50 protein-coding genes and 1 riboswitch (1 of these 51 running past the window's edge) are annotated in these 47,711 nt (G+C 51.1%); of the genes, 26 read left to right on the top strand and 24 right to left on the bottom strand.

Annotated elements, in window-relative coordinates; translation table 11 throughout:
- Positions 1-351 precede the first annotated feature (351 nt).
- The 4 genes from GW579_RS14800 to ftnA all read right to left on the bottom strand — a co-directional run bounded on the left by GW579_RS14800 (position 352) and on the right by ftnA (position 2,645).
- Entirely contained in the window at positions 352-687 is a 336-nt protein-coding gene (locus GW579_RS14800; protein WP_152325663.1) for a YebY family protein, read from the bottom strand.
- Positions 688-724: 37 nt separating this feature from the next.
- Positions 725-1,609, bottom strand: coding sequence for a copper homeostasis membrane protein CopD (gene copD, locus GW579_RS14795; protein ID WP_165059682.1), 885 nt, complete (start codon positions 1,607-1,609; stop codon positions 725-727).
- Between the two features lie 3 nt (positions 1,610-1,612).
- Positions 1,613-1,999 (bottom strand): copper homeostasis periplasmic binding protein CopC, encoded by a 387-nt coding sequence (gene copC / locus GW579_RS14790; RefSeq protein ID WP_420821543.1) that lies wholly within the window; start codon positions 1,997-1,999, stop codon positions 1,613-1,615.
- A gap of 139 nt (positions 2,000-2,138) precedes the next feature.
- The gene (gene ftnA / locus GW579_RS14785) at positions 2,139-2,645 is read right to left on the bottom strand and encodes a non-heme ferritin (protein WP_095921401.1); all 507 of its coding nucleotides are present in this window, start codon (positions 2,643-2,645) and stop codon (positions 2,139-2,141) included.
- 407 nt (positions 2,646-3,052) lie between these two features.
- Here ftnA and GW579_RS14780 point away from each other — a divergent pair, with 407 nt between their 5' ends.
- Entirely contained in the window at positions 3,053-3,283 is a 231-nt protein-coding gene (locus tag GW579_RS14780; protein ID WP_152325660.1) for a DNA polymerase III subunit theta, read from the top strand.
- A 37-nt stretch (positions 3,284-3,320) separates the two neighbouring features.
- Here the strand turns inward: GW579_RS14780 and pip are convergent, their stop codons facing one another.
- The 4 genes from pip to dbpA all read right to left on the bottom strand — a co-directional run bounded on the left by pip (position 3,321) and on the right by dbpA (position 8,912).
- The gene (gene pip, locus GW579_RS14775) at positions 3,321-4,277 is read right to left on the bottom strand and encodes a prolyl aminopeptidase (RefSeq protein ID WP_165059678.1); all 957 of its coding nucleotides are present in this window, start codon (positions 4,275-4,277) and stop codon (positions 3,321-3,323) included.
- A 555-nt stretch (positions 4,278-4,832) separates the two neighbouring features.
- Complete coding sequence (locus GW579_RS14770; protein ID WP_165059676.1) at positions 4,833-6,872, bottom strand: S9 family peptidase; 2,040 nt, start codon at positions 6,870-6,872, stop codon at positions 4,833-4,835.
- Positions 6,873-7,001: 129 nt separating this feature from the next.
- Positions 7,002-7,367, bottom strand: coding sequence for a protein YebF (yebF, locus tag GW579_RS14765; protein WP_152325657.1), 366 nt, complete (start codon positions 7,365-7,367; stop codon positions 7,002-7,004).
- Positions 7,368-7,529: 162 nt separating this feature from the next.
- Complete coding sequence (dbpA, locus tag GW579_RS14760) at positions 7,530-8,912, bottom strand: ATP-dependent RNA helicase DbpA (RefSeq protein ID WP_152325656.1); 1,383 nt, start codon at positions 8,910-8,912, stop codon at positions 7,530-7,532.
- Between the two features lie 259 nt (positions 8,913-9,171).
- On the opposite strand from dbpA, the gene purT reads away from it, so the two are divergent.
- Complete coding sequence (purT, locus tag GW579_RS14755; protein ID WP_165059674.1) at positions 9,172-10,350, top strand: formate-dependent phosphoribosylglycinamide formyltransferase; 1,179 nt, start codon at positions 9,172-9,174, stop codon at positions 10,348-10,350.
- Positions 10,351-10,433: 83 nt separating this feature from the next.
- On the opposite strand, the gene GW579_RS14750 is transcribed toward purT, so the two are convergent.
- Positions 10,434-10,613 (bottom strand): YoaH family protein, encoded by a 180-nt coding sequence (locus GW579_RS14750; protein WP_101077138.1) that lies wholly within the window; start codon positions 10,611-10,613, stop codon positions 10,434-10,436.
- A 160-nt stretch (positions 10,614-10,773) separates the two neighbouring features.
- On the opposite strand from GW579_RS14750, the gene pabB reads away from it, so the two are divergent.
- The 4 genes from pabB to GW579_RS14730 all read left to right on the top strand — a co-directional run bounded on the left by pabB (position 10,774) and on the right by GW579_RS14730 (position 16,326).
- Entirely contained in the window at positions 10,774-12,147 is a 1,374-nt protein-coding gene (pabB, locus tag GW579_RS14745; RefSeq protein ID WP_165059672.1) for an aminodeoxychorismate synthase component 1, read from the top strand.
- A complete protein-coding gene (locus GW579_RS14740; RefSeq protein WP_152325653.1) occupies positions 12,144-12,746 on the top strand; it encodes a CoA pyrophosphatase in 603 nt (200 codons plus the stop codon). The genes pabB and GW579_RS14740 overlap by 4 nt, the downstream gene beginning before the upstream one ends.
- Positions 12,747-12,914: 168 nt before the next feature.
- Entirely contained in the window at positions 12,915-14,279 is a 1,365-nt protein-coding gene (locus GW579_RS14735; RefSeq protein ID WP_152325652.1) for an L-serine ammonia-lyase, read from the top strand.
- 454 nt (positions 14,280-14,733) lie between these two features.
- On the top strand, positions 14,734-16,326 hold the full coding sequence (locus tag GW579_RS14730) for an EAL domain-containing protein (RefSeq protein WP_152325651.1): 1,593 nt from the start codon (positions 14,734-14,736) through the stop codon (positions 16,324-16,326).
- Between the two features lie 70 nt (positions 16,327-16,396).
- Here the strand turns inward: GW579_RS14730 and GW579_RS14725 are convergent, their stop codons facing one another.
- Positions 16,397-17,956 carry a TerC family protein gene (locus GW579_RS14725; RefSeq protein WP_165059670.1) on the bottom strand — a complete coding sequence of 520 codons (1,560 nt, stop codon included), beginning with the start codon at positions 17,954-17,956 and terminating at the stop codon, positions 16,397-16,399.
- A 593-nt stretch (positions 17,957-18,549) separates the two neighbouring features.
- On the opposite strand from GW579_RS14725, the gene manX reads away from it, so the two are divergent.
- The 5 genes from manX (at position 18,550) to mntP (ending at position 22,815) form a co-directional block, all read left to right on the top strand.
- Positions 18,550-19,512, top strand: a complete 963-nt coding sequence (manX, locus tag GW579_RS14720; protein WP_165059668.1) for a PTS mannose transporter subunit IIAB — start codon at positions 18,550-18,552, stop codon at positions 19,510-19,512.
- A gap of 91 nt (positions 19,513-19,603) precedes the next feature.
- Positions 19,604-20,401, top strand: coding sequence for a PTS mannose/fructose/sorbose transporter subunit IIC (locus GW579_RS14715; protein ID WP_101077145.1), 798 nt, complete (start codon positions 19,604-19,606; stop codon positions 20,399-20,401).
- Between the two features lie 11 nt (positions 20,402-20,412).
- Entirely contained in the window at positions 20,413-21,255 is an 843-nt protein-coding gene (locus tag GW579_RS14710) for a PTS mannose transporter subunit IID (protein WP_120506051.1), read from the top strand.
- Positions 21,256-21,363: 108 nt separating this feature from the next.
- Positions 21,364-21,822: a DUF986 family protein gene (locus GW579_RS14705; RefSeq protein ID WP_165059666.1), complete on the top strand. Its 459-nt coding sequence runs from the start codon at positions 21,364-21,366 to the stop codon at positions 21,820-21,822.
- Between the two features lie 218 nt (positions 21,823-22,040).
- A riboswitch (yybP-ykoY riboswitch) is annotated at positions 22,041-22,235 on the top strand.
- A gap of 7 nt (positions 22,236-22,242) precedes the next feature.
- On the top strand, positions 22,243-22,815 hold the full coding sequence (gene mntP, locus GW579_RS14700) for a manganese efflux pump MntP (protein WP_165059747.1): 573 nt from the start codon (positions 22,243-22,245) through the stop codon (positions 22,813-22,815).
- Between the two features lie 20 nt (positions 22,816-22,835).
- Here mntP and rlmA read toward each other — a convergent pair whose 3' ends face one another.
- On the bottom strand, positions 22,836-23,657 hold the full coding sequence (rlmA, locus tag GW579_RS14695) for a 23S rRNA (guanine(745)-N(1))-methyltransferase (RefSeq protein ID WP_165059664.1): 822 nt from the start codon (positions 23,655-23,657) through the stop codon (positions 22,836-22,838).
- Positions 23,658-23,806: 149 nt separating this feature from the next.
- Between rlmA and pgeF the strand changes: the two genes are divergently transcribed.
- A complete protein-coding gene (pgeF, locus tag GW579_RS14690; RefSeq protein WP_165059662.1) occupies positions 23,807-24,508 on the top strand; it encodes a peptidoglycan editing factor PgeF in 702 nt (233 codons plus the stop codon).
- Between the two features lie 72 nt (positions 24,509-24,580).
- Here pgeF and cspE read toward each other — a convergent pair whose 3' ends face one another.
- The 3 genes from cspE to GW579_RS14675 all read right to left on the bottom strand — a co-directional run bounded on the left by cspE (position 24,581) and on the right by GW579_RS14675 (position 27,065).
- Positions 24,581-24,790, bottom strand: a complete 210-nt coding sequence (cspE, locus tag GW579_RS14685) for a transcription antiterminator/RNA stability regulator CspE (protein ID WP_002221949.1) — start codon at positions 24,788-24,790, stop codon at positions 24,581-24,583.
- A 41-nt stretch (positions 24,791-24,831) separates the two neighbouring features.
- Complete coding sequence (locus tag GW579_RS14680; RefSeq protein ID WP_071823629.1) at positions 24,832-24,948, bottom strand: DUF2627 domain-containing protein; 117 nt, start codon at positions 24,946-24,948, stop codon at positions 24,832-24,834.
- Between the two features lie 1,127 nt (positions 24,949-26,075).
- Positions 26,076-27,065, bottom strand: coding sequence for an MBL fold metallo-hydrolase (locus GW579_RS14675; protein ID WP_165059660.1), 990 nt, complete (start codon positions 27,063-27,065; stop codon positions 26,076-26,078).
- A gap of 189 nt (positions 27,066-27,254) precedes the next feature.
- On the opposite strand from GW579_RS14675, the gene GW579_RS14670 reads away from it, so the two are divergent.
- Positions 27,255-27,545, top strand: coding sequence for a hypothetical protein (locus GW579_RS14670; RefSeq protein ID WP_152325643.1), 291 nt, complete (start codon positions 27,255-27,257; stop codon positions 27,543-27,545).
- Positions 27,546-27,605: 60 nt separating this feature from the next.
- Here the strand turns inward: GW579_RS14670 and GW579_RS14665 are convergent, their stop codons facing one another.
- The 4 genes from GW579_RS14665 to mgrB form a co-directional block, all read right to left on the bottom strand.
- Positions 27,606-27,842 carry a DUF4060 family protein gene (locus tag GW579_RS14665; RefSeq protein WP_104922655.1) on the bottom strand — a complete coding sequence of 79 codons (237 nt, stop codon included), beginning with the start codon at positions 27,840-27,842 and terminating at the stop codon, positions 27,606-27,608.
- Between the two features lie 135 nt (positions 27,843-27,977).
- A complete protein-coding gene (locus tag GW579_RS14660) occupies positions 27,978-28,280 on the bottom strand; it encodes a phage protein NinX family protein (RefSeq protein ID WP_112291072.1) in 303 nt (100 codons plus the stop codon).
- Positions 28,281-28,394: 114 nt separating this feature from the next.
- Positions 28,395-28,667 (bottom strand): YebO family protein, encoded by a 273-nt coding sequence (locus GW579_RS14655; RefSeq protein WP_165059658.1) that lies wholly within the window; start codon positions 28,665-28,667, stop codon positions 28,395-28,397.
- 137 nt (positions 28,668-28,804) lie between these two features.
- Positions 28,805-28,927 (bottom strand): PhoP/PhoQ regulatory lipoprotein MgrB, encoded by a 123-nt coding sequence (gene mgrB, locus GW579_RS14650; protein WP_165059656.1) that lies wholly within the window; start codon positions 28,925-28,927, stop codon positions 28,805-28,807.
- 805 nt (positions 28,928-29,732) lie between these two features.
- On the opposite strand from mgrB, the gene GW579_RS14645 reads away from it, so the two are divergent.
- Both GW579_RS14645 and GW579_RS14640 read left to right on the top strand, forming a co-directional pair.
- Positions 29,733-32,438: an autotransporter outer membrane beta-barrel domain-containing protein gene (locus GW579_RS14645; protein WP_165059653.1), complete on the top strand. Its 2,706-nt coding sequence runs from the start codon at positions 29,733-29,735 to the stop codon at positions 32,436-32,438.
- A gap of 186 nt (positions 32,439-32,624) precedes the next feature.
- Complete coding sequence (locus GW579_RS14640) at positions 32,625-32,861, top strand: YobH family protein (protein WP_152325640.1); 237 nt, start codon at positions 32,625-32,627, stop codon at positions 32,859-32,861.
- 51 nt (positions 32,862-32,912) lie between these two features.
- Here GW579_RS14640 and GW579_RS14635 read toward each other — a convergent pair whose 3' ends face one another.
- A complete protein-coding gene (locus tag GW579_RS14635; protein WP_104922661.1) occupies positions 32,913-33,158 on the bottom strand; it encodes a DUF2766 family protein in 246 nt (81 codons plus the stop codon).
- A 201-nt stretch (positions 33,159-33,359) separates the two neighbouring features.
- Here GW579_RS14635 and GW579_RS14630 point away from each other — a divergent pair, with 201 nt between their 5' ends.
- The 3 genes from GW579_RS14630 (at position 33,360) to GW579_RS14620 (ending at position 35,671) form a co-directional block, all read left to right on the top strand.
- Entirely contained in the window at positions 33,360-33,551 is a 192-nt protein-coding gene (locus tag GW579_RS14630; protein WP_152325639.1) for a YdfD/YebW family protein, read from the top strand.
- A 127-nt stretch (positions 33,552-33,678) separates the two neighbouring features.
- Positions 33,679-35,319, top strand: coding sequence for an ABC transporter substrate-binding protein (locus GW579_RS14625; protein ID WP_165059652.1), 1,641 nt, complete (start codon positions 33,679-33,681; stop codon positions 35,317-35,319).
- Between the two features lie 136 nt (positions 35,320-35,455).
- Positions 35,456-35,671 (top strand): hypothetical protein, encoded by a 216-nt coding sequence (locus GW579_RS14620; RefSeq protein ID WP_152325637.1) that lies wholly within the window; start codon positions 35,456-35,458, stop codon positions 35,669-35,671.
- Positions 35,672-35,738: 67 nt separating this feature from the next.
- Here the strand turns inward: GW579_RS14620 and GW579_RS14615 are convergent, their stop codons facing one another.
- Entirely contained in the window at positions 35,739-36,026 is a 288-nt protein-coding gene (locus tag GW579_RS14615; protein ID WP_165059650.1) for a hypothetical protein, read from the bottom strand.
- Between the two features lie 322 nt (positions 36,027-36,348).
- Here GW579_RS14615 and GW579_RS14610 point away from each other — a divergent pair, with 322 nt between their 5' ends.
- Positions 36,349-36,561 carry a hypothetical protein gene (locus GW579_RS14610; RefSeq protein WP_371819734.1) on the top strand — a complete coding sequence of 71 codons (213 nt, stop codon included), beginning with the start codon at positions 36,349-36,351 and terminating at the stop codon, positions 36,559-36,561.
- Positions 36,562-36,605: 44 nt separating this feature from the next.
- Here GW579_RS14610 and GW579_RS14605 read toward each other — a convergent pair whose 3' ends face one another.
- Positions 36,606-38,114, bottom strand: coding sequence for a sensor domain-containing diguanylate cyclase (locus tag GW579_RS14605; RefSeq protein WP_165059743.1), 1,509 nt, complete (start codon positions 38,112-38,114; stop codon positions 36,606-36,608).
- A 372-nt stretch (positions 38,115-38,486) separates the two neighbouring features.
- Here GW579_RS14605 and GW579_RS14600 point away from each other — a divergent pair, with 372 nt between their 5' ends.
- On the top strand, positions 38,487-38,813 hold the full coding sequence (locus GW579_RS14600) for a DUF2623 family protein (protein ID WP_152325635.1): 327 nt from the start codon (positions 38,487-38,489) through the stop codon (positions 38,811-38,813).
- A 74-nt stretch (positions 38,814-38,887) separates the two neighbouring features.
- Here GW579_RS14600 and icd read toward each other — a convergent pair whose 3' ends face one another.
- Positions 38,888-40,141, bottom strand: a complete 1,254-nt coding sequence (icd, locus tag GW579_RS14595) for an NADP-dependent isocitrate dehydrogenase (RefSeq protein WP_095921371.1) — start codon at positions 40,139-40,141, stop codon at positions 38,888-38,890.
- A gap of 132 nt (positions 40,142-40,273) precedes the next feature.
- On the opposite strand from icd, the gene rluE reads away from it, so the two are divergent.
- The 6 genes from rluE to GW579_RS14565 all read left to right on the top strand — a co-directional run bounded on the left by rluE (position 40,274) and on the right by GW579_RS14565 (position 45,792).
- Positions 40,274-40,900 carry a 23S rRNA pseudouridine(2457) synthase RluE gene (gene rluE, locus GW579_RS14590; protein WP_165059648.1) on the top strand — a complete coding sequence of 209 codons (627 nt, stop codon included), beginning with the start codon at positions 40,274-40,276 and terminating at the stop codon, positions 40,898-40,900.
- A complete protein-coding gene (locus tag GW579_RS14585; RefSeq protein WP_101077163.1) occupies positions 40,893-41,339 on the top strand; it encodes an NUDIX hydrolase in 447 nt (148 codons plus the stop codon). Before rluE ends, GW579_RS14585 begins: the two co-directional genes overlap by 8 nt.
- Positions 41,340-41,560: 221 nt before the next feature.
- Entirely contained in the window at positions 41,561-42,670 is a 1,110-nt protein-coding gene (gene mnmA / locus GW579_RS14580; protein ID WP_165059647.1) for a tRNA 2-thiouridine(34) synthase MnmA, read from the top strand.
- Between the two features lie 191 nt (positions 42,671-42,861).
- Entirely contained in the window at positions 42,862-43,488 is a 627-nt protein-coding gene (gene hflD / locus GW579_RS14575; protein WP_165059645.1) for a high frequency lysogenization protein HflD, read from the top strand.
- 23 nt (positions 43,489-43,511) lie between these two features.
- The gene (gene purB / locus GW579_RS14570; RefSeq protein ID WP_165059644.1) at positions 43,512-44,882 is read left to right on the top strand and encodes an adenylosuccinate lyase; all 1,371 of its coding nucleotides are present in this window, start codon (positions 43,512-43,514) and stop codon (positions 44,880-44,882) included.
- 148 nt (positions 44,883-45,030) lie between these two features.
- Positions 45,031-45,792, top strand: a complete 762-nt coding sequence (locus tag GW579_RS14565; protein WP_152325630.1) for a GntR family transcriptional regulator — start codon at positions 45,031-45,033, stop codon at positions 45,790-45,792.
- A gap of 7 nt (positions 45,793-45,799) precedes the next feature.
- Here the strand turns inward: GW579_RS14565 and GW579_RS14560 are convergent, their stop codons facing one another.
- Together GW579_RS14560 and GW579_RS14555 are read right to left on the bottom strand one after the other, a co-directional pair.
- The gene (locus GW579_RS14560) at positions 45,800-46,771 is read right to left on the bottom strand and encodes a PfkB family carbohydrate kinase (protein WP_152325629.1); all 972 of its coding nucleotides are present in this window, start codon (positions 46,769-46,771) and stop codon (positions 45,800-45,802) included.
- Positions 46,768-47,711, bottom strand: partial view of an ADP-ribosylglycohydrolase family protein gene (locus GW579_RS14555; RefSeq protein WP_165059642.1) — the 3' portion only. The gene runs 76 nt beyond the window's last position; only the last 944 of its 1,020 coding nucleotides appear in the window; the start codon falls outside the window, past its right edge; the stop codon is at positions 46,768-46,770. The genes GW579_RS14560 and GW579_RS14555 overlap by 4 nt, the downstream gene beginning before the upstream one ends.

The following is a 47,711-nucleotide window of genomic DNA, read 5'->3' as shown; positions in this document are numbered from 1 at the left end:
TGGCGACAAAGTGGCGGCAGAAAGTCCTAATAAGTAACATTGAGGGTAATAGGAAGTGATATAAGTGGTTGTTTTAACAATAAGTTATTGATTTGAAAAACAGGCAAAAAAAAGACCGAATACGATTCCTATATTCGGTCTAGGGAAATGGCTCTTGGGAGAGAGCCGTGCGCTAAAAGTTGGCATTAATGCAGGCGGTTAAGCCGTACAACTTAAAGAGTAGCCGAGGCCTGACTATTTTCCACTCAGTTTGAAACATAGTGATAATAACAATGATGTATTATTCTCATTGTGTGACAACATACGCAAAACATAGGATTAACATCAGGCAGTTACCGGCTGCACGGCGATTCAGCAAAGCGTCTCGGCTTTGGCGATAAACGGCGCGAGGCTCATTTTTTGCCCCGGATTAGCCGGATCGTCTAGCCAGATTTTCTCCAGCGGCACGGCCTGAACCTGGCGGTTTTTAACCTGCTCTTTGGCGACGTCGTTCAGAGGATATTGCGCCAGTGTACTGTCGTTAATGATATATAGCGCGTTACCGGGACGGCATTGCAGCATGACTTCTTCACGCGTAAAAGCCCAGGCTTTGCCATATTGCAGGCGACTGATCGTTTCAACCTGCGGCGCCGCAAAACTGCTGGCAGATAAGGTTAGCAACACGCAGGCGAGCAGTGTTTTCCTCATGATTTTTCCTCAGTAAATAGTAAATTCTTCATGCTTTTCAGCCCGGTGCAAGTGTTGCAAACCAGCTCACCGCCAGTAAAACCAATAATGCCAGCCCCCATTCGAGCCACGTCATCAAGATGAAATGGCGCTGGGCCAGCTCCGGCTGTTTACCCATTAACGGCACCAGCCGGTAACGGTTGAAAATGGCGATGCCGCACATGATCCCGACCAGCGCCACTTTAATGACCAGAAGACGCTGATAAAGCGAGGTCATATCGACCGGCCAGCGTTGCAAAATAATCGCGGTATTCAGAATACCGGTCAGGATAACCAGCGCGACGGCGGCGTGGCCCAAGACCGAAAACCGGATAAGCGTGGCAATCGCATAAGGGCGTGTCGCAGGTTGTCGCGTATATAACATGCAGGTCAGCAGCGGGTATAAGCATCCGAACCAGTAAGCCGCGCTGAGCAGATGCACGACATGATTACTCCGGTGTAACAGCCCCAGCGCGCCATCATGCATCGCCGCATGGCCGATCAGCGCCTGACTCATCAGTAAACCGAGGGCACACAAAAAGATGATCACGTTGCGTCCCGGCAACCAGTCCATCAGCATGACCAGCAATAATGCTGCCGTCAGTAAAAGATGCCACCGCCAGACGTCACCAAACGACGTCGTGAGCACCAGCAGCCAGACGTTCAGGTTCAGCCCGTCACCCCAACCGTTTCCCATCTGCGCGGCCTGAATTGCGAGCATTCCCACCGACGTCACCGCCGCCAGAATGCCGGACCACATCATCAGAGACTGATTTTTACGCAGCAATACGGCAGAAAAGCCCTGCGGTGCCAGTAAGGAGCAAAAGACGCTCAAGCCAAAAATTTGCATCAGTGAAGCAAAGTGGACAAACCGGCACAGGACAAACATGGCAGTCAGGCTCATCGTTTATTTAACGGTGAAGCTGTACTGACCGTGTGTTTTATGACCATCAACGGAGACAACGCTCCACGTTACCAGGTATTTACCCGACTTCAGCGTTTCCGGAAGCGGGAGAACCGCCTGAGTTTTGTCATTCGCCGCGAGCGTCATAGAACCGGTTTTAACGGTTTTATTTTCTGCGTCGGTCAGCGTAATTTTGCTGAAATTAGGTTCGATGCCTTCGCTAAAGCCCAGTGACAATTCGGACGGGCTGACGGTGACAACGGTGTCGGCGGCGGGCGTTTCTGTTTTCAGGTGTGCGTGGGCAGAAGCCTGCTGTGAGATAAATCCGCCCAGCAAAACAGCTGAGACTGCCAGTGCACGGCAAAGAGAAGTGGTTTTTTTGAACACGATAATTCCTTGGCTTGCTTAACGATGAATTTATAACGCCGTCACTTTATCGCAAACCGCTCCAAAACGTTTGTCAAAAAAACATAAAAAAACGCAGAGGCCTGAGCACTCTGCGTTTTTATGAACCACAACCACAGGAAAATTAGCCTGCCGGAGCCTGTGCCACCATGTTCTTCAGATCTTTGTCTACGAAGAACAGGCCGTTACCGGTGTTGCTGACCAGAGCCAGTTTATCGAGAACGGATTTGAACAACGTTTCTTCTTCATGCTGTTCAGCAACATACCATTGCAGGAAGTTGAAAGAAGAATAGTCTTTCAGCGTCATGGACAAATCGGCCAGTTCGTTGATTTTCTGGGTGATCAGTTGCTCATGCTCATAGGTTTGTTTGAACAAATCAGTCAGAGATTCAAACGACACCGGCGGAGCAGCAATCGCGCCCAGCAGAGGTAATGCGCCGGTATCGCTGACGTATTTGAACAGGCGATGCATGTGATCCATTTCCTCCATGGAGTGCTGTTTCAGGAACGCCGCTGCGCCTTCGTAGCCTTTATCGCTGCACCATGCACTCATCTGCAAATATAAATTGGCAGAGTAAAACTCGAGGTTCAGCTGTTCGTTCAGCTGGTCGATCATTTCTTTTTTAAGCATGATGCGGCTCCATAAAATAAATTAAGGCAGATGAATGGGGTTATTTACCCGCATTATGCCCGCATCAATACAAAATAAAAACACCCGATTCACATTATTAATCATGCAGGCAACAATATAAATTAACGCATTGAATTTAATGAAATTTATTTTCATTAAAATATGCACTAATGATAATCATTAACATAAAGGATGTTATTAAAAAGAATCATTCTTATTTAAATACCCTGCTTTACTCTTTCCGTTGAATATAATTATCACTTAGATTTCGGGAATAATTCTTATTTACTCAATAACACTAGGGTATCGCGCCAACAACACAGGGGATAATAAAATTCTAAAGACAACATTCACCCTGCGCAGGGTGTCGGGTACAATGCGGCGAAATGGTTTAGCAGGAAACAACAATGAGCATCAATCTGGCCGAAATCAGCAAAGACGAGATGGACCGCATTAACGTCGATCTCGCCGCATCAGCTGTCGCTTTTAAGGAACGTTACAATATGCCTGTTGTGGCTGAGATGGCTGAACGCGAGCAACCTGCGCATTTGCGCACTTACTTTCGTGAACGGGTCATGTTTTATCGCGGGGAATCACATAAATTTTCCCGTTTACCTTACGAACCTAAGCAAAAATAAGCGACGGCTTTGCGGGTAAACGGGAGCACAGAAAACGTTAACGCCGGGTGGCGAAACGCTGGTTAGTACGGATCAATTGATCGAGGATCCCAGGCTCGTCAAACGAATGCCCTGCCCCTTCGATGATGTGCAGTTCCGCTTCCGGCCAGATCTGTGCCAGGTCCCAGGCGTTTTGCACCTGACAGGCCATATCGTAGCGGCCGTGGACAATAACGGCGGGAATATGGCGGATGCGATCTACATTGCGCAAAAGCTGATCGTCGCTGTCCAGAAAACCCAGATGCGTGAAGTAATGGTTTTCGATGCGGGCAAACGCCAGCGCGAAGTCATCCTCGCCGAAAGATGACGAACCTTCCGCAGGCAGAAGCGTCACAGTCTCCCCTTCCCACAAGCTCCAGATTTTCGCGGCTTCCAGCTGAACGGCGAGATCTGCCGACGTCAGGCGTGCACGATAGGCGGCGATGACATCCTTGCGTTCCTCATCATTTAAAATCGACAAAATACGCTGCCATTTTTCAGGGAAGAAACGGGATGCGCCATCCTGGTAATACCAGGTCAGTTCCTGCTTACGCAGGGTAAAAATACCGCGCAGAACCATTTCGCTGACACGTTCAGGATGCGTTTCGGCATAAGCAAGTGCGAGCGTTGATCCCCACGAACCGCCAAACACCAGCCATTTCTCGACACCCGCTAATTTACGCAAGCGTTCAATGTCTTCGACCAGATGCCAGGTCGTGTTGTTGTCAAGACTGGCGTGAGGTTTTGAACGCCCGCAGCCACGCTGGTCAAACAGCATGACGTCATAATCATTGGGATCAAAAAGTTGCCGGTGAACCGATGAGCAGCCCCCGCCCGGCCCGCCGTGCAGAAATATCGCTGGTTTACCTTCCGGGTTTCCGCTGCGTTCCCAGTAAATCTGGTGTCCATCGCCCGTATCAAGCATGCCGCTGGCATACGCTTCCAGAGGCGGATACAACCCTTTTAATTTTGGCATGACATTTCCTGTTCTATTCGGCCAGTGTATTGATTGATGTGCTCGCCTGTTAATAACAGCGCATCGGTCCCGCCGCGACAAGTTGTTATGACCAAAAATCGTTATTTCATATGCTGTTCGCATACTTATCACGCAATTTAGCTTGCAAGCTTGCTGCCCGTGAAACCAAAACTGCGAAGATGACAAAAGAAAAACGTGCAAAGCTGCTTGCAACTGACACGAAATAGGCAGTAAATAGCTGAGCAACCCAATCCACCAGCTTTAAAGAGAGGCGATTATGAGTAAAGGAATGGATAGCAAAAAAAATGCGAAGAAAAAGCCACTGAAGACCCCTGCTGAGAAGAAGGCTGAGAAAAAAGCCAAGAAAGCAGCTGCCTGATAAAGTTCCTTCGTAGAATAAACCCGCTGAACGCGGGTTTTTTTATTCCCCCGTCATACTTCAAGCCGCAGATGCGTTAGCTGCGCTCACTCACCCGAATCACTGACCCATGTCAGCTCATCGGGATTCGCTCACTTGCCGCCTTCCTGCGACTTGAATTATTTCAGGGGAACCTGTTATTTTTTCGCTGCCAGCGACAGAACAAAGGCATATTCCAGCGCGATATCTTCGTAAGCCTTGAAGCGCCCAGATTTACCACCGTGGCCGGAATCCATATCCGTGTGCATCAGCAGCTGATTGTCGTCAGTTTTGACATCACGCAGTTTCGCAACCCACTTCGCCGGTTCCCAGTATTGCACCTGTGAATCATGCAAACCGGTAGTCACCAGCATGTGCGGATAAGCCTGCGCACGCACCTGATCATACGGGCTGTATTGCAACATATAGTCGTAATACGCTTTGTCGTTAGGATTACCCCACTCGTCATACTCGCCGGTCGTCAGCGGAATAGACTCATCGAGCATGGTGGTGACAACGTCGACAAAAGGAACCTGTGCAACGATGCCGTGGAATAAATCTGGAGCCTGATTAATTACCGCCCCCATCAGCAAACCACCGGCGCTGCCGCCCATCGCGTAAACCTGCCCTGCATCGCCGTAACCTTCAGCCACCAGTTCTTTTGTTACATCGATGAAATCGTGGAACGTGTTGAGTTTTTTAAACAGTTTGCCGTCGTCATACCATTGCTGGCCCAGTTCTGCTCCGCCACGGATATGGGCCAGTGCGAAAACAAAGCCTCTGTCGAGAAGGCTCAGGCGGCTGCCGCTGAAAGCCGGATCCATGCTGCTGCCGTAGGAGCCGTAGCCGTAAACCAGTAACGGATTTGTGTTTGGCTTGAACAATTCACGGCGGTAAACCAGTGAAACCGGGACTTTCACGCCGTCGCGCGCTGTGACCCAGACGCGTTCGCTGCGGTAATTCGTCGCATCAAAATCTTTCACTTCCTGCTGTTTGAGCAACGTACGGTCATGCGTGTCGAGATCCAGCTCAAAGAGCGAACTTGGCATGGTCATCGACGAGTAGCCGTAACGCAGCAACGACGTATCCGGTTCCGGGTTGTACGCCAACCAGGTGGTATACGTAGGGTCATCAAATGCCAGTGATTTTTCCTCACCGCTGGTCCAGTGGATCTGGCGTAGCTGCGTCAGCCCCTGATGGCGTTCTTCTACCACCAGCCAGTCGCGGAACAAACTAAAACCTTCGAGCATGACTTCAATGCGCGGTGCAATCAGCGTCTGCCACTGCGCCTCGGTGGCGTTTACACTTTTATAGAGACCAAAGTTTTTACCGTCTTTGTTCGAACGGATATAGAAGTGGTCCAGATAATGATCGAGCGCGTATTCATGATCTTTACGGCGCGACAGGAACACTTTCGGCGTCGCCTGCGGATCATCGGCATCCAGCAACAGGATCTCGGACGTCGTGGTGCTGTCGAGGTGGATCAGGATGTATTTTTCTGAGGTGGTTTTATCAAGCCCGACGTAAAACGTGTCGTCTTTTTCTTCGTAAACCAGTTTGTCCGTTTTCGGATCTGTGCCGACGACGTGGCGGTAAACCTGATACGGCAGCAACGTTTTCTTATGCTTACGAACGTAATACAGCGTCTGAGAATCGTTTGCCCATTCGCTGCTGCCGGAAGTGTTTTTCAGCAGATCGTCAGTCCAGGTTTCATCATCCAGATTTTTAATGCGAATGTCGTACTGGCGGCGGGACAGGAAATCTTCGGCCACGGCCATGAGTTTATTGTCCGGGCTAATGTCTAAGCCGCCCAGCGTATAAAACTCGCCATCGCTGGCACGTTCATTTCCGTCGATCAGCGTCTGCCATTGTTCATGTTCGGCGGTGGGCTGACGCAGATAAATTGCGTATTCGTTGCCCGGCTCGTAGCGGGTCTGATAACGGTAGCCGTGTTTGACGTAAGGAACGGAGTGATCCTGCTGCGCAATGCGCGCGACCATTTCCCCGTAAAGCGTTTCACGCAGCGCCTGATGGGGCTGCATCGCCTGATCGGTGTATTCGTTTTCTGCCGTCAGATACGCCAGAACCTGAGGATCGGCGCGGTCATCGTCACGCAGCCAATAGTAATTATCGACACGGTCATCCCCGTGTACGCTCAGTGTTTGCGGGCGTTTTTCAGCCTTTGGAGGTGTCATCATCTCGGATCTCTTTGTCCTCTTTATGGTGTGACAAGAGTGACAGGTTTAGACGGGGAAACCAAGAGACGGAATGTGCGGGAATTAGCGGGAATGTGCGCCCGTCAGGGGTTGCGGGCGCAGGGGAAAAACTCAGACCGGCGTGCTGTAACTGATTTCACCGAGCTGGCAGTTAAGCGTGACGTCGTACGTCTTGTCGGCATGATCACCGCGGACTTTCAGCGGGATATCCCATTTCTTGTTATCACCGGTGATGCTGCCGGCATCAACCCATGCAACCGGCGTTGAGGTGCCGAGCGCTTTTTTATCAGCATCCCAGCGCGGAATGCGGTTTTGCAGAAAATCGCGTTTCACCAGCGCCGCGAGTTCATCTTTCGTCGCATTCGCGCAAGGTGTGACCGTCGCCGTTCTCACTTCAGGCTCATCGGCCTGAGCAGTCTGGACCAGACCGCTCATTCCTGCGACTGCCATTACCGCGCTCAAGATTATCTTTTTCATCGTTCGTCTTCCCAGTCTTTGTCTTTTATTACGCTGACCTTGCCGGAACAATAACCACACACACCGAAAGGTCATCACTTGTGTCAGACAATATAATCATCAACAAGCCAATAACACAACATTAACAATCAGACGAACAATGTAAAACGCGACATAACTCTTTTAGCGTAAAATAATCGCTTTGCAGTTTTTGCCTTTAATTTTCCCTTCCAGCAGGCGTTGCAGGGCTTTCTTCGCACTCTTCTGACGGATAGCAACGTAAGCGTGGATCGGGAACATATCAATTTTACCGACTTCTGCCGCGGTCAGCCCGGCATCGCCGGTCAGCGCGCCGAGAATATCGCCGGGACGGATTTTGGCTTTACGACCACCGTCGATACACAGCGTGGCCATTTCAGCATCCAGCGCCACCGGCGTTGCCGCCAGCGCCTGCGCGGCAGGTTGCCAGGTGAACCGCTGACGGGTGTAATCTTCCAGCGCCGTCACGCGTGGCATTTCCTGCGGAGTCACCAGACTGACCGCCAGACCGCTGGTTCCCGCACGCCCTGTACGGCCTACACGGTGAACGTGAACTTCCGGGTCGAAAGACAGTTCATAGTTGATGACCAGACCTAACTGTTTGATGTCCAGCCCGCGCGCCGCAACGTCGGTTGCGACCAGCACACGGCAGCTGCCATTGGAGAAACGCACCAGTACACGGTCACGGTCACGCTGCTCGAGGTCGCCGTTCAGCGCCAGCGCACTGATCCCTTTGGCCGCCAGCGCGTCACACACTTCCTGGCAGTCACGCTTGGTATTGCAGAACACCACGCACGATGTCGGCTGATGCTGGTACAACACCGCCGCCAGCAGGGATAAACGCTGATGTTTATCCGCTTCGATAAACACCTGCTTGATGTCTGCCACATCATCTTCGCCTTCAATTTCCACTTTCAGCGGTTCGCGCTGGAATTTGGAGCTGATGCGTTCAATGCCGTCCGGATACGTCGCGGAGAACAGCAGCGTCTGGCGGGTTTGCGGCGTATAGCTGACCACATCTTCGATATCTTCACTAAAACCCATGTCCAGCATGCGGTCGGCTTCATCGAGTACCAGCACTTTCAGATCATCCAGCTTCAGCGTGCCTTTGCGCAGGTGTTCCTGAATACGGCCCGGCGTGCCAACCACGATGTGTGGCTGACGGACCAGCGATTCGTTCTGAGGGCCGATTGACTGGCCACCGCAAAGGGTCAGGATTTTGATGTTCTGGGTAAAACGCGCCAGACGACGTAATTCTTTACTGACCTGATCGGCCAGTTCGCGCGTCGGACAAAGCACCAGCGCCTGCGCCACAAACTGTGAAACGGTGATGCTGTTCAGCAAACCAATGCCGAAAGCGGCTGTTTTACCACTGCCGGTTTTGGCTTTGGCGCGGACGTCCTGACCTTGCAGGATAGCGGGCAAAGAGGCTTCCTGAATCGGGGTCATTTCGGTGTAACCCAGTTCATTCAGGTTGGAAAGTTGCTCAGCGGGCAATGTCAGGACAGAAAAGGAATGCGTGCTCAAGGCGATAACTCTTTATGTGAGGCAAAAATCGGGGCAGCGGCAGAAGATCTGGCGCCATGGTTTGCTAAATGATAACAGAGACGCCCGCAGACTGCCTTAAACAGCAGAAAACCGGCTTAAAAAATCCTGTAAATCCCCTTCTGACGTACGCAGGGAATTTTTCAAACACACTGCGCAATCGTTTTCGTCCCCGATAATTTCAGATATACTGCGGCCCGAAATTCTTACTTTCCTTCATCAAAGATCTGGGTACGAAGCTATGTTAACCATTGGTACTGCACTGCGCACCGGCGCCTCCCGCGTCATGTTGTTAGGCTCTGGCGAGCTGGGTAAGGAAGTGGCGATCGAATGTCAGCGCCTGGGTCTGGAAGTGATCGCTGTCGATCGCTACGCGGATGCACCCGCCATGCAGGTCGCTCACCGCAGCCATGTTATTAACATGCTCGATGGCGATGCGCTGAAAGCCGTTATTGAAAACGAACGCCCTGATTTTATCGTGCCGGAAATTGAAGCTATTGCCACCAGCATGCTGGTCGAGCTGGAAAAACAGGGTCATAACGTGGTGCCGTGCGCCGAAGCGACGCGTCTGACCATGAACCGTGAAGGCATCCGTCGTCTGGCCGCGGAAACCCTGAAACTTCCGACATCGACGTATCAGTTTGCTGACGACGAAGCGACTTTCCGTCAGGCCGTAGACGCAATCGGTTACCCGTGCATCATCAAACCGGTGATGAGTTCATCCGGTAAAGGCCAGAGCCTGATCCGCAGCGCTGAGCAGTTACAGACAGCCTGGGATTATGCCCAGCAAGGTGGCCGTGCCGGTGGCGGACGCGTCATTGTTGAAGGTCTGGTGAAGTTTGATTTTGAAATTACGCTGCTGACTATCAGCGCCATTGACGGCATTCATTTCTGCGCGCCAATCGGGCACCGTCAGGAAGATGGCGATTACCGTGAATCCTGGCAGCCACAGCAAATGACCGAACTGGCATTGCAGCGCGCGAAAGATATCGCAGAAAAAGTGGTGAAGGCGCTGGGCGGCAAAGGGCTGTTTGGCGTTGAGCTGTTTGTCTGTGGCGATGAAGTGATTTTCAGCGAAGTGTCACCACGTCCGCACGATACCGGAATGGTCACACTGATTTCTCAGGATCTGTCCGAGTTCGCCCTGCACGTTCGCGCATTCTTAGGTCTGCCGGTCGGGAAAATCCGCCAGTTCGGCCCGTCGGCTTCCGCGGTTATCCTGCCGGAACTGACCAGCAACAACGTTTCTTTCAGCGGGCTGGAAAACGCGCTGACGGGTTTCAATCAGATCCGTCTGTTCGGTAAACCGGAAATCAGCGGCAAACGCCGTCTGGGCGTGGCGCTGGCGATTGCCGAGAACGTTGAAGACGCGGTTGAGCAGGCGAAACAAGCCGCAGCGGCGGTTACAGTTCAAGGCTGATGCCTGAATAAAGATGAAAAAAAACCGGACTCCGCAAAGGGTCCGGTTTTTTATGCCTGATATGTGCTTATCAGGGCGGAAATTTACTCGTCTTCGTCATCAAAGATAACGGTCACGCGATCGCCTTTGTGCGTTTCACGGATTTCTTCCGCAACGGTTGCAATGGCTTCGCCGCTGCTCATTCCGGTTTCCATTAACTGGCGGATACGATCGGCGGCCTGTTCTTGTTCGGAATGTGATAATGAAGGCATACCTGTCAGCATGGGAGATTCCTGTTGTACGTTAAATCGGCCCGCAGGCTGCGGGGTTGCACAGTATACGCCTTATTGCTGCAAATCGCCTGTGCTGCTTTCAGGCAGCCGAATCTATGTTAGGATCGGCGCTATAATACGTTTTAATTGCGCCCGGAAGCTCTTACCTGCCATGCAATCCACCCGTTCCGTAAATTTTCATACTTTGCCTTATCATCCCGATGCGCTGTCCGAACAATTTTCTGCGCTCTCAGCTTTGCCGTGGGCCATGCTTTTGCATTCCGGCTCTGCGCAGCATCAGCATAACCGCTTTGATATTCTGGTGGCGGATCCGCTGATCACACTGACGACGCGCGGTGATATCACGCAGGTTGAGCAAAACGGTGAAGTGACGTCACGGAAAGACGATCCGTTTGCCCTGCTGGAGGAATACCTATCGGCATCCGGTTTGCAGGCGGAAAGCTCGCCTGATTTTCCGTTTCTGGGCGGCGCGCTCGGGTTGTTTGGCTATGATTTAGGACGGCGTATTGAGGCACTGCCCGACACGGCAGAACAGGACATCGCCCTGCCGGATATGGCGGTGGGTATTTATGACTGGGCGCTGATCGCCGATCACCATCTGCAACGTGTGACGCTGATTTGCCACCATGATGTTTCCGTCCGCCTGCACTGGCTGGCGCAACAGAAGGGCACCGCCGCGCAACCTTTCCGGCTGAAAGCGCCGTGGCAGTCCAACATGAGCCGCGGGGCATACGGTGAAAAATTCCGCCAGATTCAGGAATACATTCACAGTGGTGATTGCTATCAGATTAACCTCGCGCAGCGATTTTCGACACACTATTCCGGCGACGAGTGGCAGGCATTTTTGCAGCTGAATAGTGCAAATCGAGCCCCCTTCTCGGCGTTTCTGCGTTTAGCTGAAAATACGGTGATCAGTCTGTCGCCTGAACGCTTCATCTGGCTGAAAGACCATCAGATCCAGACGCGCCCGATTAAAGGGACGTTGCCGCGCAGCGAGGATCCCGCAGAAGATGTGCGTCAGGCTGAGCGTCTGGCGGCATCGGAAAAAGATCGTGCGGAAAATCTGATGATCGTCGATTTATTGCGAAATGACATTGGCCGCGTTGCAACGCCGGGCAGCGTACGCGTTCCCGAATTATTCAAAGTCGAGCCTTTCCCTGCGGTTCATCATCTTGTAAGTACCATCACCGCAGAACTGCCGGAAGCGTGCCACGCCAGTGCGTTGCTGCGCGCCTGTTTTCCTGGCGGCTCAATTACCGGTGCACCGAAAGTCCGCGCAATGGAAATCATCGAAGAGCTTGAGCCACAGCGACGCAACGGTTACTGCGGCAGCATTGCATACATCAGTTGCTGCGGCACGATGGACAGTAATATCACCATCCGCACGCTGCTGACGGCGAAAGGGAAAATTTACTGCTGGGCAGGCGGCGGGATTGTGGCCGACAGCCAGGAACAGGCAGAATATCAGGAAACGTTCGATAAAATTGCCCGCATACTGCCTCAGTTAGGAGACGTTCAGCCGTGACTTTGCTGGAACAACACGCACCCGTGCAGACTTTTTCCCCCGCGGTGGATGATTTCATCCTGCGTTTTCAGTTGCAGCAACCGCGTATGCCTGCCCCCGCATTGCGCGGAACCCGTCACGCCGCCGTCTTAATTCCGATTATCTGCCGGAAAGAGCCGACAATCTTACTGACGCGCCGTTCCGATCAGCTGCGCAAACACCCCGGTCAGGTCGCCTTTCCCGGCGGCGCAGCCGATGCAACGGATACCTCAATTATTGCCACCGCATTGCGGGAAGCTCAGGAAGAAGTCGCCATTGAGCCGGAACAGGTACACGTTTTAGGCACGCTTTCACCGCAGGACAGCAGCAGCGGTTTCCAGGTGACGCCGGTTGTCGGGCTGTTGCCGGTCGATGTAAGGTTCCATCCGGCTGAGGATGAAGTCGCCGAACTGTTTGAAATGCCCTTGCAGGAAGCGTTTGATCTTGCCCGCTATCACACTCTGGATATTCATCGCAGAGGCATCCATCACCGGGTGTATTTATCCTGGTATCAGCAGCAATTTGTCTGGGGACTCACGGCGGCGATCATCCGCCAGCTCGCCCGGCAGGTTGAAGCCTGAGCCAGCTGATTACATTCCGATCACACTTTTGCATCAAATAAGTTTATTTCATGCGAAAAATGAAACTTTTGCCCCTCAGGCCTTTTAAACTATAGATTGAGCCACAAGTTGAGTTGTGGCTGTCAGGGATCCCGTTCCCTGCCGTAATTCATTACAGGAGTATTCGACGTGATTAGCGTTTTCGACATGTTCAAGGTCGGGATTGGCCCTTCCAGTTCCCATACTTTGGGCCCGATGAAAGCCGGGAAACAGTTCGCTGATGACCTGCTCGAAAAGGGCATGATGCCTGCCGTTACGCGTGTCGCCGTGGACGTTTTTGGTTCCCTGTCTCTCACAGGCAAGGGCCACCACACAGATATCGCCATTATTTTAGGTCTGGCGGGTAACCAGCCAGATACCGTCGACATCGACGGCATTCCCCATTTTATTCGCGACGTTGAGCAGCGTCAGCGCCTGCCGCTGGGTGAAACTCAGCATGAAGTCGATTTCCCCCGTGACACCGGCATGGTGTTTCGCGGTGAGAATTTACCGCGCCATGAAAATGCGATGCAAATTCATGCCTTTGCGGGCGACAAAATGATTTACAGCAAAACCTACTACTCCGTCGGTGGGGGTTTTATTGTCGATGACGAGCATTTCGGTCAGCCGGTGCTTGATGAAGTGACGGTCCCTTACAGCTTCAATTCCGCGAGTGAAATGCTGGCCAAATGCAAGGAAACCGGCCTTTCGTTGTCAGGTTTGATGATGAAAAATGAGCTCGCCCAGCACAGCAAACAGGACATCGAACAGTATTTCGAGAAAATCTGGCACACCATGCAGGCCTGTATCGACCGTGGTCTGAATACGGAAGGCGTTCTGCCTGGCCCGCTTCGCGTTCCGCGTCGCGCCTCTGCCTTGCGCAGAATGCTGGTGTCCAACGATAAACTGTCTAATGACCCGATGAACGTGATCGACTGGGTGAACATGTTTGCCCTGGCCGTGAACGAAGAAAATGCGGCCGGCGGGCGTGTGGTGACGGCGCCGACGAACGGCGCCTGCGGGATTGTTCCGGCGGTGCTGGCGTATTATGACCAGTTTATTCAGTCAGTCAGCCCGGATATTTACCTGCGTTATTTCCTGACCTCCGGCGCGATTGGCATTCTTTACAAGATGAATGCGTCGATTTCGGGTGCGGAAGTCGGCTGTCAGGGCGAAGTCGGCGTGGCCTGTTCTATGGCCGCGGCGGGCCTGACAGAACTGCTGGGCGGCAGCCCGGAGCAGGTGTGCGTGGCAGCGGAAATTGGCATGGAACACAATCTGGGCTTAACCTGCGACCCGGTTGCCGGGCAGGTTCAGGTTCCGTGCATCGAACGTAACGCGATTGCTTCCGTAAAAGCCATCAACGCCGCACGCATGGCCTTGCGCCGGACCAGTGAGCCACGCGTTTCGCTGGATAAAGTGATCGAGACCATGTACGAAACGGGCAAAGATATGAACTCGAAGTACCGCGAAACGTCCCGCGGCGGTTTAGCCATTAAGGTTCAGTGCGACTAATCATTTGCAGGATTTTTCGTCTCCAGGCGGCTGGCGGGTTGCACCATTTTTGGCCCGCTTGCCGCAGGAAATACCACTCCGGTGGGAGCCGGTAGCAATAAAACCTTCGCTAACAACAACCTGTTGTATTATCAATACATAATGGTAGTGACACTTGCATTATACCCTGCAGGTACGGCATGCTGATTTCCGCCTGATTTTCCCGTTCAGAGAACCTCTTTATACACTGAAGATACATGCAAAAATGTACAGAAAAACATACGTGACAACGTCACCGATACGGATTTTCTTTGATTTTTGCCGGGAAAATTAGGAAGTTTTCCATAACTCAGGGAGAGCGTCCGGCGATTTACAGCTACTATCAATAATAACAACACGGCTGTTACGCATCGGTAAACCTTTAATAATAATAATTTTGAGCCTGCATTTAACACGGGATAAAAGGATTAGAACGATGCTGTTCTCCCAGACCGGTCTTGCGAAGTATCGTTACTATCGCATTGCGCTTGCCTGCGCAATGGGGATATGTACATTGCTTCTGACTCTTGGCATTCGCATTTACGAACAAGCTCAGGTCATCGCAGAAGATCAACAACGCGTGGCTATCCACACCGTTGAAAAATTGGAGAAATTACTTGAACCTGCGTCACCCGCAGGAAGAGCGATTCCTATCGACCAGACGCTAAGCTGCAACGCGCTGCAACCGGTCATGCAACAAACTGTCGCCCGTATGCAAACGCTGCGATCCATCAGCCTGGTCAGTAATGGCACCATCATCTGTTCGAGCCTGATCGGGGCTTTAGATCTTAATTTCAACAAAACACTGCCTAATCTGGCTCAGGGTAAAACTCAGCTAGATCTGCGTGCGTCAAAATGGAGCAAGGTGGATGCGCCCACGCTGGTTCTCTGGCAACCGACCACGCCGGATAATCTCAACGGCGAGCTGTTTGTTTATAACATCGGTGTCCTTTCGAACTTTCTGCTTGAGCCGCAACCCCCCTACGCCAGCCACATCGTATTAAATGTCGGAAGACAAAATCTCGAATACGGCAGTGACGAGATTGTGGAAAGCAGTCACCTCCCGCAGCCCGCATTGCTGAGCGTCAGTTCTGATAAATACGATTTTTCCGTATCGCTCTATGGCGAAGAAGCCAGCGATTTAGCCTGGAGTGAACTCTTATCTCATCTGCCCCTTTCTGTATTAATCAGCCTGCTGACCGCCACCGCGGTTTATCTGCTTTCCGGCAGCCGGATCAGTCTGGCTTACCCGATCAGTCACGGGATTTCGCACCGCGAATTTAAGGTCTACTGCCAGCCCATCATTAACAGTACCGATGGCCGCTGTATCGGCGTAGAAACCCTGATGCGCTGGAAAAATCGCCGTCAGGAATGGGTGTCGCCCGATGTCTTTATTCCGCTTGCTGAACAGCACGGGTTGATCATTTCGCTTACGCGATATCTGATTCAGACGGTTGCGAATAACCTGGAAGTGTTCCCTGCCACACCCGGTTTTTACGTCAGTATTAATGTCGCAGCGCAGCATTTTAATAACATGGAAATTGTGGATGACATCCGCAAAATCTGGCTTCCGGCGCAGCCTTCGGTATCCCTGATGCTGGAACTGACCGAACGAACACGTTTGCAGGAATTACGCGCGGCAGAAATTTCACAGCTGAAAGAAATGGGGATCCTGCTGGCCATTGACGATTTCGGCACCGGTCACAGTTCGCTGAGTTATCTCAAGACACTGAACCCTGACGTACTCAAAATTGATCAGGCCTTCACAGCGTCGATTGGTACGGACGCGATTAACGCGACGGTCACCGACACCATCATTACGCTGGCGCAACGCCTGAATCTGAAGCTGATTGCCGAAGGGGTGGAAACGCGTGAACAGGTGGAATACCTGCGGCAGCGCAAGGTTGATTCTTTGCAGGGTTACTATTTTGCCCGGCCAATGCCGATTGAAGTGTTCCCTGTCTGGCTTGAGCGCTATAAAAAATCGACTCAAATCATCACGCCGCCGAACGAAACCAAACCGGCCTGATAGCCTGCCACTGAATTCAAACCATAAAAAACGGCGACCGGAGTCGCCGTTTTCACTGAAGCAGAACCGGTTACTGTTCCTGTTCCCAGTCATTCTCTGACTTCAACCGTGTAATGCGAACGCGCTCGATGCGGTATTCCGACACGTCCAGAATTTCAAAGCGCAGCGAAGCCATTTCAATCACCTCACCCGCCACCGGCATCTGCCCGGACTTCGACAGCAGTAACCCCGCCAGCGAAGCGAAATCATCGTCAGTGCTGACCAGCGTGTTCACGTCGAGAATTTGCTGTAGCAAATGCAAATCCGTCCCGCCTTTGGCTATCCATGATTCACCGTCAGCAATAACGTCCGGCGTTTCATCTTCGTCCGGGAACTCGCCAGCAATGGCTTCGAGCACGTCGAGCGGCGTCACCAGCCCCTGAATCACACCAAATTCATTACTCACCACGACCAGGCGGCCTTTCGCTTTACGCAGAACGGCAAGCAGATTGATGACGTCCATGGTTTCAGGCACCACAATCGGCGGCGTTTTTTCTGCAAACGCCACGATGTTTTCACCGTTTTCCAGCGCAACCAGCAGGTCCTTCGCACGAACGACCCCGATGACATCATCCAGAGAATGGCGGCAGATAGGGAATAAACTGTGCGGCGTGTCGAGCAGCTGGCTGCGAATTTCGGCGGGTGACTTTTCACAATCGACCCAGGAAATTTCAGTTCGCGGCGTCATTACACTGCGCAGCGTACGCGAGGCCAGCGTCAGTACGCCGGTGATCATATGCCGTTCTTCTTCAGCAAACGTCTCACCCGCCGGTAACACATCGCCCGCCGGTTCATCTTCATTCTGACTCTGACGTTTCCCGCCCATCAGACGCTGAATCGCCTCGGCGGTACGTTCACGCATAGGACGGTTCGACTGGCTTTTCAGGAAGTTGCGGCGCGCAATCTGGTTGAACAACTCAATCAAAATCGAGAAACCAATCGCAGCGTACAGATAGCCTTTCGGAATATGGAAGCCAAATCCTTCTGCAATCAGGCTCAGGCCGATCATCAGCAGGAAGCTCAGACACAGGACGACCACCGTCGGATGGTTATTCACGAAACGCGTCAGCGATTTAGACGCCAGCAACATCACACCCATGGCGATCACCACCGCCGTCATCATGACAGCCAGGTTGTTCACCATGCCGACTGCCGTAATCACCGCATCGAGCGAGAATACCGCATCAAGTACAACAATCTGCGCCACTACTGACCAGAAACTGGCGTAGCCGCGGTTTGGCGTTCCCTGTTCATCGTGCCCTTCCAGCCTTTCATGCAGCTCGGTTGTGGCTTTAAACAGCAGGAACAGGCCACCGACCAGCAGGATCAGGTCACGCCCCGAGAAACTGAACTGTGCGATGCTAAACAGCGGCGTGGTCAGTTTGACCATCCACGAGATCAACGACAGCAGGCCTAAACGCATAATCAGCGCCAGCGACAGGCCGATGATTCGGGCTTTATCTCGCTGTTTAGGCGGCAGTTTATCGGCAAGGATGGCGATAAAAACAAGGTTGTCGATACCCAGAACAATTTCCAGGACAACAAGCGTCAATAAACCGACCCATATTGAAGGGTCCATCAAAAATTCCATGTCAGACTCCGCAATGAGTTAAAGAAAAAAGACGCAAAGAAACGCATTTCGCTGAGCTTTCAGAGGCCCGGCAAACTTTTTTTACTGCAAAATTAACAGATGAAAGCGGTTTCAGTGCGGCAAAAATCAGGCCCATTGGGGCGGATTTGCCGGTGATCATGAGGTGAAAAAGCGAAGAATAGTGACGTCGGTGACAGTCCATAGGGAGGGCTGAGGCCCGGTACTCCTGTTCAATTATTGGGAAAATTACTCTATCAGGAATGATTATATGAAGAAAGTATGATTTTTTACCTTCAGCATCATCCTGTAACAACTATGCTGTTTTATTGCCCACGTGAAAGCGTATTCACATTACGTCGTTGAATAACGGACAGTCGTCACAAAAATTATTTTTTCGCACACTAAAATAAATCACGTCGCACAACCTGTTGAGGTTCTGCTGTTTTACTGTTTAGCAGTCTTATCAGAAATTAAGGAAAGATTAGTTACGCAGGGAGTGCCCTGTTCGCCTCAGGAATAAAAACGGGCGGACATCATCAGCACCATTACTTATGTGCATAACTCTTTCCCAGAGTTAACAGAGGAGGTAGCGAGTGAGTATTGCTATTATCATCGGCACGCACGGGTCAGCAGCTGAGCAGTTGCTGAAAACAGCGGAAATGATTTTAGGTGAACAGGATAATGTCGCCTTCATTGATTTCGTTCCCGGCGAAAACGCCGAAACCCTGATCGAAAAGTACACGGCAAAGTTGGGTGGTTTAGACACCAGCAGCGGCGTTCTTTTCCTGGTCGATACATGGGGCGGCAGCCCGTTCAACGCCGCCAGCCGCATTGTTGTCGATAAAGAAAATTACGAAGTTGTCACCGGTGTTAACATCCCGATGCTGGCAGAGACTTTCATGGCACGTGATGATAACCCCTCTTTCGCAGAGTTGGTTGCCATCGCAGTAGAAACTGGCCGAATCGGTGTGAAAGCACTGAAAGCGCCGGAAGCTGCGCCTCAAGCCCCTGCTGCCGCGCCTGTGCCAAAAGCAGCAGCCCCGGCGAAACCTGTCGGTCCGAACGACCATATGAAAATCGGCCTTGCCCGTATCGATGACCGTTTGATTCATGGCCAGGTAGCGACCCGCTGGACCAAAGAAACCAACGTAACCCGCATTATTGTTGTCAGCGATGAAGTCGCTGCCGATACCGTGCGTAAAACGCTACTGACTCAGGTTGCTCCTCCTGGTGTTACCGCACACGTTGTCGACGTCGCGAAAGCCATTCGCGTCTGGGACAACCCGAAATATGCCAACGACCGCGTCATGCTGTTGTTCACCAACCCAACTGACGTGTTGCGTCTGGTTGAGGCTGGCGTGAAAATCACGACCGTAAACATCGGTGGTATGGCTTTCCGTCAGGGCAAAACGCAGGTGAATAACGCCGTGTCCGTCGACGAAAAAGATATCGAAGCATTCAAGAAATTGAATGAAAAAGGTATCGAGCTTGAAGTGCGTAAAGTCTCTACAGACTCGCGCCTCAAGATGATGGATCTCATTAATAAGATGAATTAATAAGCACATCGAATTTGTGCAGATTCCCTCAACGTTATCTGCCTGATGCGCCTGTTTATACTCAGCGTCCTTTGGTCATAGGAGAAGTGCAATGGAGATCACCACACTACAAATTGTGCTGATATTTATTGTTGCATGTATTGCGGGGATGGGTTCGATCCTGGATGAATTCCAGTTTCACCGTCCGTTAGTAGCTTGTACCTTAATCGGTTTTGTTCTGGGTGATGTTAAAACCGGGATCATCATCGGGGGTACTCTGGAAATGATCGCTCTGGGTTGGATGAACATCGGTGCTGCTGTTGCACCCGATGCCGCTCTGGCTTCGATTATTTCCACCATTCTGGTTATCGCAGGCGGACAGTCTGTTGGTGCAGGTATCGCACTGGCAATCCCGCTTGCTGCGGCCGGCCAGGTATTAACTATCATCGTTCGTACCATCACCGTTGCCTTCCAGCATGCTGCCGATAAGGCCGCTGAAAAAGGTAACCTGAACGCGATCAGCTGGATCCACGTTTCAGCGCTGGTTCTGCAGGCAATGCGTATCGCAATCCCTGCCGTCATCGTTGCGGTTTCTGTGGGCACTGCCATCGTTCATGATTTGCTGGCGTCTATCCCTGAAGTGGTCACCAACGGCCTGAACATCGCCGGCGGTATGATCGTCGTTGTCGGTTACGCCATGGTCATCAACATGATGCGCGCTGGCTACCTGATGCCGTTCTTCTACCTTGGTTTCGTTACTGCTGCATTCACCAACTTCAACCTGGTTGCACTGGGTGTGATTGGTGTGGTGATGGCGGTTCTTTACATCCAGTTGAGCCCGAAATACAACAAGTCTGCGCAAGCAGCGGCTGCACCGGGTGTTAACGATCTCGACAACGAATTGGATTAAGGGTGAAGGACATGGTTGATCAAACTGCAGTTAAAAAACTCACGGCCAGCGATATTCGCGGTGTGTTTATGCGCTCCAACCTTTTCCAGGGGTCATGGAACTTCGAACGTATGCAGGCTCTGGGCTTCTGCTTCTGTATGGTGCCTGCAATTCGTCGTCTCTATCCTGAAAATAACGACGATCGCAAAGCGGCTATCAAACGCCACCTGGAATTCTTCAACACTCATCCTTACGTTGCAGCGCCTGTTCTGGGTGTAACGCTGGCGATGGAAGAACAGCGTGCTAACGGCGCACCTATCGACGACGCGGCCATCAACGGCCTGAAAGTCGGTCTGATGGGGCCGCTGGCCGGTGTGGGTGACCCGATTTTCTGGGGTACTGTTCGTCCTGTATTTGCGGCACTTGGCGCAGGTATCGCGATGACCGGCAGCCTGCTGGGGCCACTGCTGTTTTTCGTTCTGTTTAACCTTGTACGTCTGCTGACCCGTTACTACGGCGTGTCTTATGGCTACAAAAAAGGTGTCGATATCGTTAACGATATGGGCGGCGGCTTCCTGCAAAAACTGACTGAGGGGGCGTCAATTCTCGGCCTCTTTGTCATGGGGGCCCTGGTTAACAAGTGGACGCACGTAAACATTCCGTTGGTGGTCTCCAAAATCACCGACCAGACGGGCCATACCACGGTTACTACGGTACAGACGATTCTGGACCAACTGATGCCAGGTCTGGTGCCCTTACTGCTGACCTTCGGCTGTATGTGGCTGCTGCGTAAGAAAGTGAATGCCTTGTGGATTATCGTTGGCTTCTTCGCCATCGGTATCTTCGGTTACTGGATTGGTTTGTTAGGTCTCTGATAACCTTGAAAACCGGGGGAGCAATCCCCCGGTTTTTTTATCGCTGTCACTTGCCGGTTTCTGTGTTTCTATCTTGTTTTGCCTGATGGCTGTTTGCTGGAGTTTTTCATGTCTGTCACCGATATTGTCCTCGCCCTGTTTACCCTTCTGTTGCTTGCCTACGCCATCTACGACGAATTCATCATGGGTACCCGGAATGGCAAAACACAGCTGCGGGTGAACCTGCGACGCCGCAACAGACTGGATTCCATCATTTTCATTGGCCTGCTGGCGATCCTTCTGTACAACAATATCCATTCAAACGGCACGGTGATAACGAATTATCTGTTAATTGGTTTAGGCCTGATTGCCTTCTATTTGTCGTTTATTCGCTGGCCAAAAATGCTGTTCAAACCGCAGGGGTTTTATTTCGCCAATACATTCATCGCCTACGACAGGATCAGAAGCATGAATCTTTCCGAAGATGGGGTGCTGGTATTTGAGTTAGAGCAGAAAAAGTTACTCATTCGCGTCAATGAACTGGACGATCTTGAAAGAATTTATAATTTAATGGTTAATAATCAGTAGTTTGACCTTTGACACTCGTATATTAGTTATAGCCTGATGCATATTAACGATAACATTGCTTAACCTTATTAATAACAATGTTGTTTAATTCCACATCAACGCCGTTGTTATTTCAGTCAGTTTGATAATTATTTATTCTTTGTGGGAATAATTTTCGGCTCCATGTGAAACCCTTATTTTATTTGTTGTTGTCCCGAATAAAAATATTATGATAAGGTTGCGCCGTCATTTGGGGAGTAGCCGGTTTTTGAATCAGTTTTAATAATGTGTATTCAAAAACGCCCGTATCAACATACTCGTTTTATATTCTGAAACGTGGTGCGGGCATCCGTAAGGTTGGCGAGACCATAGACACGTAGCGCTGCCGGGAGGTTGGGGGTGGGTTACGTGTATATGGAATACCCGGCCGGGACTCTTCTCGTGAACTTATCCGCCACACTGATTCTTGCTTTCGGCATGTCTATGGACGCTTTTGCCGCATCCATCGGTAAAGGGGCAACCCTTCATCGCCCGCGCTTTCGCGAAGCCTTGCGTACCGGTCTCATTTTCGGTGTCATTGAAGCCATCACCCCGCTTATTGGCTGGTGTCTGGGCTTACTTGCCACCCGATACATCATGGAATGGGACCACTGGGTCGCCTTTATTCTGCTGTTCATTCTCGGCTCACGAATGATTATTCAGTGCCTGAAAAAAAAACCTGAAGAAGAGACCACTTTGGCCAGCCGCCACAGTTTCTGGATCCTCGCAGCCACGGCCGTAGGCACCAGTCTGGACGCGTTAGCCATCGGGGTCGGTCTTGCGTTTCTGGAAGTGAACATCATCCATACCGCGATCTTTATAGGTATGGCGACGATGATCATGTCTACGCTGGGAATGATGCTGGGGCGGTTTATCGGCCCGTTGCTGGGTAAATGGGCCGAAGTGCTTGGAGGCGTAGTGTTGATCGGTATTGGCCTAAGTATCCTGCTAGAACATCTCGGTTACTTAGGCTGATATAGCAAAAACCGGCTCTGTTAGTCAGACTGGCGCTGGTGCAGTCTGATCACAAAATCAGTCTCACATTCGAACGCAGGCAGAGATTTTAAATTCGCCATCACCTCTTCCGTCGCCCGCCATGCAAACGGCGTCATTTGCAGCAAATCAAACGCTTCAGCGCCTGACAGGCGCATATTGTAAGCCAGCGTTTCTGTACTGACGCGCTCAAAACCTTCAAGCTGTTCATCCAGTTCAGCATGGAGCTGAACATCCTGATAAATCATGCCCTTCATCTGATATAAATGACGCGGACCAGGTGCGACGGTCAGCACCACGCCACCGGGCTTAATAGCACGGTAAAGCTCCTGCGCTTTGCATGGCGCATAGATGCGTACCACCGCGTCCAGAGAGTTATCGGCGAACGGCAAACGATGGCTGGAGGCGACGCAAAATGACGCATTGTGATAGCGTTTTGCCGCGTAGCGGATCGCCACTTTCGCCACGTCCAGCCCGAAGACATTCATCTTGCGATGATGAGACAGGCGTTCCGCCAGCGCGGTTGTGTAATACCCTTCTCCGCAGCCGATATCAAGTAGCGTTTCCGCGGTTTCCGGCAGCGCGTTATCCAGAATGTCCGCCAGCCGGTCACGTAATGGCTGGTAATGCCCGGCGTCGAGAAATGCACGGCGCGAAACCATCATTTCTGTGCTGTCCCCGGGCTGTTTCGAGCGTTTATGCTGCACCGGCATCAGATTAACGTAGCCTTCTCTGGCGTTATCAAACTGATGATTCGCGGCACACCGCCATTGCTGGCCTGTCAGCTCAAGCGGCTGGAAACAAAGTGGACATTGATAAGTCATGCGGAAAACCTGCAAGGAAAGTCTGAAAAGGGCGAAAATTCGCAACAAGGCTAAGTCTAAAGAAGGCGTACTGTTGTTGCAACTGCTGGAAAATCCGGTTCAAAGACGGCTACACTGAGTCGATAACATTTTTCTAACCGAGAAACGAGATGAGTGACAACTCAGCTTTACTCAGCCCTATCCCCGGGATCCTGCATGGATTCGGCGACAAAGAAAATCTGCTCCCTGTACACCTGCAAGCTTATGAATCTACCCGCCCTGAAAAGAAACAGGTTCACGGCACACATATTGTAGATGTCGTACAGCCCGGACAAGACTGCGGCGAGGCCGATGGTTTTATCACGTCAACGCCCGGAATTCTGCTGGCGGTTTTCACGGCTGACTGTTTACCGGTTATTTTTTGCCGCAAGGATGGTAAGCAAGTCGCGGCGATACATGCCGGCTGGCGCGGGCTTATCGACGGCATTCTTGAAAAAATGGCTGAGCGGATTAATGAGAACGGCGATACGTCAGACTGGTTTGCGGCGATTGGTCCGGCGGCAGGAAACTGCTGTTATGAAGTCAGCCAGGAATTGGTCGATGATTTTATGCAACGCCTCGATTTGCCTGCTTCACTGATTTCGCCCCGGCACCGGCATCTCGATCTGGCGGCAATCGCCAGTACCAAACTATATTCCCTCGGCTTTGCGGGCATTGATCATGCCGGTAGTTGTACAATCTGTACCGAAGCGCCTGGCGGAAACGGGTTCAAATACACCAGTTTTCGACGCAACAGTCATCAGCGCGCGAAAGACCCGAGGCATCCGGGGATCAGTGGCCGCAACCAACAATCGGGCATTATGATCTTATAAACCTGAGAAACACCGGATATACAGGCACAAAAAAACCCGCGCATGGCGGGTTTTTTTACAGCTAAGCGCTGCTTAGATTGCAGTTACGTTAACTGCTGACGGGCCTTTCTGGCCGTCTTGGATTTCGAACTCTACGTTCTGGCCTTCAGCCAGAGTTTTGAAGCCGTTACCCTGGATTGCAGAGAAGTGTACGAACACGTCTTTGCTGCCGTCAGCAGGAGTAATGAAACCGAAACCTTTAGACTCGTTGAACCACTTAACTTGACCTTTGATCTTTGCCATCTTGAGTATTTCCTTTGGATTGTTTAAACCGCCCGAGGGCGTTACATAGACAAACTAGAGTCGTTACTGCTTGAGGCACTAAGATTAGAATCGGCAGAGAAGCGGTATTCAACGTGAACGTCTTTACTCAGAACTTCTATACTGAAAATGCCACACATATACAGAACTGTACCTCGTTTTACCCAGATGCGTTATCACATACTCTGAATTCGATGGCAAGCCATTTTTAATCAGTGATGGACATGTCGCACATATTTGAGCCGGTTAAAGGCACTTCGTGTTCAGTTATGCTGAAATATGTTGATAGACATGCTTTTTTCTGCTTTGCAGTTTTACCTGCATATCAAACAAAACAATAACGACCTGTTTCGATTATTGATCATTTAATGCAGAACCGTAAGCGTAAAACACATGTTTATTTGAATTTTTATTGCGGTGCGCATTCCAGACTTCTTCAGGAAGCAGGGATTCTTCGTGACAGTCGGGCATCTCCCGGCAGGCAATACTTGGGTGATAGCCTGTCTGGCGGGTGAGTTGCACACTTGTCAGACAGAACGGGCACCCCGACAAGAACATATCCGAACGGTATGACTGGTTATGCAATAATCAATTACGCCATAGACGGATAAAATGGTGCAAAACAAAGGAGGATAAAGGAATAAATGCACCTAAACTGTGCGCCTTTATCTCCGGGAGATAATACAACGAAACACAGCAGCCCGGGAGAATTCAATTCCACACCGGTACCTATATAAAGCCATTTTTTCGACATTCCCGATTTTGACATTATAATGAATTAAAGTTTGCGAGTTGGTTAAACCGAGATAACAGTTAATAAACATCCGCCCCCAGCCTTATTCAAATATTAAATATCGATATAAAAAATAAATATTAAATTCCGTGATCGAAATCTCATCTTAGATTTATCACTTAAAGATATGAGTCACATAACTCTTTCGATCTTTCATCAGGAAAACGACAAAAAGGGTTACTGATTCCTGCACGCGGGTCTCTGGTATAGCGCCCTATAATCCACTGTATAACCTGAAAAAATTGCAGTTAACGCTCAAAACAGCGCATTTGGGATATTCTTACGAGCCATTATTCTGAACAAATGCACGCTGCTGACAGGAGAATTAAGCGTCAGCGGGATTGTAATTAACAACTTTATAACCCCTCATCTTTGTGAGTGTTAAGAGGGGTTATTCACTTTAACTGATAATACTTCTCATTTAATGGCGTGCCATTTACTTTCACCCTCTGTTCGCGCCCTGAAAAATGAAATTCAACCTTTAGATATGCTTGCACCTATTTTTAAAGGTTTGAATTCCATTTCAGGCAAGTCGCTCTGACTCACAGCCTGAGATAATTCGCGTAAAGGCTCATCGAGTGATTCATCCGCTAATTCAAAAACGCCCCAGTGAATGGGCACCGCTTTGTGACAACGCAATTCTATAAACACTTCGACAGCCTGCTGCGGGTCCATGTGCTGCGCACTCATGAACCATCTTGGTGCATACGCGCCAACCGGAATCGCTGCCAAATCAAATGGCCCCAGACGCTGCCCAATTTTTTCAAACTGGTCGCTGTAACCACTGTCCCCGGAGAAGTAGAATTTTAATAAAGGATGGGCCACCACCCAGCCGCACCACAGAGACCGGTTGCGATCCCATAGCGTGCGCATACTCCAGTGACGCGCCGGTACTGCAGAAATCGTGATTTCACCGAACGTTCGTTCTTCCCACCAGTCGAGTTCCTCAACATGCTTTGCGCCACGCCGCGTCAGCCAGGATTTCATTCCCAGCGGCACCATAAATTGCACATCGGGGAAGCGGCGCAGGAGACGACGAACCGTCATACGATCCAGATGATCGTAGTGGTTGTGCGAAAACAGCACGACGTCTATTTTTGGCAGCTTATCGACGGAGGCCGCGACGGGCGTTTTCCTTTTCGGTCCGTAAAAAATCAGAGGCGAAGCACGGTCAGAAAGCGCCGGATCGGTCAGAATGTAACGACCCGACACCCTAAGCAACAGGCAGGCGTGGCCTAAAAACCATAACCGGTCATCGGTTCCACTGAAATCAGCCGCCTGCCACCACTGGCTGACAAAATGTTCATACCCTTTTTCAGGAGGAACCGGCAAACCCTGCTCTTTGCGTTCTTTCCTCCAGCGTTTTAGGTCGCCTTCCTGCCGGTTTTGCGGTTCGGCATTGGTGAACCCCTCAGGCGTATGATGTGCTTTTGAAGGATCGTAATAGGGATTTTTACCTGGCATAAGGCTCCTGTGAGATGACGACGGTTCCGGAGAGCAGTTCAGGCCTGCAATATTGAATAATTATCATAATTGCCGGTCACACCACAGACAGAAAGTGCAAAATAATGTGGCAAATGAACGTTTAGCGGACATTAAGAAAATCTTAATAACTCTATGTTGTACTAAAGATGTTCTGAAAGGAGACGCTTTATGACAATGAACACAACGAAAAACCGCAAGTCGTTTACTGCGCGGCTGACGCACATTATGCAGATCCAAACACAATATGGACGTCTATGGCTGCGCTCTCGCTTTCGCCGGTTCACTCTGCCACCGGCGCTAAAACTCATCATCCTGACATTGGCCGGGTTTATGATTCTGGCTATTACGGGCACATTGCTGCTGATGATGGATCTTATCTCCCTGATGCTCAGGCTGATAAAACGCCCCTTCCCTCGCGGCAGCTTGCATCAGGTTCGCCTGCCAGCGAAGGCGGTATAAAGAAAAACCGTGTCGGAGAATCCGGCACGGTTTTAAGTTTGAGACTCGTCGCTCTGCTTATCAGGCAGGCATACCACAAAGTTTGGTCAGATTTCTGGCGCCGATCATGAGAGTTGCCACATAGGATTGTCTGCGGGTCACGACTTCGACCGCAACACGCGCATCTTTGTATTTAATGAGGTAGGTAGAAGGCCAGCCCTGACGACGTTTGCCGTAGGCTTTTTCATGACTGTCGATAGCTGCATGAGCAACCACCAGATGGGAAAGATTTTTATCACCTTTAATGATGCGCTTCATAATGGACTCCGCCTTAGACACAACTGTCAAAATGAGGAAACATTAATCACTTGATACGCATCGCTTTATGCGATGCTTATTCGAATCACTTCTCTGCAAAACCTTGTCACAATCTGAGTATCTCTGCGCTTTTAATTATGCGCAAGTTTTACTAAGCAGGAAACATACCATTGCTGCACGAAGCGGCCGTTTGCTCTGCGCCTGCCACTGACCGTGCGGGCTGCTGATTTCTGCCAGCCAGAGGGGATCGCTCTGCAACTCTTTAAAATTTATGCTGATTTTGTTGGCGCAAATAATCGGCCACGCATCGGAGGGGTTGTTGCAATAATCTTTGCCTTTCATGCCGCCATAGGGATACCACTTCTCAGGCTCCTCTCCGGTCAATAAGGCAATGTTGTGGTTTACTTCACTGTCGTTTTCTTCAGACCATTTGATCATCTGTTCTTCCATCCTGCAGGGCACATGCGTGGAGACTACCGGAAGAATAAGACACTTTTGTGAATGAATGGCGTAAATGAAAAACCCGCCAATTGGCGGGTTAACAAAACGGAATTATCGTTCAGGAATAAATCCGCGCAGGCTGAGAGCAGAATCATCGTCTGCCTCAACGGAGGGCGCATTGCCTCTTGCCTGTGCAGCCAGAACCTTGAGCAACTCGGTTTGCTGGCGTTGCAGCTCAGCTATCTCGTGCAACAAAGCAATTTGCTCATTTGCCCTGACGCTGGCGCGGCTGACGAAAAACCAGACCAGAAGGAATAACAGCACTGAGAGTGCACACAGCACCAATGAAGCCAGGCTGCTTTGGCCCACTGCGAAATCAAACATTGACTACCCTACCACTGAATGTTCAGAGCAAGCATCTTACCATCCCCGGCAGGTCAGGGAAGCCATTCACAAAAAAACAGGGTTTTCTTACCGGTTTGCAAATCCCAAAGCTCGCAGATTCGTCTGGCAGGCATTACTCAGAAAGGAATAAAGGAGGTGATAGAGCAAACACCAAGGTCAAAGTTGCCGCCCTGATCGCAATAGCTGTTGAGGGCAAGCAAGTACAGACCGATACAGATGAGCAGGAAAAGGACGAACATCACGATCCTCCTGACACTGAAAACAGGCTTTTTCAATTTGATGGCAGGTCTCTTTTGGTTTAAAAAGCGTCTATCAGGGCTCAAAGGGATAGTCCAAACATAGCAGAACAGAAACCCATAGTACGACGTAAATCCTAAACAACGATATAACGAAGTATCGCCTTTTACTCTCAGCGCGCCCCGCAATTATCACATACAGAAATCATACACGATAATGCATAATTTTTATCAATGAATACCGAATAACTCCCGTTGATCTGCATCAAATAAATAAACATTTGGTGCATACCTATTCCCCCTGTTATCCATCAAAACAGTTTCCGATAAATAAATACTTTTAACCAACACATTGCATAATGTAAGAAACTAAACCACTAAGTAATATATTCACCCTAAAAATGCACCTTAACGATTTTCACAAAAATAAATATGGTCAATATCCTGAAAAACCCTTCACCACGTGGGATTTAGCGGATTACCACGCCTTAAAACTCCGCTGCAGAGCCTGCCAGGCAAGGGTCTGCACAGAATCATAATTTCTAATATGTCGTCATCATTCAGAAACCATAAAGGAAAACATTATTTAAAAGATTCCAAATAAATTAAATTCAGAACTTTAAATCACAAAAATAATTCAGCTTTCTTTCAGATTTGTGTGAACTTCTTTGTTGAATAACACCATGCATTAAAATATCATCCCGCCGTCGAACAGTTCTTCTGTCTCTTCTGTAATATAAATCAAAGCATAGTAACTGGAATATTTCAGTTGATTCATGCTGACTATTTTTTGTTGAGGGATTAATAAATGCATGCATGGAATAAAAAGTTCTTCGTTTCTAAAATAGCGCTGGCCTGCGCTGTTGCAGTAACAGCACCTGCGGCGATGTCAGCAGACATCTCCGGCACCGTATACGATACTTTCTACAGTGACTCGATTCAGTCTGGTTATATTGGCTATCACGGCTATGTTGATAATGATGGTGCCAATAACAGTTACACTGGCGGAGACATCTACTCTTCAATCAATAATGCAGTCGTAAACGGCGTTATCTCTACGCATTACCTGGGTTTTGATAGCAATGCCAGTAATGTCCTGAATATCACCAATACCACCGTGAATGGCATGATCACTTCCCGTTGCGTGGGTTCTACGGATTCTACTTGTGGCTCTACAGCCCGCAATGAATACGACCAGTCACCATTGCAGCTTACCATTGATAATTCCACCATCAATGATACTTACGAAAACTTCGGTTATGACGTCGTTGGCGCAGACAATAAAACTACGCATCAGCAATACCCAACTTCTGCTTTGGGTGTTGCCGTAACACTTGAGCAAGAAAGCAACATCGTTATCCAGAACAATTCCCATGTTGCTGGCATTGCGCTGACGCAAGGTTATGGTTGGGCTGATACCACTGTTAATAATGGTAATACCTACGATACGAATATCACCGTTAATGATTCTGTTCTGACTTCAGGTTCATACAGTGAACTGAATAGTAATAGTTTTTATGGTCAGTCAGATAAACCTAGCGATTACGGTTCAAGAACCGACGGCGCAACAAATCCTGGCGATGATGTTGCGCTATCTGTAGCAGCAACTGCGCAAGATAACTCAATGAAGACTAACGCCGTCTTTAATAATTCCACGATTAAAGGCGATGTGACTTTCGCAAGCACATTTGACAATAATTATTATAAGGGTGGCCACGACAGCAATGGCGACGGCAATCTTGATACTAATGGTTGGGATGACACCGACGAACTGAATTTGACCCTGGATAATGGCAGTAAATGGGTTGGTGCAGCGACTTCAAACGTCGACAAAGATTATACTTTGTATGACCGCTCGGCTAACAGCATCTGGCCGGATTCACTTTACAGCAACACAACCAACCTTTTAATCGGCGACAGCGTCTATCAGAGCGGTCTGTTCAATGTTGCTCTGAACAATGGTTCTGAGTGGGATACCACAAAGGTATCCAATATTGACAATCTGACCCTGAATAACCAGTCACAGCTGAATGTTGTTGATTCGACTCTGCTTGCAGACAACATCTCTCTGACAAATCAGTCAAGCCTGAAAATTGCAGCACACGGCGGCGTTGCAACTGACGCACTGAACCTGAACTCAGGCAGTAAAGCCACTCTGGCTGAAGAAACCGCTTCTTTGTACGCGAACACCATTACCGTAGGTAATGGTTCTCAGCTGAACTTAGGCGCTGGTGAAGTTGATACTCACAATATGGTGCTGACTGATGACGGTACCTTCAACGTTGGCAGCCGTGAATATGTTCTGAACTCCGACATGAACAACGCCCGCGACAAAACTGCTGCAGATTACGTTTACGATCGCGGTACTATCGGTATGAATTCCGATGGCCACCTGGCGGTTAACGGCGTGACTAACGGTAACTATCAGGTTCGTATTGATAACGCGACCGGCGCAGGCCGCGTTGCAGATTATCAAAACAAAGAACTGATCCGTACTTACGGTGGCAACGCATCCTTCACTCACGCAAATACCGCTGATCTGGGTGCTTATAAGTATCAGGCAGAACAAGTTGGCGATACCGTTGTTCTGGCTAAACAAGGCATCACTTCTACCGCTAACGCGGCGCTGAGCCTGCCTTCTTCTAACGCTGCAACCTGGCATATGGAACAGGATACTCTGAGCAACCGTATGGATAGCTCGCGTCACACCCAGGGTGATGACAAAGGCGGCGTATGGGTTAACTACTTTGGCGGTCAACAAAACGGCGACAATGGCGTTGTTGATTACGATCAGGACGTTAACGGCATCATGGTTGGTTTGGATAAAGTCACTGAAGGGGGTGGCGATCGTCAATGGCTGGTCGGTATGGCGGCGAGCTTCGCGAAATCCAGTCTGTCTATGGATAACGCAGATGCGGATACTGACAGCCAGTCAGCACGCGTTTACTCCAGCCTGGACTTCAAAAACGGCGTATTCTTTGATACCTCTCTGAGCTACAGCCACTTTAGCAACTCCACTGACAGCACCATGAGCGATGGTCAGCAGGTGTCGGGTGATAACTCAACAGATGCATGGGGCTTCGGTCTGAAAGCCGGTTACGACTGGAAATTCGCACCACAAGCTTACCTGACGCCGTATGCAAGCATCACCGGCGTCTTCATTGGCGATGATGACTACAGCATGAGCAACAACATGCGCGTCAGCGATCAGGCTTATGACAGCATGCGTTACGAGCTGGGTACCAACATCGGTTACACCTTCGACCTGGGTGCCGATCAGGCCATCAGCCCTTACGCAACACTGGCATACGTTTATGAAGATGCCAACAATGATGCAGATATCAACGGCGACCGTATCGATAACGGCATCGACGGTTCAGCAGTTCGCGTTGGTTTAGGCGGTCAGTTCGATATGAGCAAAAACTTCACCGTTTACGCGGGTGCTAACTACCTGGGCGGCAGCGATGTTGACCAGCCGTGGGCAGCAAACGTGGGTATGAAATACCGCTGGTAATTTCTGCCTGATCTCTGTCTGACGCAGAGTTAAGTAATCAAATGGCCCCTTTTCAGGGGCTATTTTTTTTGCTTTCAGCCCGAATGCCGCGATTCAGAATTGGCTGGAATGACATTTACCCGGAAATAACTTCTACTAGACTTATCAATATCCTGAAGCGTCAGGATGAACATGGGGAGTTGTGGGATGAGTGTGATTAAAACGATTATTGTTTTGGCCGTTATTTACGCCGTTTTTCTTTTTTCCGGCTATGGTGTGACCGTCGGCAGCAGTGAAAATGCAGCGGGTCTTGGACTGAAATGCCAGTATCTCACCGCGCGCGGCATTGTCAGCTCGCAGTATATCCATTCCGACAGCGGCGTAATTGGCGTGGCTAACTGCCCGATTTTCAAGCAGGTCGGCGAAGTGGTTGATAATAAGTAGAAAAAAATCTGGGTTGTTATGCCCGTCCCGGCGGCGGGCATAACAAAAGTATCAACTGTCGTGTCGGGTGAATTTCAGCTCAATGAGTGAAATAGCCTTTTCGATAGCGCGCTTAGTGACCGGATCCGCTCCGGCAGGATGTTTACTGAAATCAATGCTCTTCAGTTGGTGAGACATTTTCTCGCGAACTTCCGCTGGCGCAATAATTTCGATCACATCCAGAATTTGTTTGATAACCAGCTGGCACGCCACCAAATCAGATTCAATTTCCTGTTCTCTGTTTAAAGAATCGGACATCAGATACTCCTCCCACAAAAGCCATTCGTAAAAATTATGGTCGCGAGAATATCACGCACATGGATGAAATTCTCTATCCTCGCCTTTCTTGTATTTCGCCTCGCTATAACTGGACAAAGAATCAGCAAACGAATCCCGTTTTGTGTCGCTACCCGGACATTCCTTCTATGCTTAATCAGGTGACAACGAAGGAGGAGCACGATGTTCGCACTTGTTTTGACCATCTGTTATCTCGGCGGTGGATGCGAAGATTTGGTCGTGGATGCCTTTAATACGAAGGCGCAATGCACTGTCGCCATGCACCAGCAAGGTTTGCGCCAGGCCGGCTGTTACCCTATTGAAGATTTTATTGATGGTTACTGGATCCCGGCACATGAGAATGCCGGATATTAGCCCTTGTGCCCGCTTTCACAACGTGGCAATAAAATATTTCATAAAGATTGCTAAAGTGTCAGAAGAGCGGTATCAATACCCTGTTACTCATTGATATTTAACCATATTGACAGGGCAGGAAATGGCAATGACGATACGTAAAACTTATGGCTGCTTTCAGAAACTTCCCCTCGCAGTCCTTCTTTCCAGTGCCTTTCTGGCACCGTTTACCAGCTACGCTGCGACCGTTCCCGCAGGAGTTGAGCTGGCAGCAAAACAAGAAATCGTGCGTAATAACGGAAGTGAACCCGCCTCTCTCGATCCGCATAAAGTGGAAAGCGATGTTGAATTCAATATTCTGAGTGATCTGTTTGCGGGCCTGATTACCATTGATAACAAGGGCGAAGCACAACCCTCGCTGGCCGCAAGCTGGGAAACGAAAGATCAGAAAACCTGGGTATTCCATTTACGCCCCGGCATTGTCTGGTCTGACGGTTCTCCGATTACCGCACAAGATGTTGTTTTCAGCTGGCGTCGTTTGATCGACCCTAAAACCGCTTCACCTTACGAAAGTTATCTGGGCAGCATGCACGTCCTCAATGCCAGTGAAATCATCGCGGGCAAAAAAGCGGCTGACCAGTTAGGGATCAAAGCGCTGGATAAAAATACGCTGGAAGTCACCCTCGACCAGCCGCTTTCTTACTTCCTCGGCATGCTGGCGCACCCTTCACTTTCGCCAATCAGTCAGGCAGATGTCGAAAAATTCGGCGATAAATGGACTCAGCCCGGCAACCTCACCAGCAGCGGTCCTTTTAAACTGGATACCTGGACGGTTAACGAACGTATAACAGCAGTCCGTAATGCAACCTACTGGGATAACGCGCATACCGTCATCAATAAAGTGACCTATCTGCCAATTGCTTCCGGCACGGCGGATGTTAACCGTTACAAAGCCGGTGAAATAGACATTACCAATACCATTCCGGCACCCTTGTTTGCCTCGTTGAAAAAAGAACTGGGTTCACAGGTTCATGTCAGCCCGTATCTCGCGGTTTATTACTACGCGATGAACACACAGAAACCGCCATTTAACGATGTCCGCGTGCGTAAGGCGCTGAATCTGGCAATTGATAAATCAATTATTGCCGACAAAGTGCTGGGTCAGGGACAGACGCCAGCCTGGCATCTGACACCGGATAACACCGGTGGATTTACATTTACCAAACCGAAAGATGCCAGCCTGACGCAGGACCAGCGTAACGAAGAAGCGAAGAAATTGCTGAAAGAAGCCGGTTTTGGTCCGGATCATCCGCTGAAATTCAATCTTCTGTACAACACGTCAGAAGCCCATCAGCGTATTGCCATCGCGGCGGCGTCTATGTGGAAAAAAAATCTCGGCGTGGATGCCGTTTTGCAGAATCAGGAATGGAAAACCATGCTGGATACCATGCATCAGGGGACCTACGAAGTGGTTCGTTACGCCTGGATTGCGGACTACAACGAGCCGTCCACGTTCCTGAATACGCTGCGTACCGGCAACAGCGAAAATACACCTAAATTCAGCAATGCCACTTACGATCAGGCGCTGAACGATGCATTAAAAGCGACGGATAAAGCGGATGTTGGCAAAGCGTATCAGCAGGCAGAGCAGGTTCTGACGGACCAATCTCCGGTCATCCCGCTGTACCATTATGTAAGCACCCGTCTGGTGAAACCTTACGTCGGCGGCTTCAACGACAGCCTGCTCAATTACGTCTACACCAAAGATTTGTATGTGATTAAGCACTAACGCATTGCGCTACCCCCCTTCCGGCCCCGTGCCGGAAGGAACTCATTTTCGCCGTGCTACCCGATCTCAGCCCGCGCACTTGCCACACGCCACTCAGATGGTAGATTGTACGTAAATCACACAAACGGGAGCTGTCATGAAATTCTCGCAAAGTGAGATCCAACCGCTTTGGGATGAAGTGGCGCGTATTATCGGTGATGGCGTGATTCAGATGCGTCACAGAGGGGAGCCTCTGAGTGCCGATGCGCTGATTGGTTATCTCGACGAGCAACTGGCCTGCGCCACCGGCGTTCAGCGTCGTATTTTACTTGGCGCGGCCATCAATATGTTAAAAGCCGACCGCCGTTCCTGAACAGGGGATAAACAAAATCCTCGTCGCCTTTTAGGAAACGAGTCACGAATAAATCCTGCAATTGCGTTCACTTAGGCTGCGATGCACGCCCCTGCGCGAATAAGAAAATGCGCTGAGTGATGTCATCCGCGCCGAGAATATTCCCTTTCTGCTCCAGATTTGCTTTGGCATAAGCCACATCGTGAGCCTGGTCTACCATGCTGATCACCCGATCGCGCGTAGGTTTATCCAGAATGCCCAGTAACGTGGTCAAAATTGCCTGATAAGCATTTGAAGCATAAGTCAGTTGTCTTTCACGTTGTTCCAGCGCGTCAATGCGAACCATCAGGGCCTGCAATTGTTCTTGATGCGTCATAGCGGCATCCTTATTCACGGGTGGAAAATAACCGGATACAGCGAAGAAAGGGATCTTCGCCGGTTACTGATATTAAGTTTAGCAGACTTAAAAAAAGTGAAGACCCCGACCAGCGGGATGCAAAGTAAACCGTTGTTCAATGAGCCGTTAACCGCTTCAGCAGTTGTAACCCGTCCTTATCCCAAACTCCCTCACGCCAGCAGGATTTTGCAGCACAAGGCGTAACATCAGCAGCACCTGCTTACAGATAGCAAAATGACAAACCAGCACCTGTTATGACATTTTCTGCCACAGCACTAATTGTTCATTCAGGGGAAATCAGGTGAAAAAAACAATCTTCGGCGCGGTCATGTGCAGCATATTACTGATGAGCTCATTTGCCCATGCAGCAGGTTGCCTTAAGGGCGCAGTCGTGGGAGGCGTTGCAGGGCATTTGAAACACCACGCGGTCATCGGCGCGGTGGCAGGTTGCGCTATCGGGCACCATCTTGCCGCGCAGGAAAAGAAACAGCAGGCCGCCGCTGCTGCGAAATAACCGGTAAAAATCAGGGCAGTTAATGCCCTGATATCACGTAAAAATTACGGCTCAGAAACCACCAAGCGGTTACGGCCATCCTGTTTCGCTTTATACAGCGCTTCGTCGGCTCTTTTCAGCGACGTATCAGGATCGCCCTGCAAATAGTGCCAGTGCGCCACGCCCAGCGAAATCGTGATTGGCCGGATACCCGGCAGTTCCAGACTTTCAACATTTTCGCGAAGACGTTCAGCAATCATTTCCGCTTCAGCCAGCGCCGTGCGCGGCAATAGGACAAGAAACTCCTCTCCGCCAACCCTGCATAAAATGTCTGTTTCGCGCGCGTTATGGCGGATCTGCTCCGCCATTGATTTAATCACTTCATCGCCAACATCGTGGCCATAAGAATCGTTGATAGATTTGAAGTGATCGATATCCAGCGCAATGACTGAAAACTGCTGGCGCAGCTGCGCCACGGATTCCAGCGTCATTGCCAGCCCGCGCCGGTTAAACAGGCCGGTCATCGGGTCGGTTTGCGCTTCAAATTTCAGCTTACCGATTTTTTTCTGCAACAGACTGATACCAATCAGCAGCGCACGTTTCAGCTGGTTGGATTCAAAGTACCACGACGGAATTTCGCGGATATTAACCGAAACATCCGGGTTATCCATTTCGTTCGCATTGCGCGCCAGCAGCCACAGAGGACGGGCGATCAGCCGCGAGAACAGCCAGACGGCAAGCAGTGTCAGGACGGCCAGCGGTGTCAGATGTTTAAGGACTTTAACCATCAGCCCTTCCAGCGGTTTCAGCGTGGCGTCGGTCGGACGAAGCGTCACAATCTCCCAGCCGGAAGAAGGCACAACCGCGTAACCGGCCAGCATCTGATCCCCGCCGACGCCTTCCACCATCAGGCTGCCGTTGGTCGCCGTTCGGACAATTTCTGTCATCGGATGTGGCTTCATCACCTCGCCGATACGGCTGGCGTCACGGTGATAAAGGATGCGCCGGTCTTCGTCGAGCACCGTGATGTAGGAACCGTCACGATAGAAATGCTCGCCCAGCAGTTCATTCAAAATGCTTTTTTGCTTCAGGTAAATGGTGCCGCCGATATACCCAAGGTACTTTCCGTCGGCGGTAAAAACCGGCGTCGAGATAATGATGACCAGGTTCTGCGCCGCAGAAATATAAGGTTTGCTGATCAGCGGACGCCGTTCTTTCAGGGCTTCCACCGCGCCTGGCGTCGTCAGCACATGTCCGACAAGCTGTAAGCTGTCCGGCGATGTCGCCAGCACTTTTCCACGGGCATTGGTGATCACCACTGAATTGAAGCTGTCCGTCTGGTATTTGAGGCGAGCGGTTTCGGACTGAAGAATGGCAGGATCGTCAAAGTGGCCTGCCGCAATCACTGCGCTGTAGGCCAGTTGCTTTTGCATGCTTTTGATAAACTGTTCGGTGCTGGACGCAAGCTTCGTCGCATAAACGCGATTTTCTTCAAGCGTATTGTCGATCAGCAACTGGCGCTGTACGCGATAGCTGGCATAAAAGCTGTTTGCAAGCGTCACGAAGGCGCTCATTACGGCTAAGATCAGAATCAGACGTCGCAGATCGATGCGGAACAGTGAGCTGGAGAGGAGTGAACGTAACAAAAGGTCCGTCCTGTGGCAAAAAGTCGCTCATATTTAACACCGCTGCCTGCGATGCACAATAAGACCGGTGAAATAAACCCTTACCCTGCTGAATCTCCGGTGAAAAAATTCAAAGCGCCGACAAAACTTAACGCAAATTAATTCTCTCTTTCTCTTCTAACTGAAATTCTTTTTTCTTAAACATGCCCGCTTTGCCCGGGAGCGACCTTTTCACAAACCTCAATTCTCTTGCTGTAAGTCATTGCCTGAATAATCGCTATATGATTTATTATACAGCGCTTGTTCGACGAGGATTTTGAAATGCAAAACCATTTTGGGAAAGGGCTAAAAGCGGGCCTGACCGCCGAAAGCGCGTGGCCTGCTGCGCAAGTATCAGGCTATTGCAAAGAGTATTTACGGGGCTTTGTGCTGGGATTTGCACACACCCGGGCGCAGATCACTGGTGATGATAACAATGCCGCATTCGAGGCGGGCGTTTTGTCGCGTAAATACAGTCTGGATAAAGATCTGGTGGCCGAGTTCTTTTCCGCCAGTGCGAAACATCCGTCCAGGGCATTTTTTCTGGTGGGCTACGAAGGCAAGCTGCAGGACAAGGACGATAATCAGCCGCAAAACCCGCTCAGCTAAACTGCCCCTCATACCCGTCAGCCATAAAAAACGGGAGCACCAGGCTCCCGTTATTCTGTTTCAGCGAACTGAAATTACATATTTGCGATCATGTCGTCGGCAAACTCGCTACATTTGCGCAGCTTAGCGCCTTCCATCAGACGTTCAAAATCGTAAGTCACAGTTTTGTTGGCGATAGCGCCTTCCATGCCTTTGACGATCAGGTCTGCGGCTTCGAACCATTCCATATGACGCAGCATCATTTCTGCGGACAGAATGATTGAGCCCGGGTTCACTTTGTCCTGACCGGCATATTTCGGTGCAGTACCGTGAGTGGCTTCGAACAGTGCGCAATCAGAACCGATGTTTGCGCCCGGTGCGATACCGATGCCGCCAACCTGCGCCGCCAGGGCGTCAGAGATGTAGTCACCGTTAAGGTTCATACACGCGATAACATCGTATTCAGCCGGACGCAGCAGGATTTGTTGCAGGAATGCGTCAGCAATAACGTCTTTAATGATGATGTCTTTGCCGTTGTTCGGGTTCTTAATTTTCACCCAAGGCCCGCCGTCGATCAGCTCACCGCCGAACTCTTCACGCGCCAGCTGGTAGCCCCAATCCTTGAAGGCACCTTCGGTGAACTTCATGATGTTGCCTTTATGAACCAGCGTCAGGGAGTCACGATCATTGGTAATGGTGTATTCAATCGCCGCACGAACCAGACGTTTGGTGCCTTCTTCGGAGCAAGGTTTGATACCGATACCACATTCCTGTGGGAAACGGATTTTCTTCACGCCCATTTCGTCTTGCAGGAATTTGATGACTTTGTCCGCTTCAGCAGAACCGGCTTTCCACTCGATACCTGCGTAGATATCTTCGGAGTTCTCACGGAAGATCACCATGTCGGTATCTTCAGGACGTTTTACCGGGCTTGGTGTGCCGGTGTAATAACGAACCGGACGCAGACAGATGTACAGGTCGAGTTGCTGGCGAAGTGCCACGTTCAGGGAGCGAATGCCGCCGCCAACCGGAGTGGTCAGCGGGCCTTTGATGGCAACACGGTAATCACGGATCAGGTCGAGAGTTTCTTCTGGCAGCCATACGTCCTTGCCGTACAGTTCTACGGATTTCTCGCCGGTGTAGATTTCCATCCAGGAGATTTTACGCTCGCCTTTGTAGGCTTTCTGAACAGCCGCATCAACGACTTTGATCATGGCAGGCGTCACGTCAACACCGATACCATCACCTTCAATGAATGGGATAACAGGATTATTAGGAATGACCAGTTTACCCTGAGCGTCTACTGTAATCTTTTTACCTTCAGCCGGAACAACTACTTTGCTTTCCATTAACCTCTCCTTCGAGCGCATTTTTGTTAAAAATTTGTAAGATGCCGGTCGATATTACTCGAATATTTCTCGCTAGCCAATCCGAAACATTTTTCAAGTATAATGCGCTAATTCTCTCTAACTTCAATGCCTATGAACCCGCTATCTTTTAAAAATCACAACGTTAAACGTTTCAGCAAAAGGCCAGCCAAAGAACAATCTGCCCCAAAAGGGCCGGGAAAGGTGATTCTTTTCAATAAACCGTTTGATGTACTGCCACAATTCACTGATGAGGCGGGTCGGGCCACACTTAAAGATTACATTTCATTAACAGATGTTTATGCTGCCGGGCGCCTCGACCGGGACAGCGAAGGTTTACTGGTGCTGACCAACGATGGCAAACTGCAGGCAACACTGACACAGCCAGGTAAACGCACCGGCAAGATTTACTACGTGCAGGTCGAGGGAGTGCCGGATACCGCCGCCGTCGAAGCATTGCGTCACGGTATCACGCTGAAAGATGGCCCCACCCTGCCCGCCGGTGCTGAAATTGTCGGTGAGCCGGAATGGCTCTGGCCGCGCAATCCGCCAATTCGCGAACGTAAAGCGATCCCGACGACCTGGCTGAAAATCACTTTGTACGAGGGAAGGAACCGTCAGGTTCGTCGCATGACGGCACATGTCGGGTTCCCGACGTTACGCCTGATCCGCTACAGCATGGGCGAATTTTCCCTCGGCGACTTACAACCCGGTCAATGGAAGGAGATCCCGCATGTTTAAACCGCACGTCACCGTCGCCTGCGTCGTTCAGGCGCAGGGAAAGTTTCTGGTCGTTGAAGAAACCATTCACGGGAAAGTGACCTGGAATCAACCGGCTGGCCATCTCGAAGCTGACGAAACGCTGGTCAGCGCAGCAAAACGCGAGCTGTACGAAGAAACGGGTATTCACGCCGAACCGCAGTCTTTTCTCGGATTGCATCAGTGGCAGGCGCCGGACGGCACGCCGTTTCTGCGCTTCGCGTTTGTGATTGATTTACCGGAAATTCTGGACACCGCGCCACAAGATGACGATATCGATCAGTGCCGCTGGGTCAGTGCCGAAGACATTATCGGGTCGTCTCAGTTACGCTCACCGCTGGTGGCGGAAAGCATCCGCTGTTATCAGAAATCCCCGCGTTACCCTCTGGAAATTCTGCACAATTTTAATCTGCCGGAGTAAGCGCGCAGAAAAAGTCTTTCGCACCGGTTGTTGCCTCCTGTGAATCAGCAATGCAGCAACCGGCCTGACGTGATAAAATTTCGCGCTTCAGTATTTACGTAGTACCTCTCTGTTCGGGGTTCTGTGGTGTTTTTGTTGCGCGCGGCCTTCATCCTCGTGGGACAAGCATCAGAAAAACACCGTCAGTACCGGACAATTAATTCATGTGTTTCGGGACAATTATGTCTGACAACAGCCAGAAAAAAGTGATCGTCGGGATGTCCGGCGGTGTCGATTCCTCAGTCTCTGCTTACCTTCTGCAACAGCAGGGTTACCAGGTTGAGGGCCTCTTCATGAAAAATTGGGAAGAGGATGACGACGAAGAATATTGCACAGCAGCCACCGATCTTGCCGATGCGCAGGCCGTGTGTGACAAGCTGGGTATCGAACTGCACACAGTGAATTTCGCGGCGGAATATTGGGACAACGTGTTCGAATTATTCCTCGAGGAATATAAAGCCGGACGCACGCCAAACCCGGATATCCTGTGCAATAAAGAGATCAAATTCAAAGCCTTCCTGGAATTTGCCGCAGAAGATCTGGGCGCGGATTACATCGCGACCGGTCACTACGTGCGCCGCCAGGATATCGACGGCATCAGCCACCTGCTGCGCGGCGTCGATGGCAATAAAGATCAAAGCTATTTCCTCTACACGCTGGGTCATGAGCAGGTTGCACAGAGCCTGTTCCCGGTCGGTGAGCTGGAAAAACCGGAAGTGCGCCGCATTGCCGAAGAGCTCGATCTCATCACCGCGAAGAAAAAAGACTCCACCGGCATTTGTTTTATCGGTGAGCGTAAATTCCGCGATTTCCTTGGCCGCTATCTGCCGGCGCAGCCTGGCGTGATTAAAAGCGTTGATGGTCAGGTGATGGGGCAACATCAGGGGCTGATGTACCACACGCTCGGCCAGCGCAAAGGTCTGGGCATCGGCGGCCAGAAAGAAGGCAGCGAAGAGCCGTGGTACACCGTTGAAAAGGATGTGGAAAACAACATTCTGTACGTTGCTCAGGGCCATGAACATCCGCGTCTGATGTCCGTCGGGCTGATTGCGCAACAGCTTCACTGGGTTGATCGCAAACCGCTGACCGCACCGCTGACGTGCACCGTCAAAACCCGTTACCGTCAGGAAGACATTCCATGCGTCGTCACGCCGCTGGGCGAAGACCGCATTGAAGTGCGCTTTGACGTGCCGGTTGCTGCCGTCACACCGGGCCAGTCTGCCGTGTTTTATCTTGGCGAAATCTGCCTCGGCGGCGGCGTCATTGAACAGCGCCTGCCGCTTCAGGCCTGATACAGCGCCAACAGGTGTATGAAATCGGGACGCTTTCGGGCGTCCCGCTTTTTTTCTGCCCGCCTGTGACGATCTGCACTGATTCCGAACTGTGTTTAGGGTCAGTTTTATGGCATGATCTGTCGCCATTAGTTTGGGCTATCTTCTTTGTCACTGCGTCTCATCGTTTCAAAACGCTTACAGGAGTAAACGTGGCTAAAAATTATTATGACATTACGCTGGCGTTGGCGGGGATCTGTCAGGCAGCGCGCCTGGTCCAGCAACTTGCCCATGAAGGCAATTGCGCTCAGGAAGAAATGTCAGTGTCACTGCGCAGCCTGCTGGAGATGAATCCGGCATCCACGCTGGCGGTATACGGTAATAATGAAGCTAATTTGAAGATGGGGCTGGAAACGCTGCTGGGAGTGCTGAACGCCAACCGTCAGGGGCCGGGCGCTGAGTTAACGCGTTACGCATTAAGCCTGATGGTGCTTGAGCGTAAGCTCTACGCCAATAAAGCCGCCATGAATCAGCTCGGTGAACGTATCGATCAGCTCGACCGCCAGCTGGCGCATTTCGAGCTCGAATCCGACACGATGATTAGCTCGCTGGCCTCAATTTATGTCGACGTCGTCAGCCCCGCAGGCCCGCGCATTCAGGTCACCGGTTCACCGGCAATTTTGCAAAATCCGCAGGTTCAGGCGAAGGTCCGCGCCATTTTACTGGCTGGCATCCGTTCCGCCGTGCTGTGGCACCAGGTGGGCGGTGGACGCCTGCAACTGATGTTTTCCCGTAATCGCTTGTTTGAACAGGCGAAAAGTATTCTCGCTCATTGTTAATAAGACCCCAGGAGTTGCTACCGATGGAATTATCCTCACTGACCGCCGTTTCCCCCGTTGATGGACGCTACGGTGATAAAGTCAGCGCGCTGCGTACTATTTTCAGCGAATTTGGCCTGCTGAAATTCCGTGTGCAGGTTGAAGTACGTTGGCTGCAAAAACTGGCAGCCTGTGCAGAAATCAAGGAAGTTCCTGCTTTTGATGCCGACGCAAACGCTTTCCTCGACCAGTTATTGGCCAATTTTGATGTGAATGACGCTCAGCGCATTAAAGACATCGAAAAAACCACCAACCATGACGTCAAAGCGGTCGAGTATTTCCTGAAAGAAAAAGTGGCCGGTATCCCTGCCCTGCACGCGGTGTCCGAGTTCATTCACTTTGCCTGTACGTCTGAAGACATCAACAACCTTTCCCACGCGCTGATGCTGCAAACCGCGCGTCAGGACGTGGTGCTGCCGTACTGGAAACAGATCATTGATGGGATTAAAGATCTGGCGCACAAACACCGTGACATTCCGCTGCTGTCGCGCACCCACGGTCAGCCTGCTACGCCATCTACTATCGGTAAAGAGCTGGCTAACGTGGCCTATCGAATGGATCGCCAGTTCAGACAACTGCAAAACGTCGAAATCCTCGGCAAAATCAACGGTGCCGTTGGCAACTACAATGCCCACATCGTGGCGTACCCGGAAGTGGACTGGCATAAATTCAGCGAAGAGTTCGTGACTTCTCTGGGCATTAACTGGAACCCGTACACCACACAGATCGAGCCGCACGACTACATTGCTGAGCTGTTTGACTGCGTGGCGCGTTTCAACACCATCCTGATCGACTTCGACCGCGACATCTGGGGTTACATCGCCCTGAACCACTTCAAACAGCGCACTATTGCTGGCGAAATCGGTTCTTCTACCATGCCGCACAAAGTGAATCCGATTGACTTCGAAAACTCCGAAGGCAACCTTGGCTTGTCCAACGCGGTGTTGCAGCACCTGGCCAGCAAACTGCCGGTTTCCCGCTGGCAGCGTGACCTGACCGACTCCACCGTGCTGCGCAACCTCGGCGTTGGTCTGGGTTATGCGCTGATTGCGTATCAGGCCACCCTGAAAGGCGTCAGCAAGCTGGAAGTGAACGAAGCAAATCTGGCGAACGAACTGGATCACAACTGGGAAGTGCTGGCGGAACCAATCCAGACCGTGATGCGTCGTTATGGCATCGAAAAGCCATACGAGAAGCTGAAAGAGCTGACCCGTGGTAAACGTGTTGATGCGGCAGGTATGCAGGCCTTTATCGATTCTCTGGAATTACCGGAAGAAGAGAAAGTCCGTCTGAAAGCCATGACGCCGGGCAATTACATTGGGCGCGCCACCACCATGGTTGATGAGCTGAAGTAAGTCTTTGCTCAGGCATTACATGTGGCCAATCTCAGGCGACCTCCGGGTCGCCTTTTTTTATGTGACCGCGGCGCGCAAAATGTCACTGCAAAAAATCTCTGTCCTTCTAAAATAGAGCCCATTCCCTACGCATTGGAAGACCGACTTCATGAGCATGGACACCAACCAGCAGGTGCTGGAAAAACTGAAAACCGATCTGGCTCAGGCGGGCACAATGCCCCTGTATTTGTGCTTTAACGAATCGGTGCGTCATGCACTGGAAACCGGAATTTTACAGGACGGCGACTTTCTGCCGAGCGAACGCCAGTTCACTGAAATTCTGGGCATTTCGCGTATCACCGTGCGAAAGGCGCTCGCCAGGCTGGAAGAAGACGGCCATATCGGGCGCTCGCGGGGTTACGGCACCTTTATCAAAAAAGCGACCGATGCCCGTCTGGCTTATTCGCTGGCCGGTGTGAAAGGGTTTTCCCGCGAAGTCATGCTTCAGGGGCGCAAGCCGGATACGCTGTGGATCAGCCGCGATCAGGTGCCCGCTTCGGCGCTGATTGCCAGCAAACTGGCGATCACCGAAAACACGCCGGTCTACATGCTCAAACGCATTCACTACATTGATACGCGCCCGATGTCGGTAGCAGTTTCCTACGTCATCATGGACGCCATCCGCGACGTCGGGGAAATCGGCGTTTCGCTCTATGACTATTTCGGTCGCAATAATATTGAGCTCGGCGCGCTGCAAAGCCGCGTCAGTGCGGCGATGAGCGACGCGGAAACCTTGCAGGCATTGCAGCTGAAAGAGGCGATGCCACTGCTTATCATCAAACAAACGCTGTTCGACGGGCAAAACCGCCCGATTGAGTACAGCGAAAGTTTTTGCCGCAGTGACATGTACGAATTCGTCAGCGAAGACTGACTGTTTTCTAACTGACGCTGTCGAGTGAAGAAATCAGCTGCGACAGCGTTGGCGCGCAATCTCCGCCTGGTTTTGAAACCACGTAAGCCGCCACGCAGTTCGCCAGCATCATGCTTTGCCAGTGCGTCAGCCCCAGCGAAAGCCCGGCCAGTAAACCGGCGCAGTGGCTGTCGCCCGCCCCGATGCTGTCGGCCACGGTAATTTTCCGCGCCGCAATCCACCCGCAATCATCCGCTGAACCATAATAATAACTGCCTTGCTCGCCGCAGCGTAAAACCACCAGTTCACGGGTTTTCTCGTGTAACTGACGGCAGAAACTTTCTGCGTCACCAGCAAAACCGAGCATGGCCGCTTCGCGCTGATTCAGCGTCAGGATCACACCGGGGCGGATCAGACGTTCGACGCGCTCTTTGGGCATAACATCCAGACGCGGGCCAAAATCCACCAGCACGCGCACGGCGTCCGGTAAAGTATCGAGCCAGTCCGTCAGCACCGTGCCCTGCTTTGCGCCCAGCTGATAACCGGAAACATACACCAGCCCGTTTTGCGGTGTTGCCTGCGCCAGCCATCCAGGCTGCCACTGATTTTCGATACCGTCGACGGAGATAAACGTGCGCTCGCCGTCGGGTTCCACCAGCGCCAGACACCAGCCGTTGTCCGCCCCTTTCACCTGCAAATCAGACACAATTTCGCGTGCAGCCATCTCCTTGCGCAGACGGTCGCTCCACATCCCTTCGCCGACGGGCAAAAGATTCTGGCTGTGAATCCCCAGCTGTTTCAGCCCCAGCGCGATATTCAGTGCGCAGCCGCCGAGATGAAACCCGGTCACATCGGCGGCAATGTCACCGCCGCGCTCCGGCAACGTATCGGCGCGCGCAACCATATCCATCACGGCCGCACCGATGACGAGAACCGGCGATTGCTGGTGCCAGTCGCCCTGCGTCAGGGTCAGCAAAAGTTCACGGTGCGTCTGGCTCATCCAGCCTCCTGTTCATTGCGGCGAAAACGCTGAAATGCGTCGCTGTAGCGGGTCATGTCCTGCGGATTCACCCGTTTCAGTTCATCCAGCCACTCTTTTTTGAATGCTTCAATGCCGTTTAACGCGCCGCAAATGGCCGTCGCCATCGCACCGATGGTATCGGTGTCGCCGCCAAGATTGGCGCATAAAATAGCGCATTGATTCGGGCAGGTTCCCGCCAGTTCCACCATCGCCAGCGCCGCAGGTACAGACTCAATGGTGCTGACGCCCGCCCCAACCCGCTGATACACCGCTTCCGATGCCTGTTCCGTGCCTTCGGCTTTCGCCACCGTATCAAACGCCAGTTCGATACGCGCCGCCAGCGACGCGCTGAACGTGGTGGATTCCCGTGTCTGTGCGTATTTAGCGATGTCCGGCAGCGCCAGACGGATTTCCGCCCAGCTCGCCCCTTCAATGGCGCGTGACACCGCCCAGGCAATCACCACCGCACCGGCAACGGCAATATCCGATTTGTGCGTCGGGCTGGAAGCCAGCCAGACCTGTTCACAGAAATGTTTCAGCGGAGCCGAAGGCAGCACGCAGCCCAGCGGAGAAATGCGCATCGCCGCGCCATTGGTCACGCCGTTGTTTTCCAGTGCGCCGATCGCCACGCCTTTCTTCTGCTCCGCCAGCGCCAGTCTGGAACTCGGGCCAAGGATGTTTTTATTGAACGCATCGAAACTGTCGACCCAGCGGATAACGTTGCGGGCAATCAGTTCCGGCACCACTTTACCGTCGGCTTCCAGCAAGGCGTCGGCCAGCGCCAGCGCCATCGAGGTGTCGTCGGTAAACTGCGCGGCTTTGAAATAACAGGCCGCATTGTTTTCCTCCGGGCCATCCAGAAAACGGTCGATCCAACCGAAATGCTTTTTGACGCGCTCACGCGGCCACAGTTCCGACG

This window comes from Rahnella contaminans, from assembly GCF_011065485.1.
GTDB lineage: Bacteria > Pseudomonadota > Gammaproteobacteria > Enterobacterales > Enterobacteriaceae > Rahnella > Rahnella contaminans.
This window is presented reverse-complemented; position numbering and strand designations above follow the sequence as displayed.

Coding starts and splice junctions, on each gene's coding strand:
- GW579_RS14800 (WP_152325663.1), bottom strand. CDS start 687: ATGAGGAAAACACTGCTCGCCTGCGTGTTGCTAACCTTATCTGCCAGC.
- copD (WP_165059682.1), bottom strand. CDS start 1,609: ATGAGCCTGACTGCCATGTTTGTCCTGTGCCGGTTTGTCCACTTTGCT.
- ftnA (WP_095921401.1), bottom strand. CDS start 2,645: ATGCTTAAAAAAGAAATGATCGACCAGCTGAACGAACAGCTGAACCTC.
- GW579_RS14780 (WP_152325660.1), top strand. CDS start 3,053: ATGAGCATCAATCTGGCCGAAATCAGCAAAGACGAGATGGACCGCATT.
- pip (WP_165059678.1), bottom strand. CDS start 4,277: ATGCCAAAATTAAAAGGGTTGTATCCGCCTCTGGAAGCGTATGCCAGC.
- GW579_RS14770 (WP_165059676.1), bottom strand. CDS start 6,872: ATGATGACACCTCCAAAGGCTGAAAAACGCCCGCAAACACTGAGCGTA.
- yebF (WP_152325657.1), bottom strand. CDS start 7,367: ATGAAAAAGATAATCTTGAGCGCGGTAATGGCAGTCGCAGGAATGAGC.
- purT (WP_165059674.1), top strand. CDS start 9,172: ATGTTAACCATTGGTACTGCACTGCGCACCGGCGCCTCCCGCGTCATG.
- GW579_RS14750 (WP_101077138.1), bottom strand. CDS start 10,613: ATGCTGACAGGTATGCCTTCATTATCACATTCCGAACAAGAACAGGCC.
- pabB (WP_165059672.1), top strand. CDS start 10,774: ATGCAATCCACCCGTTCCGTAAATTTTCATACTTTGCCTTATCATCCC.
- GW579_RS14730 (WP_152325651.1), top strand. CDS start 14,734: ATGCTGTTCTCCCAGACCGGTCTTGCGAAGTATCGTTACTATCGCATT.
- GW579_RS14725 (WP_165059670.1), bottom strand. CDS start 17,956: ATGGAATTTTTGATGGACCCTTCAATATGGGTCGGTTTATTGACGCTT.
- GW579_RS14715 (WP_101077145.1), top strand. CDS start 19,604: ATGGAGATCACCACACTACAAATTGTGCTGATATTTATTGTTGCATGT.
- GW579_RS14710 (WP_120506051.1), top strand. CDS start 20,413: ATGGTTGATCAAACTGCAGTTAAAAAACTCACGGCCAGCGATATTCGC.
- GW579_RS14705 (WP_165059666.1), top strand. CDS start 21,364: ATGTCTGTCACCGATATTGTCCTCGCCCTGTTTACCCTTCTGTTGCTT.
- rlmA (WP_165059664.1), bottom strand. CDS start 23,657: ATGACTTATCAATGTCCACTTTGTTTCCAGCCGCTTGAGCTGACAGGC.
- pgeF (WP_165059662.1), top strand. CDS start 23,807: ATGAGTGACAACTCAGCTTTACTCAGCCCTATCCCCGGGATCCTGCAT.
- cspE (WP_002221949.1), bottom strand. CDS start 24,790: ATGGCAAAGATCAAAGGTCAAGTTAAGTGGTTCAACGAGTCTAAAGGT.
- GW579_RS14680 (WP_071823629.1), bottom strand. CDS start 24,948: ATGTGTGGCATTTTCAGTATAGAAGTTCTGAGTAAAGACGTTCACGTT.
- GW579_RS14675 (WP_165059660.1), bottom strand. CDS start 27,065: ATGCCAGGTAAAAATCCCTATTACGATCCTTCAAAAGCACATCATACG.
- GW579_RS14670 (WP_152325643.1), top strand. CDS start 27,255: ATGACAATGAACACAACGAAAAACCGCAAGTCGTTTACTGCGCGGCTG.
- GW579_RS14665 (WP_104922655.1), bottom strand. CDS start 27,842: ATGAAGCGCATCATTAAAGGTGATAAAAATCTTTCCCATCTGGTGGTT.
- GW579_RS14660 (WP_112291072.1), bottom strand. CDS start 28,280: ATGATCAAATGGTCTGAAGAAAACGACAGTGAAGTAAACCACAACATT.
- GW579_RS14655 (WP_165059658.1), bottom strand. CDS start 28,667: ATGTTTGATTTCGCAGTGGGCCAAAGCAGCCTGGCTTCATTGGTGCTG.
- mgrB (WP_165059656.1), bottom strand. CDS start 28,927: ATGTTCGTCCTTTTCCTGCTCATCTGTATCGGTCTGTACTTGCTTGCC.
- GW579_RS14645 (WP_165059653.1), top strand. CDS start 29,733: ATGCATGCATGGAATAAAAAGTTCTTCGTTTCTAAAATAGCGCTGGCC.
- GW579_RS14640 (WP_152325640.1), top strand. CDS start 32,625: ATGAGTGTGATTAAAACGATTATTGTTTTGGCCGTTATTTACGCCGTT.
- GW579_RS14635 (WP_104922661.1), bottom strand. CDS start 33,158: ATGTCCGATTCTTTAAACAGAGAACAGGAAATTGAATCTGATTTGGTG.
- GW579_RS14630 (WP_152325639.1), top strand. CDS start 33,360: ATGTTCGCACTTGTTTTGACCATCTGTTATCTCGGCGGTGGATGCGAA.
- GW579_RS14625 (WP_165059652.1), top strand. CDS start 33,679: ATGACGATACGTAAAACTTATGGCTGCTTTCAGAAACTTCCCCTCGCA.
- GW579_RS14620 (WP_152325637.1), top strand. CDS start 35,456: ATGAAATTCTCGCAAAGTGAGATCCAACCGCTTTGGGATGAAGTGGCG.
- GW579_RS14615 (WP_165059650.1), bottom strand. CDS start 36,026: ATGACGCATCAAGAACAATTGCAGGCCCTGATGGTTCGCATTGACGCG.
- GW579_RS14605 (WP_165059743.1), bottom strand. CDS start 38,114: ATGAGCGCCTTCGTGACGCTTGCAAACAGCTTTTATGCCAGCTATCGC.
- GW579_RS14600 (WP_152325635.1), top strand. CDS start 38,487: ATGCAAAACCATTTTGGGAAAGGGCTAAAAGCGGGCCTGACCGCCGAA.
- icd (WP_095921371.1), bottom strand. CDS start 40,141: ATGGAAAGCAAAGTAGTTGTTCCGGCTGAAGGTAAAAAGATTACAGTA.
- rluE (WP_165059648.1), top strand. CDS start 40,274: ATGAACCCGCTATCTTTTAAAAATCACAACGTTAAACGTTTCAGCAAA.
- GW579_RS14585 (WP_101077163.1), top strand. CDS start 40,893: ATGTTTAAACCGCACGTCACCGTCGCCTGCGTCGTTCAGGCGCAGGGA.
- mnmA (WP_165059647.1), top strand. CDS start 41,561: ATGTCTGACAACAGCCAGAAAAAAGTGATCGTCGGGATGTCCGGCGGT.
- purB (WP_165059644.1), top strand. CDS start 43,512: ATGGAATTATCCTCACTGACCGCCGTTTCCCCCGTTGATGGACGCTAC.
- GW579_RS14565 (WP_152325630.1), top strand. CDS start 45,031: ATGAGCATGGACACCAACCAGCAGGTGCTGGAAAAACTGAAAACCGAT.
- GW579_RS14560 (WP_152325629.1), bottom strand. CDS start 46,771: ATGAGCCAGACGCACCGTGAACTTTTGCTGACCCTGACGCAGGGCGAC.